At 58.2% G+C, this 55353-nt stretch carries 56 protein-coding genes (2 of these 56 only partly in view); 24 read left to right on the top strand and 32 right to left on the bottom strand.

The genetic code is table 11. The annotated features are described in order from the left end of the window. Positions 1–509, top strand: partial view of a nicotinate-nucleotide--dimethylbenzimidazole phosphoribosyltransferase gene (gene cobT / locus RBB49_RS14650; protein WP_306143589.1) — the 3' portion only. The gene continues 514 nt to the left of window position 1, outside the view; only the last 509 of its 1023 coding nucleotides appear in the window; its start codon lies off the left edge, out of view; its stop codon occupies positions 507–509. A 1-nt stretch (position 510) separates the two neighbouring features. On the opposite strand, the gene RBB49_RS14655 is transcribed toward cobT, so the two are convergent. Further along, positions 511–2061, bottom strand: a complete 1551-nt coding sequence (locus tag RBB49_RS14655; protein ID WP_306143590.1) for a HAMP domain-containing sensor histidine kinase — start codon at positions 2059–2061, stop codon at positions 511–513. 167 nt (positions 2062–2228) lie between these two features. Between RBB49_RS14655 and RBB49_RS14660 the strand changes: the two genes are divergently transcribed. Together RBB49_RS14660 and RBB49_RS14665 are read left to right on the top strand one after the other, a co-directional pair. Further along, on the top strand, positions 2229–2831 hold the full coding sequence (locus RBB49_RS14660) for a uracil-DNA glycosylase family protein (protein ID WP_306143687.1): 603 nt from the start codon (positions 2229–2231) through the stop codon (positions 2829–2831). A 162-nt stretch (positions 2832–2993) separates the two neighbouring features. Next, complete coding sequence (locus tag RBB49_RS14665; RefSeq protein WP_306143688.1) at positions 2994–3479, top strand: Lrp/AsnC family transcriptional regulator; 486 nt, start codon at positions 2994–2996, stop codon at positions 3477–3479. Between the two features lie 54 nt (positions 3480–3533). On the opposite strand, the gene RBB49_RS14670 is transcribed toward RBB49_RS14665, so the two are convergent. Continuing rightward, the gene (locus RBB49_RS14670; RefSeq protein ID WP_306143591.1) at positions 3534–4178 is read right to left on the bottom strand and encodes a TetR/AcrR family transcriptional regulator; all 645 of its coding nucleotides are present in this window, start codon (positions 4176–4178) and stop codon (positions 3534–3536) included. 164 nt (positions 4179–4342) lie between these two features. Between RBB49_RS14670 and RBB49_RS14675 the strand changes: the two genes are divergently transcribed. The 3 genes from RBB49_RS14675 to RBB49_RS14685 all read left to right on the top strand — a co-directional run bounded on the left by RBB49_RS14675 (position 4343) and on the right by RBB49_RS14685 (position 8835). Beyond that, entirely contained in the window at positions 4343–6382 is a 2040-nt protein-coding gene (locus tag RBB49_RS14675; RefSeq protein ID WP_306143592.1) for an NADH:flavin oxidoreductase, read from the top strand. 139 nt (positions 6383–6521) lie between these two features. Continuing rightward, positions 6522–7757 carry an aromatic ring-hydroxylating dioxygenase subunit alpha gene (locus RBB49_RS14680; protein ID WP_306143593.1) on the top strand — a complete coding sequence of 412 codons (1236 nt, stop codon included), beginning with the start codon at positions 6522–6524 and terminating at the stop codon, positions 7755–7757. Between the two features lie 4 nt (positions 7758–7761). Further along, positions 7762–8835 (top strand): hybrid-cluster NAD(P)-dependent oxidoreductase, encoded by a 1074-nt coding sequence (locus tag RBB49_RS14685; protein WP_306143594.1) that lies wholly within the window; start codon positions 7762–7764, stop codon positions 8833–8835. Here the strand turns inward: RBB49_RS14685 and RBB49_RS14690 are convergent. Beyond that, a complete protein-coding gene (locus tag RBB49_RS14690; RefSeq protein ID WP_306143595.1) occupies positions 8832–9530 on the bottom strand; it encodes a DNA alkylation repair protein in 699 nt (232 codons plus the stop codon). The genes RBB49_RS14685 and RBB49_RS14690 overlap by 4 nt on opposite strands. A 205-nt stretch (positions 9531–9735) precedes the next feature. Beyond that, on the bottom strand, positions 9736–9888 hold the full coding sequence (locus RBB49_RS14695) for a hypothetical protein (protein ID WP_306143596.1): 153 nt from the start codon (positions 9886–9888) through the stop codon (positions 9736–9738). Positions 9889–9986: 98 nt separating this feature from the next. On the opposite strand from RBB49_RS14695, the gene RBB49_RS14700 reads away from it, so the two are divergent. From RBB49_RS14700 to RBB49_RS14725, 5 genes are all read left to right on the top strand, one after another. Then, positions 9987–10886, top strand: coding sequence for a LysR family transcriptional regulator (locus tag RBB49_RS14700; protein ID WP_306143597.1), 900 nt, complete (start codon positions 9987–9989; stop codon positions 10884–10886). A 39-nt stretch (positions 10887–10925) separates the two neighbouring features. Then, positions 10926–11777 (top strand): glutaredoxin 3, encoded by an 852-nt coding sequence (gene grxC / locus RBB49_RS28370; RefSeq protein WP_336623425.1) that lies wholly within the window; start codon positions 10926–10928, stop codon positions 11775–11777. A gap of 88 nt (positions 11778–11865) precedes the next feature. Further along, complete coding sequence (locus tag RBB49_RS14715; protein ID WP_306143598.1) at positions 11866–12405, top strand: hypothetical protein; 540 nt, start codon at positions 11866–11868, stop codon at positions 12403–12405. 224 nt (positions 12406–12629) lie between these two features. After that, positions 12630–13364: an SDR family NAD(P)-dependent oxidoreductase gene (locus RBB49_RS14720; protein WP_306143599.1), complete on the top strand. Its 735-nt coding sequence runs from the start codon at positions 12630–12632 to the stop codon at positions 13362–13364. Positions 13365–13464: 100 nt separating this feature from the next. Further along, the gene (locus RBB49_RS14725) at positions 13465–13836 is read left to right on the top strand and encodes a MerR family transcriptional regulator (RefSeq protein ID WP_306143600.1); all 372 of its coding nucleotides are present in this window, start codon (positions 13465–13467) and stop codon (positions 13834–13836) included. Between the two features lie 151 nt (positions 13837–13987). On the opposite strand, the gene RBB49_RS14730 is transcribed toward RBB49_RS14725, so the two are convergent. The 7 genes from RBB49_RS14730 to RBB49_RS14760 all read right to left on the bottom strand — a co-directional run bounded on the left by RBB49_RS14730 (position 13988) and on the right by RBB49_RS14760 (position 21321). After that, the gene (locus RBB49_RS14730) at positions 13988–14932 is read right to left on the bottom strand and encodes a murein L,D-transpeptidase catalytic domain family protein (protein ID WP_306143690.1); all 945 of its coding nucleotides are present in this window, start codon (positions 14930–14932) and stop codon (positions 13988–13990) included. A gap of 200 nt (positions 14933–15132) precedes the next feature. Further along, complete coding sequence (locus RBB49_RS14735; protein WP_306143601.1) at positions 15133–16554, bottom strand: amidase family protein; 1422 nt, start codon at positions 16552–16554, stop codon at positions 15133–15135. Positions 16555–16856: 302 nt separating this feature from the next. After that, entirely contained in the window at positions 16857–18152 is a 1296-nt protein-coding gene (locus RBB49_RS14740; RefSeq protein WP_306143602.1) for a TRAP transporter large permease, read from the bottom strand. Beyond that, positions 18149–18712 carry a TRAP transporter small permease subunit gene (locus RBB49_RS14745; RefSeq protein WP_306143603.1) on the bottom strand — a complete coding sequence of 188 codons (564 nt, stop codon included), beginning with the start codon at positions 18710–18712 and terminating at the stop codon, positions 18149–18151. The genes RBB49_RS14740 and RBB49_RS14745 overlap by 4 nt, the downstream gene beginning before the upstream one ends. Positions 18713–18766: 54 nt before the next feature. Next, a complete protein-coding gene (dctP, locus tag RBB49_RS14750; RefSeq protein WP_306143604.1) occupies positions 18767–19762 on the bottom strand; it encodes a TRAP transporter substrate-binding protein DctP in 996 nt (331 codons plus the stop codon). Between the two features lie 42 nt (positions 19763–19804). Next, a complete protein-coding gene (locus RBB49_RS14755; RefSeq protein WP_306143605.1) occupies positions 19805–20458 on the bottom strand; it encodes a GntR family transcriptional regulator in 654 nt (217 codons plus the stop codon). Further along, positions 20455–21321 (bottom strand): dihydrodipicolinate synthase family protein, encoded by an 867-nt coding sequence (locus tag RBB49_RS14760; protein WP_306143606.1) that lies wholly within the window; start codon positions 21319–21321, stop codon positions 20455–20457. The genes RBB49_RS14755 and RBB49_RS14760 overlap by 4 nt, the downstream gene beginning before the upstream one ends. Positions 21322–21411: 90 nt before the next feature. On the opposite strand from RBB49_RS14760, the gene RBB49_RS14765 reads away from it, so the two are divergent. Continuing rightward, complete coding sequence (locus RBB49_RS14765; RefSeq protein WP_306143607.1) at positions 21412–22278, top strand: PfkB family carbohydrate kinase; 867 nt, start codon at positions 21412–21414, stop codon at positions 22276–22278. Between the two features lie 75 nt (positions 22279–22353). Here the strand turns inward: RBB49_RS14765 and RBB49_RS14770 are convergent, their stop codons facing one another. After that, the gene (locus RBB49_RS14770; protein WP_306143608.1) at positions 22354–23463 is read right to left on the bottom strand and encodes a serine/threonine protein kinase; all 1110 of its coding nucleotides are present in this window, start codon (positions 23461–23463) and stop codon (positions 22354–22356) included. 371 nt (positions 23464–23834) lie between these two features. Here RBB49_RS14770 and RBB49_RS14775 point away from each other — a divergent pair, with 371 nt between their 5' ends. Beyond that, a complete protein-coding gene (locus RBB49_RS14775; RefSeq protein ID WP_306143609.1) occupies positions 23835–24374 on the top strand; it encodes a heme NO-binding domain-containing protein in 540 nt (179 codons plus the stop codon). After that, positions 24374–26104, top strand: a complete 1731-nt coding sequence (locus RBB49_RS14780) for an ATP-binding protein (protein WP_306143610.1) — start codon at positions 24374–24376, stop codon at positions 26102–26104. The genes RBB49_RS14775 and RBB49_RS14780 overlap by 1 nt, the downstream gene beginning before the upstream one ends. 464 nt (positions 26105–26568) lie before the next feature. Here the strand turns inward: RBB49_RS14780 and RBB49_RS14785 are convergent, their stop codons facing one another. From RBB49_RS14785 to RBB49_RS14810, 6 genes are all read right to left on the bottom strand, one after another. Continuing rightward, complete coding sequence (locus RBB49_RS14785; RefSeq protein ID WP_306143611.1) at positions 26569–26964, bottom strand: hypothetical protein; 396 nt, start codon at positions 26962–26964, stop codon at positions 26569–26571. Beyond that, positions 26961–27872 (bottom strand): hypothetical protein, encoded by a 912-nt coding sequence (locus RBB49_RS14790; RefSeq protein ID WP_306143612.1) that lies wholly within the window; start codon positions 27870–27872, stop codon positions 26961–26963. The genes RBB49_RS14785 and RBB49_RS14790 overlap by 4 nt, the downstream gene beginning before the upstream one ends. Positions 27873–28619: 747 nt before the next feature. Continuing rightward, a complete protein-coding gene (locus RBB49_RS14795) occupies positions 28620–29786 on the bottom strand; it encodes a PLP-dependent aspartate aminotransferase family protein (RefSeq protein ID WP_306143613.1) in 1167 nt (388 codons plus the stop codon). Between the two features lie 43 nt (positions 29787–29829). Next, positions 29830–30741 (bottom strand): ABC transporter permease, encoded by a 912-nt coding sequence (locus RBB49_RS14800; protein ID WP_306143614.1) that lies wholly within the window; start codon positions 30739–30741, stop codon positions 29830–29832. Further along, positions 30738–31451 carry an ABC transporter permease gene (locus tag RBB49_RS14805; protein ID WP_306143615.1) on the bottom strand — a complete coding sequence of 238 codons (714 nt, stop codon included), beginning with the start codon at positions 31449–31451 and terminating at the stop codon, positions 30738–30740. The genes RBB49_RS14800 and RBB49_RS14805 overlap by 4 nt, the downstream gene beginning before the upstream one ends. Positions 31452–31584: 133 nt before the next feature. Then, the gene (locus RBB49_RS14810) at positions 31585–32361 is read right to left on the bottom strand and encodes an ABC transporter substrate-binding protein (RefSeq protein WP_306143616.1); all 777 of its coding nucleotides are present in this window, start codon (positions 32359–32361) and stop codon (positions 31585–31587) included. A gap of 403 nt (positions 32362–32764) precedes the next feature. Between RBB49_RS14810 and RBB49_RS14815 the strand changes: the two genes are divergently transcribed. Next, positions 32765–33412: a glutathione S-transferase family protein gene (locus RBB49_RS14815; protein ID WP_306143617.1), complete on the top strand. Its 648-nt coding sequence runs from the start codon at positions 32765–32767 to the stop codon at positions 33410–33412. A 124-nt stretch (positions 33413–33536) separates the two neighbouring features. Here the strand turns inward: RBB49_RS14815 and RBB49_RS14820 are convergent, their stop codons facing one another. Beyond that, complete coding sequence (locus RBB49_RS14820; RefSeq protein WP_306143618.1) at positions 33537–34460, bottom strand: LysR family transcriptional regulator; 924 nt, start codon at positions 34458–34460, stop codon at positions 33537–33539. A 179-nt stretch (positions 34461–34639) separates the two neighbouring features. On the opposite strand from RBB49_RS14820, the gene RBB49_RS14825 reads away from it, so the two are divergent. After that, positions 34640–35635 (top strand): MBL fold metallo-hydrolase, encoded by a 996-nt coding sequence (locus RBB49_RS14825; protein WP_306143619.1) that lies wholly within the window; start codon positions 34640–34642, stop codon positions 35633–35635. 37 nt (positions 35636–35672) lie between these two features. Here RBB49_RS14825 and glp read toward each other — a convergent pair whose 3' ends face one another. The 7 genes from glp to RBB49_RS14860 all read right to left on the bottom strand — a co-directional run bounded on the left by glp (position 35673) and on the right by RBB49_RS14860 (position 41190). Next, positions 35673–36950 carry a gephyrin-like molybdotransferase Glp gene (gene glp, locus RBB49_RS14830; protein WP_306143620.1) on the bottom strand — a complete coding sequence of 426 codons (1278 nt, stop codon included), beginning with the start codon at positions 36948–36950 and terminating at the stop codon, positions 35673–35675. Further along, the gene (gene mobB / locus RBB49_RS14835; RefSeq protein ID WP_306143621.1) at positions 36947–37468 is read right to left on the bottom strand and encodes a molybdopterin-guanine dinucleotide biosynthesis protein B; all 522 of its coding nucleotides are present in this window, start codon (positions 37466–37468) and stop codon (positions 36947–36949) included. Before mobB ends, glp begins: the two co-directional genes overlap by 4 nt. Next, positions 37465–38097, bottom strand: coding sequence for a molybdenum cofactor guanylyltransferase MobA (gene mobA / locus RBB49_RS14840; protein WP_306143691.1), 633 nt, complete (start codon positions 38095–38097; stop codon positions 37465–37467). Before mobA ends, mobB begins: the two co-directional genes overlap by 4 nt. Positions 38098–38114: 17 nt before the next feature. Beyond that, positions 38115–38993: a formate dehydrogenase accessory sulfurtransferase FdhD gene (gene fdhD / locus RBB49_RS14845; protein ID WP_306143622.1), complete on the bottom strand. Its 879-nt coding sequence runs from the start codon at positions 38991–38993 to the stop codon at positions 38115–38117. A 235-nt stretch (positions 38994–39228) separates the two neighbouring features. After that, positions 39229–39687, bottom strand: a complete 459-nt coding sequence (locus RBB49_RS14850) for a BLUF domain-containing protein (RefSeq protein ID WP_306143623.1) — start codon at positions 39685–39687, stop codon at positions 39229–39231. Between the two features lie 201 nt (positions 39688–39888). Beyond that, on the bottom strand, positions 39889–40479 hold the full coding sequence (locus RBB49_RS14855; RefSeq protein ID WP_306143624.1) for a GNAT family N-acetyltransferase: 591 nt from the start codon (positions 40477–40479) through the stop codon (positions 39889–39891). A 30-nt stretch (positions 40480–40509) separates the two neighbouring features. Then, the gene (locus tag RBB49_RS14860) at positions 40510–41190 is read right to left on the bottom strand and encodes an SDR family oxidoreductase (RefSeq protein WP_306143625.1); all 681 of its coding nucleotides are present in this window, start codon (positions 41188–41190) and stop codon (positions 40510–40512) included. Positions 41191–41441: 251 nt separating this feature from the next. On the opposite strand from RBB49_RS14860, the gene RBB49_RS14865 reads away from it, so the two are divergent. Together RBB49_RS14865 and RBB49_RS14870 are read left to right on the top strand one after the other, a co-directional pair. Further along, a complete protein-coding gene (locus RBB49_RS14865) occupies positions 41442–42590 on the top strand; it encodes an Mrp/NBP35 family ATP-binding protein (RefSeq protein ID WP_306143626.1) in 1149 nt (382 codons plus the stop codon). Between the two features lie 319 nt (positions 42591–42909). Continuing rightward, a complete protein-coding gene (locus RBB49_RS14870) occupies positions 42910–44148 on the top strand; it encodes a multidrug effflux MFS transporter (protein WP_306143627.1) in 1239 nt (412 codons plus the stop codon). A gap of 40 nt (positions 44149–44188) precedes the next feature. On the opposite strand, the gene moaA is transcribed toward RBB49_RS14870, so the two are convergent. From moaA to RBB49_RS14885, 3 genes are all read right to left on the bottom strand, one after another. Then, entirely contained in the window at positions 44189–45178 is a 990-nt protein-coding gene (gene moaA, locus RBB49_RS14875; protein WP_306143692.1) for a GTP 3',8-cyclase MoaA, read from the bottom strand. 210 nt (positions 45179–45388) lie between these two features. Next, positions 45389–45835: a MarR family winged helix-turn-helix transcriptional regulator gene (locus tag RBB49_RS14880; protein ID WP_306143628.1), complete on the bottom strand. Its 447-nt coding sequence runs from the start codon at positions 45833–45835 to the stop codon at positions 45389–45391. Beyond that, entirely contained in the window at positions 45828–46934 is a 1107-nt protein-coding gene (locus tag RBB49_RS14885) for a twin-arginine translocation pathway signal protein (RefSeq protein ID WP_306143629.1), read from the bottom strand. Before RBB49_RS14885 ends, RBB49_RS14880 begins: the two co-directional genes overlap by 8 nt. A 157-nt stretch (positions 46935–47091) precedes the next feature. Here RBB49_RS14885 and RBB49_RS14890 point away from each other — a divergent pair, with 157 nt between their 5' ends. The 6 genes from RBB49_RS14890 (at position 47092) to RBB49_RS14915 (ending at position 51162) form a co-directional block, all read left to right on the top strand. Further along, positions 47092–47538 carry a cupin domain-containing protein gene (locus RBB49_RS14890; RefSeq protein ID WP_306143630.1) on the top strand — a complete coding sequence of 149 codons (447 nt, stop codon included), beginning with the start codon at positions 47092–47094 and terminating at the stop codon, positions 47536–47538. Beyond that, positions 47535–47876: a helix-turn-helix transcriptional regulator gene (locus RBB49_RS14895; protein WP_306143631.1), complete on the top strand. Its 342-nt coding sequence runs from the start codon at positions 47535–47537 to the stop codon at positions 47874–47876. Before RBB49_RS14890 ends, RBB49_RS14895 begins: the two co-directional genes overlap by 4 nt. After that, positions 47873–48310 carry an SRPBCC domain-containing protein gene (locus tag RBB49_RS14900; protein WP_306143632.1) on the top strand — a complete coding sequence of 146 codons (438 nt, stop codon included), beginning with the start codon at positions 47873–47875 and terminating at the stop codon, positions 48308–48310. The genes RBB49_RS14895 and RBB49_RS14900 overlap by 4 nt, the downstream gene beginning before the upstream one ends. Before the next feature lie 100 nt (positions 48311–48410). Next, on the top strand, positions 48411–49847 hold the full coding sequence (locus RBB49_RS14905; protein WP_306143633.1) for a deoxyribodipyrimidine photo-lyase: 1437 nt from the start codon (positions 48411–48413) through the stop codon (positions 49845–49847). A 65-nt stretch (positions 49848–49912) separates the two neighbouring features. Next, positions 49913–50281, top strand: coding sequence for a DUF971 domain-containing protein (locus tag RBB49_RS14910; protein ID WP_306143634.1), 369 nt, complete (start codon positions 49913–49915; stop codon positions 50279–50281). A gap of 170 nt (positions 50282–50451) precedes the next feature. Continuing rightward, the gene (locus RBB49_RS14915) at positions 50452–51162 is read left to right on the top strand and encodes a DNA helicase (RefSeq protein ID WP_306143635.1); all 711 of its coding nucleotides are present in this window, start codon (positions 50452–50454) and stop codon (positions 51160–51162) included. 90 nt (positions 51163–51252) lie between these two features. On the opposite strand, the gene RBB49_RS14920 is transcribed toward RBB49_RS14915, so the two are convergent. The 3 genes from RBB49_RS14920 to RBB49_RS14930 form a co-directional block, all read right to left on the bottom strand. Next, positions 51253–51846: a L,D-transpeptidase gene (locus RBB49_RS14920; RefSeq protein ID WP_306143636.1), complete on the bottom strand. Its 594-nt coding sequence runs from the start codon at positions 51844–51846 to the stop codon at positions 51253–51255. A 350-nt stretch (positions 51847–52196) separates the two neighbouring features. Then, on the bottom strand, positions 52197–53888 hold the full coding sequence (locus RBB49_RS14925) for a DUF1963 domain-containing protein (protein ID WP_306143637.1): 1692 nt from the start codon (positions 53886–53888) through the stop codon (positions 52197–52199). A gap of 142 nt (positions 53889–54030) precedes the next feature. Then, positions 54031–55353, bottom strand: partial view of a fumarate hydratase gene (locus tag RBB49_RS14930; RefSeq protein ID WP_306143638.1) — the 3' portion only. The gene runs 315 nt beyond the window's last position; the window shows 1323 of its 1638 coding nt (coding positions 316–1638); its start codon lies off the right edge, out of view; its stop codon occupies positions 54031–54033.

Here is a 55353-nt window from a genome sequence, read left to right on the forward strand (position 1 = left end):
CCGTGGCAGCTGCCGTGTTTCACGGCCTGTTCGGCGGCGAGGCGTCCGACTGGATCGGCCGGGGAACCGGTGTCGATGACGACGGCCTTGCCAGGAAGCGCGAGGCCGTTGAAAAGGCTGTTGCACGGTTGAACGGTGAGAGCGACCCGCTTGAAATCCTCAGAAAGGTCGGAGGGCGCGAAATCGCGGCCATGGCCGGCTTGATCATTGCAGCGCGCCTGCAGCGCGTTCCGGTCATTGTCGACGGGTTTGTCACCACTGCGGCCGCTGCCGTTGTTTACGCAATGAACCCGTCCGGCCTGGATCACTGTCTGTTTGCGCATGTGTCCGCGGAACACGCGCACGGGCGCGTTCTGGAACGTCTCGGCAAGGATGCCCTGTTCGACTTCGGCATGCGGCTTGGAGAAGGGTCTGGAGCAGCGCTTGCGGCCGGTGTGGTCAAGGCCGCGTCCGAGATGCATGCGGGCATGGCGACTTTCGCCGACGCGGGTGTATCCGGAAAGTCCTGACTCACGCCCTGCGGGCGGTTTCTTCCTGCACTGCGTCTGCTGCGCCGGAAGTCTGGTTCACTTCTGCCGCGTAGTTCATGTTGCGTGACGGCGGCAGCGTGACGATGACTTCGGTGCCTTCGCCCAGCCTGGACCTGATCGTGAACTTGCCGTCGTGCATGCTCACAAGCGCCTGAACGATCGACAGCCCGAGCCCGGTTCCCTGTTCGGCGCTCTTGATGGCATGCGACCCCTGGCCGAAAGCCTCCAGAACCGTTGGAATTTCCTCTTCCGGAATGCCCGGTCCGTTGTCCTTGATGGAAACATATTGTCCGCCGTCTGACGTCGGTCCGAGGTTCACCCTGACTTCGCCGCCGACCGGTGTGAATTTGACGGCATTCGACATCAGATTGAGAATGACCTGCCGCACGGCGCGCTCATCGGCCCACACGCGCGGGAGACCCGCCTGATGCGCGTGATGCAGGGCAATCGATTTGGCTTTTGCGCGGACCTTCATCATCGTGCCGCATTCGGCGACCACGTCCTGAAGATAAATGCTTTCCTCATGCAATTCGTGGCGGCCGGCCTCGATGCGCGACAGGTCAAGGATCTCGTTGATGAGATTGAGCAGGTGTTCGCCCGACCCGTGAATGTCCTCCGCATAGGACCGGTAGTTCTTGTTGGTCATCGGACCAAGAACCTCGTCCTTCATGATTTCGGAAAATCCGAGGATCGCATTGAGCGGCGTTCTGAGTTCATGGCTCATCGTTGCCAGGAACCGGGATTTCGCAAGGTTGGCGGCCTCGGCCCGCCGGCGTGCTTCGTCGGAAACGGAATTCGCGGTTTCCAGTTCGGCGATCAGATGATCCTTGTCCGCACGGTATTCCAGCATCGTGTTGGCGTTTTTCAGGAGCTGGTTGCCCAGGATCAGGAAGAAACCCTGTGCGCCGATCGCCATGGCCGCAAGCGTGTAGTGAACCGCACTCGATTGCTGAAGGAAGCTGAAAGTGACCACGAATGTGATCGGCAACGTGCTCGCCAGGAGGCATTTGGGCAGGTTTGCCGATTGCATCGTGTTCATCGCGATGACGATCAGGAGAGTCGCGAAGTGGAAGATGACCAGACCTTCCCCGGACCCGATCCTTTCCGGCATCAGGAAGAACATGGCCCAGCTGCATCCGTAGATCAGGTCGCCCGCCGTGAAGCGGCGGCGCCAGACGACACGGACTTTCTGGTCGGACGGCGCTTTTTCATAGGAGTGGCTGATCACGACCATCAGGAAATGCGTGCAGATCGTGACGAGGAACCAGGCGCCCATGAACTGGGGACTGACCCAGAGCGAGGAAATCGCTGCCACGATCAAGGCGAGCAACGGTGCGGCAAAAGCCGCGTTGATGCGCGTATCGGCAAAAAGGTGCTGGCGTTCGTGTTCGAAAGTCGATTGCCGGTTCTCGGGAGCGCCGAGCCGGCTGCGGATATCACGCACCGAACGTGCAAGCTCGCGGCGCCGCAAGGCGCGCTGCCTGTTGATCGCGATCGTGTCGTGAATACTATCTGACGTTTCGGGCTTCATCGGACGCCGGAGGGTGTTGATATCGTTATTGTGATACTGCGTGTTTATGCACAGTGACTCATCATTCCTTAAGATCGTCCTCAGGATCGTGGTAAGCATTGCGTTAATCGGCTGTATCAGGGTGCAACTCTTTGTCGTTTCATCATAATTCCCAATCCCTCGATGAAATGGTTTCGCGCATTCATGCCTGCCGGGAATGCAGCGAAAATCCGGTCGGGAAAGCCTTGCCGCACGATCCGCGGCCAGTCCTGCAGGTGTCGTCGAAAGCGCGGCTGTGTATCAGCGGACAGGCGCCGGGGACGCGGGTACACAAAAGCGGGCGGCCCTTCACCGATCCGTCCGGCGACAGGCTCAGAAACTGGATGGGGATAGGCGAGGAGGTTTTCTACGATGCTGAGCGGCTTGCCATCGTCCCGATGGGGTTCTGCTTTCCGGGTCTCGATGACAAGGGTGGCGACCTGCCGCCCCGCAAGGAATGCCGCACGCTCTGGCATGACGCGCTTTTTGCCGAAATGCCCAAGATCGAGATGATCCTCGTGATCGGCCAATACGCACAGGCCTACCACCTCGGCGGGATGCGCAAGAAGAGCCTGACGGAAACGGTCGGATCGTGGAAAGAGTATTTCAACGTGGCGGATTCAGGAGGAAAGCCGAGAGTGCTGCCGCTGCCGCATCCGTCCTGGCGCAACAATGCCTGGCTCAGAAAGAACCCGTGGTTCGAAGCGGATCTCCTGCCTGTTCTGAGGTCCGAGGTCGCGCGGCTGGTCTAGCCCGTTCAAGCGAGCAAGAAGAAAAAAATACTCCAACTCGCCTCATTTGACATGTGGCGCGAAAAATTCCATACGTGTTTTGCTCAAGACAGAAATCATTTCCTTCAAGTCGGACTGTTTGATTTGAAGGGCGTGCGCCAATAGCCGGAAATCTCCACCATGATTGATCGCATCGATCGCCGCATCCTGTCCATTTTGCAGGAGGACTGCACCGTCCCGGTCGCCGAGATTGGCCGCCGTGTCGGTCTGTCGACGACGCCATGCTGGCGCCGCATCCAGAAGATGGAGGAAGACGGTGTCATTACCGGCCGTGTGGCCATTCTGGATCCGGCAAAGGTGAATGCGAAGGTGACGGCCTTCGTCGCGATCACGACGAGCCAGCATTCGGAAGACTGGCTGAAGAAATTCGCCGATGTGATCCAGGAGTTTCCCGAGGTTGTCGAGTTCTATCGCATGGCGGGGCAGGTCGACTACCTGCTGCGTGTCGCCGTGCCGGACATCGAAGCATATGACGCCTTCTACAAGAAGCTGATCGCAAAAATCGAGATCTCGGACGTGTCGACGACGTTCGCGATGGAGCAGATCAAGAACACGACCGCGCTTCCCCTGACCTATGTTGTTCCGGAAAAGCCCCGGGGAGACGCATAGTTCCCCGGCCGTGGGCAATGCGCTTGAAGCTGCGTTGTTCGCAACGGAGTGTGTTCAGGTTTCATTGACCGGATGGCGCGCGAAAAAACGCGCGGCTTCGGCGTCCGTTACAGGCTGACCGGCAAAGATCTCCGCATAGGTGCGCATGCGTTCCAGGCGCGGAGCCAGCGGATCTGATGGCCCGTCCTTCTTCATGGAAATATAGCCGATCTGGGTCTGGTAGACCGTGTTGGCCCGGACGCTTGCGTGAACCGTGTCGTAGCCGAAGCGCTCGAACATCGATTGCAGGGCTTCGACCCGGATGATGTCGGCTTCTTCGAGCATCGCGGCAAGCCGCGCGTCCGAGTGGGCCCAGTTGCGGACAGCGAATTCCAGCCTTGAGTCAAACAGGTCCGGCAAGAGCCACAGATCGAAAACGTTGAGAATCGCTTCCGTAATTGTCTCTGCATAGGCTTCGGTGCGCCTGATCAGGTTGCCTGTGTTTTTTGATTGCCATAACTGGATCAGAGCATCGAGCAGATCCTTGCGATCGGAAAAATGACCGTAAAAGCTCGTCCGGGACAATCCCATGCGCTCGGCAAGAGGCATCACTTTGACCGCATCGATCCCGGTCTCCAGCAAGGCGCCATAGGCCGCCTGAATCCAGAGCTCCCGCGTACCGCGCCATCCGCTGGTTTTTTCGATCAGGGGTTCGTTCATGGTTGCTCGTTAGCAGCTGATTTGGCTTCGAACAACCCAAATTGACAGTGATGTCTTTAAAAACGACATAAATGTCGTTTTTGCGGCTTTTCACCCGGTGGCACCACGCAATAAGCTCCCAGCTGACCGGTGCAGGCCGGACGGATGCGAATTGAGGGAAGCGCATGTCTAAGGATCCACTGCTGCAGCCGTATCAGCTGAAGCACCTGACGCTGAAAAACAGGATCATGATCACGTCGCATGAGCCGGCCTATCCGGAAGACGGCATGCCCAAGGAACGATACCGTGCGTATCACGAAACGCGCGCGAGGGCAGGGGTTGCACTGACAATGACCGCTGGTTCAGCCGCGGTTTCCCGCAATTCTCCGCCAGCCTTCAACAACATACTGGCCTACAAGGACGAAGTCGTACCCTGGATCCGCCAACTGACGGATGCCTGTCACACCCATGGCTGCGCCGTCATGATCCAGCTCACTCATCTCGGCCGCCGGACCGGCTGGAACAAGGGCGACTGGCTGCCATCCGTGTCCTCGACCATGGCGCAGGAACCAGCGCACAGGTTCTTTCCGAAACTCGTCGAGGACTGGGACATAGCCCGGATCATCGAGGACTATGCCGACGCCGCCGAACGCATGAAGGAAGGCGGCATGGACGGCGTCGAACTGGAAGCCTACGGCCACCTGATGGACCAGTTCTGGTCGCCGGCGACGAACCAGCTTGATGGCCCCTATGGCGGCGGAACGCTCGAAAACCGGATGCGGTTTTCGCTGGAAGTGATCGATGCCATACGTCAGCGGGTCGGTGAGGATTTCATTCTCGGTATTCGCTTTACCGCCGACGAAGCGATGCAAGGCGGCATAACGGCTGCGGAGGGGCTGGAAATCGGCCGGCGTCTGAAAGAGACGGGGCAAATCGACTTCCTGAACGTGATCCGTGGCCATATCGACACGGATGCGGCACTGACGGACGTCATCCCGGTGCAAGGCATGCGCAATGCGCCGCATCTCGATTTCGCCGGCAGGGTTCGGCGGGAAATCGGCCTGCCGACATTCCACGCGGCCAAGATCCCGGATGTCGCGACCGCGCGCCACGCAATCGCCGAGGGCTTGCTGGACATGGTCGGCATGACGCGCGCGCACATGGCCGACCCGCTGATCGTCCGGAAAATATCGGAAAGGCGGGAAGAGGAAATCAGGCCATGCGTGGGCGCGACCTATTGCCTTGACCGGATTTACCAGGGCGGTGAGGCACTGTGCATTCACAATCCGGCGACGGGCCGCGAATTGACGATGCCGCATGAACTGTCCCCGGCCGCAGAGACGAAAAAAGTCGTTGTCGTGGGGGCGGGGCCGGCCGGCATGGAAGCCGCGCGTGTCGCCTCCGAACGTGGCCACGATGTGGTGGTCTTTGAAGCTGCGCCCGATGCCGGCGGACAGGTCCGATTGACGGCCCAGTCCGAACGGCGCCGGGAGATGATTTCGATTATCGACTGGCGCATGGAGCAGTGCATCGCGAGAAACGTGAAATTTAGCTTTAATACATACGCAGAAACTACTGATGTAACTTCAGAAAATCCTGATGTTGTTATCGTTGCGACGGGCGGGCTGCCGCATACCGACGTGCTGTCCGAGGGTAACGATCTCGTCGTTTCCGCCTGGGACATCATCGCCGGGGACGTGAAGCCGGGCAGGCAGGTTCTGGTGTTTGACGATGCCGGTGATCACGCCGCGCTGCAGGCAGCTGAAATGATTGCCAAGACCGGCGCGCATGTCGAGATCATGACCCCGGACCGTTCGTTCTCGCCGGAAGTTATGGGAATGAACCTGGTGCCGTATATGCGTGCGCTGCAGGACAAGGATGTCCGTTTCACGGTCACCTATCGCCTGAAGAGCGCCAAACGGGCGGGCAACAGGATCACTGCGGTCATCGGAACGGATTATTCCGGCCACACCGAGGAGCGCGATTTCGACCAGATCGTGGTCAACCATGCAACGGTGCCGCTGGACGAGCTTTACTTCGATCTCAAGCCAAGGTCCAAAAACCTTGGGGCGGTGAATCAGGAGGCGCTGATTTTTGGCCGCCCGCAGTCGCTCGAAGCCAATCCCGACGGAGAATTCGCCTTGTTTCGGATTGGCGACGCGGTTTCTGCCAGGAACACGCATGCCGCCATTTACGATGCGCTCAGGCTGGTGAAAGACATCTGACCTCAACCCGTTGCGGAATTTTTGGGCAACGTCTCACTTGAATAAGCGGATGCCGTTTTTGAGCTATGGCACCTGATCGCGGCGGGACTAGTTTCGCAGCATCAACGTTCGGTGACCCCGACACTTCAGGATCAGACACATGTATAGCGACTCGGACATTCTTTCGCTTTTGATGGGCCGTCGGGCCGGTTATTCGCTGCCTCAGCCGTTCTACACCGACGCAGATGTGTTCCAGGCTGATCTCGCGCATATCTGGCAGAAAGACTGGGTTTTTGCAGCCTGTTCGGCTGAGCTCCCAAAATCCGGAAACTATGTCACGCTCCAGATCGGTGCTTGTTCCATCATCGTTGTCCGGGGGGCGGACGGTGTCATCCGCGCATTCCACAATTCGTGCCGCCATCGCGGCAGTCGCATCTGTTCGGCCACAAAGGGGTCCTCGCCGAAGCTGGTGTGTCCCTACCACCAGTGGACCTATGAACTGGACGGCAAGCTCCTTTGGGCGCGTGAGATGGGAGACGACTTCAAGCCGGAGGAACACGGGTTGAAGACGGTTCACTGCGTTGACGTGTCTGGCATGGTTTTCATCTGTCTGGCGGAGGCCGCTCCCGACGCCACCGGCCTGCAACGGCAGGCCGCACGATATCTCGGGCCCCATGATCTTGGCAATCTGAAGGTCGCGCATCAATCGACGATCACCGAGAAGGGCAACTGGAAGCTCGTCCTTGAAAACAACCGCGAATGCTATCACTGCTCCGGTTCGCATCCATCCTTGTGCCGGACGTTTCCCGATGATCCCGACCTCGTCGGCGCGGATGATTCGTCCACGTCCAATGTCGGAAAACAGCATGTCGAACGCTGCGAAAATGCCGGTTTGCCCGCGAAATACGTGATCTCGCCGAACGAGCAGTGGCGTTTCGTGCGCATTCCCTTCCTCGGGGAGGCCGTCAGCTACACGATGGACGGCAAGGCCGCTGTTTCGAAGCGGATCGGTACCGTTCCCTTCGACAACGCGGGCACATGTCTCTTTTTCAACTACCCGAACACGTGGAACCATTTCCTGTCGGACCAGGTGCTGACCTTCCGTGTGTTGCCGATCGGACCGATGGAATCCGAAGTGACCACAACATGGCTGGTGCACAAGGAGGCACAGGAAGGCGTGGACTATGATCTGGAGCGGCTCACCGAAGTGTGGACGCACACCAACGACGAGGACCGGCGGATCGTTGAGGAAAACCAGATCGGTATCTGTTCACCGGCCTATGAGCCCGGGCCGTATTCGCCGGTACAGGAAAGCGGCGTCATCCAGTTTGTCGACTGGTATGCCGCGCATCTGGAAACGTCCCTTCTCGGGCGTTTCCGTGTAGCGGCGGAGTAGTCCGATGATACCGATGCCGGGACGCGACACGCCTGTCTGGTCTGACAGCGAACTGCTGGAATGCGTGATGGTGGTGCCCGAAACGCCTGACGTGAAGACGTTCTCTTTCCGTCCGCCGTCCGGGGCAACCTTTGTTTATCGGGCAGGGCAGTTCATCACTCTGGACCTGCCGTTGCCCGGCGGCAACGTGCAAAGAACCTATACTTTGTCGTCCTCGCCTGTCTCCAGCGCCTATGTTTCCGTAACGGTGAAGGCGCAGCCGGGGAGCCAGGGTTCGCGCTGGCTCCTCGACAACATGAAGCCGGGCATGCGGTTGAAAGCGTTCGGACCGGCCGGTCTCTTTCATCTGCCGCCGAGCCCGGACGGCAAGTTCCTGTTCATCTCGGCAGGCTCAGGTGTCACGCCGATGATGTCGATGGCGCAGACGCTCTTCGAACGGGGCGAGGACCCGGACATCTGTTTCATTCAGTGCGCCAGACGCCCTGCGGATCTCATCTTCCGACAGAAACTGGAATACATGGCGAGCCGGGTCACGGGGCTGCAGCTGCACTTCGTGGTCGGGCAAAGTGACCCTTACGAGGTCTGGACCGGGTATCGCGGGCATTTCAACCAGCTGATGCTTGGGCTGATGTGCAACGACTATCTGGAGCGTGATGTCTATTGCTGCGGTCCGGAAGGGTTCATGGATGCTGTTCGCGAGATCCTGAATGCGCTCGGATACGATATGGATCGCTATCATCAGGAAAGCTTCCAGGCACCGGCCGAAACCAAGGCGGAACTCACCGAATTTGACGACGTCGTTCCGCAGGAAGACACGAAAGCACAGATCGTTTTTGCAAATTCTGGCGTGTCCGCCTGGTGCACGGAGACCGACACCGTACTTGCGGTCGCCAAGGATGCCGGTCTGAACATCCCGTCCGGCTGCACCTTCGGTGTCTGCGGCACATGCAAGGTCAGGAAGCTGGACGGCGATGTCCACATGGTTCATTCCGGCGGAATCAGCGAAGACGATATCGAGGCAGGCTACATCCTGGCGTGCTGTTCCAACCCGATCGGCACTGTTGAAGTCGAGGTCTAATCAAGATCCAGGCGCGCGCGCACTTTCGGTGAGGACAGTTCCTTGACCGTTTCGCGGCCGATCCTGCGCGCCGTCCTATCTTCGGAACGAGCCAGCTCCTCGCCCAGTTCGAATGCGGGACCATGCAGCTCTGCCGAGCGTTTGCCGATCTGCCTCAACGCCCAGTGAACCGCTTTCCAGACGAAATTCCGTTCGTCCGTGGAGGCATCGCGGATGAGGTCGAAACAGCCCAGAAACTCCCGGTCCGGTGCCGCTTTGGCGTGGACAGCACGCCAGGCGATCAGGGCAAAGCCGGCCCGTTTTACGAATTCGCGTTCGCTTGCCGCAAGAACCGGAACAAGTGCGCCCGAGTCCGCGCGGCGGGCATGGACATTGGTCAACTGGTCGCAGAGGTCCCAGGACTGGATGTCATCCAGCCAGCGCTGTGTCAGCTCTGCCGTCATTGCCTTCGGAGGCGTGATCAGAATGGCGAGCAGCCGGGCCTCGTGAAATCCGGACGCCCAGAGATCACCTGCCAGATCCGGGGATTTTCCGAGCTTCTTTGAAAATGGCCGCAAAATGGAGAGCGGCACTCCGAAGGCCCTGGAAGCGTCGATACCGAACCGCGCCATGCCCTGACGGTTTTCATCGGTTCCCAACTCGCCGAGATGTTCAAGCACGGCTGTGGCAGTCCAGTCTGACGTCGAACGGCGCATCTGTGTCCCTGATAATGCGTCTTTGCGCTGTGATCATGCCTCAAGATCATAGAACAGCTGCCAGGGCGGACGGAAGGTGCTTGCGCGGTGCATGTCTTCGACGAACAAAGCAGGGCCCGGCGTAGTGCCGGGCCCTGCTTTGTTCAGATTTCTATGGCACACGCCATTTTCCAGGCTTGGGGCCCGAAGCGCCGCCATGCAGCGATCAGACCCAGTAGGGCCTGCGCCACCATACGCGGGCAGCCTGTTCTTCCCGGTTCCGCTCCTCGGCCAGACGGCGCTTGGTGCGCGGGTCCATCGTTTCAGCGCGCGAAGACCGGGTTGCTTCCAGAAGGCTGCGTGCATAAATATCTAACATTGACTTACACTCCTCGGTTGGCGTCTGATGAGAATATGGCTCTGGACCTTGGAAACTGCGAGTCAGGAAGATTTTAGATATGTAAGGAAAAGTTACATATGGAATGGCGCTCCCTTCCTCCGCTGAACAGCCTCAAGGTGTTTGCAGTCGTGGCCGAAACCACGAGCCTGTCGGCGGCCGGACGAGAACTGAATGTCACCCATGCCGCGGTCAGCCAGCAGATCCGCAGCCTTGAGAGTTTCATGGGGCTGAAGCTGATTGTGCGGGAAGGGCGCGGTGTTGCGCTGACCCCGGAGGGAGAGCAGTTGTTCATCGGCCTCAAGGAAGGATTTGAAGCCATCCGGGACACCGTTGATGCGCTCCTCAAGGACGATCAGGCCAGGCCGCTCAATATCACCATGACACCGACATTCGCCGTCAGCTGGCTGATGCCCCGGATCAACGATTTTCGGCTGAAGCATCCCGATATCGAGTTGATGCTCAACCCGACAGCGGAAGTCATTGAGCTGACACCGGGCGGTACCGACATGGCGATCCGTTTCGGCAGGGGCGATTGGCCCGGCCTGGACTCCGAACTGCTTTTGCCGACCAACTTCGCCGTCGTCGGGGCGCGCTGCCTGATCGGCGACAGGGCGATCAACAGTCCCGAGGACATTCTGGATTTCCCGTGGCTGCAGGAATACGGCACCAACGAACTCGCCATCTGGATGAAAAATCAGGGGGTCGTGCCCTGCGAAAAACTCAATGTCACCCATCTGCCGGGCTATATGCTGCTTGAAGGATTGCGGCGTGGGGAGGGCGTGTCGGCAACGGCCAAGGCGTTTATCAAGCCTGACATCGATGCCGGCAGTCTTCAGGTGCTGTTCGAGGATGAAGAAGACCCGGGCACCGGCTATCACATGCTGACCCGTCAGGGTGTCAAGCGCCCGCCGCTGAAGAAACTGATGGCCTGGCTGCGCACCATGATCGCGGAAGACATGGAGAGGACGGGGGGCTAGGGTGCGAAAGCGCGAGATCAAGCCAGGAGAACAGGACACGTGACGAACTCGCAAAACACCACCAACCCCCTCATTCTTCCCGATGGCCTGCCACGGCCCGTCGATGACGGCGGTGCGGATCATCTGGCGGGCATGAAAGTGCCCTCTGTGCGATTGCGCGCGACCTCCGGAGACCGGGTTGACCTGTCCGAGGTGCCGGGCCGGGTGGTTGTCTACGCTTATCCCATGACCGGCGTTCCCGGTGTCGAGTTGCCGTCTGGCTGGAATGACATTCCAGGCGCGCGAGGCTGCACGCCGCAGACCTTGTCTTTTCAGGCCGAAAAGGACGTTTTCGCGGCTTTCGGAGTGACGGTGTTCGGTCTGAGTACGCAGACGGAAGACTATCAGAAGGAACTCTCCGAGCGTCTGGACCTGTCTTTCCCGATCCTGAGCGATGCTGATTTTGAACTCTCCGACGCGATGCGCCTGCCGACCATGGTGGTGGAGGGCATGCGGCTGATCAAGAGGCTGACGCTTGTCCTCAGGGATGGCGTGGTCGAGCATGTATTTTACCCTGTTTTCCCGCCGAACAGGTCTGCGGCAGACGTGATCGGCTGGCTTCAGGAAAACACCGCGCACGCGCATGGACCGGGCGTCCTGATTTATACGACACCGGACTGCCCGCATTGCCGGGCTGCCAAGACGCTCCTGAAGGAAAAAGGGGTCGCTTACGTCGAGGTTGATGTGGACCGCGACCCGGAGGCAGCGCATGTGATGGTTGCCCGCAGCGAGGGCCACCGGACCGTGCCACAGATTTTCATTGGCCCGACCCATATTGGCGGCGGCGACGACCTCGCCGTGCTTGAGGCCGAGGGCCGGCTGGACACCTTGCTTGCGGGAACGAAGGAATGAAACGGTGGTCGAGGGCGGCGGCGGGCGCAAGTCGGCTAGAGAAAACCGCTTTGATCAGAACCTGACCACCCGCTCGAGGACCCACGACGTGCAAGACAAATCCAAGGACACGGAAACGGTTTGGGTCACTCTCGGCCCCGAGGGCACCAATCATGACGTCGTGCTGCGAAATCACCTTCTGCAGCGCGGCCGTGAGGCGCGCATAATCCATGCACCGGACGCATCCGGCATGCTTGCGCGCTGCATTCGCGGTGAGGCCACGCACATGATGATTTGCGCCGCGCATCGGGAGGCAGCGGAAATCGTTGCGATTGCGCAGTACAGGCACGGTATCCTGCTGACCGACACGTTCATAGCAACGAGCCAGCCGCTCGCGATCTTGAGCCGGTCTGACGTCGGTCGCCCCCGGTCGATCGCGCTCCATCCGGCGACACGACCTTACACCTCTCTTGTGGAGTTTGAAGAGGTAATCGAGGTGAGTTCGACCGTCGCCGCCTTCGAAGGGCTTCAACGGGGCGAATGGGACAGCGCCCTTACACAACGGCGCTTCGCCGATTGTGCGGAGGTGAAAGTAGTCCGTCCCGTCGACGCGGCACGGGACGCCTGGCTGGTGCTGTCACGCGGTTAGTCACGCAATCAAGGACGATTGATGTCGCTGACCCGTGTCAGACCGATGCCTTCAAGCTGTGCCTGATCCAAGTGCCAAATCTTTGAAATTAGTCGCTTGAAACCAATTTCGCCATTGACCCTGACATTAGTGTCAGGGCGCTAAGCGTGTCGCCTATCAACACCCTTAAGAGCCCGGATAGGAGACGGAACGAAATGGCGAAAGACAGTATTTGGACGGGGAAGGTGGCGATAGTCACCGGCGGAAGTTCCGGGATCGGCAGGGCGGTCGCAACCCGGCTTTCCAGGAAAGGCGCGAAGGTTCTCATCACTGGCCGCAATGCACACAGGCTCGAGGAGGCCGCAACTGAGCACGACAACATAGAGGCGCTTCAGATGGACAGCTCTGAAGACGGCAGTGGTGAGCGGATCGCCGAAGCGGCGACCGGTCGATGGGGGCGCATTGATCTGGTCGTCAACAATTCCGGGGCGGGTCAACCACTGCCCGTCGATGTCTATGATGCAAGTGTCATTGCAGACATGTCTGCCCTCAACATCGTCGCACCGTCTCAACTCGTGAAGGCAGCCCACGCGGCGTTGCGTGAAAGCAGGGGCGCAATCGTCAACATTGGAACGGCCGTGTCGCGCAACGCGGCACCCATGCTGGCGCATTACGGGGCGACCAAGGCGGCGCTTGAACATCTCACCAGATCCTGGGCCATCGAGCTTGCAAGCGACGGCATTCGCGTCAACGCCGTTGCCCCCGGGCCGGTCAAGAGCGGTGCGCTGACCGGAATGATGGGCCTTCCGGAAGAAGTGGCGCGGCAGGTCGAGGATCAGGAAACCGCCCAGATTCCCCTTGGACGCCGGGGCGTGACAGCCGATATCGTCCCCTGGATCCTGCGCCTCGGCAGTCCTGAGAATGAATGGCTCACGGGACAGATCCTGACGGTTGACGGGGGCTGGTCGCTGCGGAGCTGAGAGCCTGAAAGTCGGGTGGATGGAGACCATCCACCCGACGCCTTGCTGATTGTCATGCAACACTTACATTGATGTCAGGCTTTTCCGGAGTATTTCTGTCATGCAGGCAAAGGAAGCTGCTGAGCGGCTTGGGATCACACAGCGCATGCTGCGCCACTATGAAAAAGAAGGTCTCATGGACGTGTCACGAACGTTCAACGGGTATCGCAGCTACAGCGAAACAGACCTGCGCAGAGCCGGGCGTATTCGCGATTTTATCGCAACCGGCTTCTCCACCCGCGAAATCCGAGCAATGAGCGCCTGTCTTTCCGACGAAGGCTCCGGCCCGTGCGAAGGCGGGATAGAGAAACTGACGGAAAAGCTGATGCATATCGACCGGCTCAGAGCAGAGCTTGACGACAAACGAAACGCCGTGCTTGAGCGGTTGGCGACACTGAGAAACGGACTTTCAGCCCTGGGTACGGACCCATAAATGAAGTCAATTTGGTTTGGTCGTTTTGGCTATCTGCGAGGAGCGAAAGCGCAGGAATTGTGGTGCATTTTCAAGCCTTTCGCGACGAGGCAGATAGCCAAATCGGCGTCAATTATGGGTCCGTACCCTAGTACGCAAGTGCGCACCAGTTCTACTTGCAGATCGGCAATTCCAGGGGCGGTTGTTTCGGCAGGGAGCGCCGCCATTCGTTGATGATCGGCTGGAGTTTCCTTTTGGGCCAGAACTTGGGCGCGCCGATTGATTTCAGGCAACTGGCGTTCCAGTAGAGCCCGGCACTTGTCAGGGACTTCCGTTTCCGGACCGCATTTGCAACGGCGTCGATGTCGCGTCCCTCCGGATAAATATAAAGCGTGGTCGGATTACCCTCAACGAGCGGGAGAATCTCTCTTGATTCTGCCGGCGACCATGTGGTGCAGCCATTGCTGCGCCCGCCGGTGTAGTTCACCAGCTTGCCATAAGGGACATAGCCATCCTTGTCTGCGTACGGGCTTTTGGGGTTCTTGAAACGGCACTGCCATTTCAAAAATACCGCCGGGTGCCCGCCAATGGCCCGTTCTCTGGCATTTGCGGTTTCGCCTTCACCGTCGAACAGAAGAAACGTTCTGTGAAATGCTTTCCGTTTGCCGGACTGGCGGTAGTATCCCTTGAAGGAAGTCCTGGTTTCAGCCGTTACGTAGGATCCGCCTGCGGTCAGTTTCGACCCTTCCGCATTGCTGAAATTCTTGGCGCATTGGCGTCCGTTCGAGAAATTGGCGCGCCGCAGTTTCCGGCCATTGCCATAGCCCGATGAAACGGCTCTAAAAAACTTTCTCTGTTCGCAGATCACATAAAACCGGCGTCCCGGCTTGCCACTGCGCGTGGTGCTCGGACGGGTCGCATCCTTGGCAAAATAACAGGCGTTTCTGACCTTGCCCTGACGTCGTTTCCGTTCGTAAAGCGCTCGAGCGCGTTGGAGAACAACCGGAGCAATTTGTCCCTCGGCCGTTCCCACATGTTTTTGCAGCCAGGCAGGGATCTTCGAGCTCTGCTGTGCCGCGGCCGCGGGCAGCGGCACCGTCACGGCGGCAGCGAGCAAGGCGGCGAACGTCAGATGAGGCCAGGCAAATGGCAAGGTCGGTTCTCCTGCAAATCGCGTCGGCCCTATACTACACGCAATGCCTCGCTTTCGCCCCTGAAAAGCCGGGGCGCGGGACTGCTGCCAACAAGAGATCGGTGCAAAAGTGCCGCTGGGTCAGAGTTTCTGGCGTTCTTTTACCTTGCACAGATCGCAGGGCGTCATGGCGCGTCCCGTTTGAACAGCTTATCGGCCATGACGCCTGTGCGCGTTTCGACGGCTTCAAGAGCGTCAAGAATCAGGTCCTCCCGGAAGCGCTTGCCGACAACCTGCACCGCGACCGGCATTCCCTCATGCATGCCGGGCGACACGATGCCGGCAGGAAATCCCATGTAGTTCATGGCGAAGGACCAGATACCGCATCCGAGCACTTCCATGATGCCGTCTTTTCCTTCCGCATCCCTGTTCCAGGCATAGGTCGGAGACGGCAGGAACGGGCACAGCACGAGGGGATAGTCCTCAAGCAGGAGATTCCACTGGCGAATGAAATGAGAGCGCCTGGCCATCTGATGCAACAGTTCGTCGTCCTTGAAGGGTGGAAACAGCTCGAAATATTCGTCGAACATCCGGTTGATTTCGGGGCTGCCGTGGCGCCTCACATCGTTCAGCATCAGCACGTTTACCTCGCCCATCAAGGCACGGTAGCCCGTCTCGCCGATCTCGCTGATATCCGGTGTCTCGATCTCGACGACTTCGTAGCCTGCATCCAGAAGACAATCACGTGCAGTATCCAGGGCTCGGACAATCGCCGGGTGGGCCTCGAACTGGTAGGTGTTTCTTGTAAAACCGACTTTTGTCGGTCTTTCCAGATCGGGACCCTCGAAAGGAACGGGAACTTGCCAGGGGTCGTGCGGATCATAGGCAATGGCAGATTTCATGGCGAGCCGCACATCGCGCACCTCCCGGCAAATGACACCTTGGACCGACATCAGTTGCGCAAGCATGCCGCGCTCGGCTTTCTGCGAAGGGTTCCAGGCCGGGGTGCGGCCAAGCCCCGGCTTGACGGTGACCGCGCCTGTCGCGGCGGCTGGAAAGCGCAACGAGCCGCCGATGTCATTTCCGTGCGCGATCGGCCCCATGCCACTCATGACGGCGGCCGATGCACCGCCGGACGATCCGCCGGGCGACGCCCATTCGTTCCAGGGGTTGGATGTGCGCCCGTGCAGTTCGTTGGTAGTCGTTGCGCGAAAGGAGAATTCGGGTGTGTTCGTGCGGCCGATGACGATGGCACCGGCGTTGGTCAGGTTCTTTACAAACGGCGCATCGTCCTGCGCGACAATGTCGCTAAAGGCCTTCACGCCATTCGTTGTCGATCTGCCCTTTTGGTCGACATTGACCTTGATCGTCACGGGTACACCATGGAGGGGACCAACAGGGCCGGCGCTGCTTTGAAGAGCGTCGAGACTGCGTGCGGTCTCAATGGCTTCATCGCCCATGTCATCGACAACGGCATTCAGGTCGGTGTTGACGGCGCGCATACGTTCTACGGTGCCCGTCACAACGGCTTCCGCCGTCGTTTCGCCTTGTACGATCTTTTGTGCAAGTTCACTGGCACTCAACTGCCAGACTGGTTTTTCCGCCATGTATCAGGGTTCCCGCATGCCGCCGAATTGCGCAATCAGTTTCTCCAAAAAGCAGAGACACAACAACTAGGTACTAGAGCAGATGGCTCCGGACAACACTTCAAAACCGCCGTTTGAAAAACACAAGAAGGACATCATTCGCCGGCGCGGTTCGATCTGACCGCCGGATGCAAGGCCGGATCACTTTCACAGTCCGCTCCGTTGATCCCGTCTGGCAACATCCGCCGGCAGTCGTGCGGCGGCTTCAGGTTTCCCGGTTGCACGCACACATGACGTAACCAGCTTCGCTACCAAATGCGACGTCAGCCCGCATAACCGAATGCCCGCGGCAACCAGAGCACAAGCCCCGGAAACAGGATGAGGGCGGCCAGTGCTGCCAGCAAGACACCCAGAAACGGCCAGATCTCACGGATGATTTCATTCAGCGGAATGCGGGTAACGGCGTTTATGACAAACAGAAGGATGCCATAGGGCGGGGTAATCAATCCGATCATGCAGTTCACCACGGCCACCACGCCGAAGTGGACCAGGTCGATGCCAAGCTCGCGGCAGGTCGGTATGAAAAGCGGAATGATGACAAGGATGATTGTCGTGGCATCCAGAACGCATCCCAGAAGCAGGAGCAGGATGTTGACCGTGACGAGGAAGGCCAGCGGATGGATGTCCAGCCCGACGAGCTGCGCTGCCATGAGCGAGGGAATATTTTCCGAAGCAACGACATAGTTCAGGATCAGTGCGCCACCGATCACGATGCCGACCGCTGCGGAGGACCGGGCGCTTTCAACAAGGATCTCGTAAAGCTTGCGCAAAGACAGGGCGCGATAGAACAGGCCCGCGAGGATGAGCGCATAAAAGGCGGCGACAGCGGCAGCTTCGGTCGGGGTCGTGACACCGCCATAGATTCCGTAAAGGAGGATCGCAGGCATCAGCAGGGCCGGGAAGGCATTGACTGTCAATCGCGGCAACTCGACCAGCGGCACCGCCGGTTCGAGCGCGAAATTCCTCCGGTGCGACAGCCAGATATTGAGCCCCATGAGCACAGCCCCCATCAACAGGCCCGGAACAATTCCTCCGAGAAACAGGTAGCCGATCGACGTATTGGACACGAGCGCATAAAGCACCATCGGGATCGAGGGGGGAATGATGGGGCCGATGGTGGCCGAGGCGGCGGTGATCGCGGCGGCATATCCGCGTGTGTAGTGACCGCTCTTGGTCATCATCTCGATGATGATCTTGCCAATTCCGGCAGCGTCGGCCACGGCAGATCCGGACATGCCGGAAAAAATAAGGGACGCAACGATGTTTACGTGGCCGAGCCCGCCCCGGAAGCGCCCAACAAGCGCAATGCAAAACTGCAGAAGACGATCACTGATCGTCCCCGCATTCATGATGTTCGCAGCGACAATGAACAGGGGAACGGCCAGCAGCACGAAGCTGGAATAGAGGCCGTCCATGAGCACTTTGCCCGCAAGCCCGATGTCCTGACCCGCCGCAAACAGATAGACCAGCGAGGAAACCAGGATGGCATAGGCAATCGGCGCGCCCATGCCGGCCAGCAGAAACAGCGTTCCAAGGCACAGCAGAAACTGGAAACTCATTCGCCCCGCCTCCGCTCGTCGGGGCCGGGGGTATCCGGCACGCCATAGCGGAAGGCTTTCCAGACGATCCAGAAGTAGCGCGCGGAGACCGCAACGAGAAACAGCATGTAGACCACGTAAAGGTCGCGCATCCTGATCCAGTCGCCAACCAGATTGGAAAGCGTTGCGGTTTTCTTGAGCCTCAGGATGTAGAACTTGGCCCAGGTGGGCTCGATGGAGATGGCCAGGCCGATGGCAATGCACAAGCCGAAGACAATCACGAAGATGCGCCGCGTTCGCCGGTGGACCCGGCTGTAAAGGATGTCAAAACGCACGTGGTCGCTGTCGCGCACCACAAAGGCGTTGCCCCAGAAAACGAGCCAGAGCCACAGAACCAGACACAGTTCCAGTGTCCAGCCAAATCGCGTCGGTTCCAGGAAAGGGAGATATTCGGGCAGCCATTCCAGGCGCGCGGAATACCGGATGAAAATCTGAAGCACGAATGTCAGGAACATGATGGCCATCATGGCAGCCGCGATGGCTTCGGCCGTGTGTTTCAGACCTGCTGCAATCTGTTTCATGTCTGCTGTTCGCCAAATTGGGCAAGGGCGACTTCCACCCTTGCCCTGCCTGGGTTACTTGCCCAAAGCGTTGATCTTGTCCAGCACACCGTCAGGCCAGGAGGCTGCAAACTCAGACCCGACATATTGAGACTGCACGTGGTCACGGAAGGCCTTGAGGTCCGGCTCGTAAATCGCCAGACCCTGTTCTTCCAGAAACGAAACCAGATCGGCTTCTTTCTGGAGCTGGGCATTGCGGCCGCTTTCGGCAGCAGCTTCCGCCGCTGCTTGCACTTTCGCCTGCTGATCGGGCGAAAGCTTGTCCCACACGGCTTTCGAGAAAGCGACGTAGTTCAGGTCCACCAGGTGCGACGTCAGCGCGATCTGGTTGGTGACTTCAAAGAACTTCGCATCCACCACGGTCGGCAGCGGGTTGTCCTGTCCATCGACGGAACCTGTCTGCAGCGCGGTGTAGACTTCCGTGAAAGCCATCGGGGTCGGGTTTGCGCCCAGGGCCTTGCCGAGGAACTGCCAGGCATCGGTGCCCGGCATGCGCAGGTTGACACCCGCAAGGTCAGCCGGCGTCGTGACCGTAAGTTCGTCCTTGGATTGGCGCAGGTTCACGTGGCGGCGGCCGAGATACATGACGGCAAGCAGCTTGATGCCAAGCTCGTCTTCCACCTTCTGCTTGAACGGATCCATCAGCGGATCGTTGAAGACACGCACCTGGTGATCGGCATCCTGATGCACATAGCCGGTCGCGAAGATCGAGAACTCGGGGAAGTACTGCGCCAATTCCTGCGCGGAGGCGATCGACATCTCAAGATCGCCGGAGGCGATGGCTTCAAGTTCCGAATTCTGCTTGATCAGCGACGCGTTGTAATGCGGCTCGTAAGTCGCAAACTCCGCCACCTGCGGGGCAAACACCTCGGCCAGGGCCACCGATCGCTGGTCGGTTTCCGAGGCTGGTGTCGACATGCGCAGCGTCACCTTGTCGTCGGCCACTGCGGATGCGGTCATTGCCAGAGCTGCCAATGCAGCCAAGCCGTTAAGAACAAAAGACGACTTCATATTTCTTCCTCCTCTGTCATTGCGGTTGACCCGCATTCGTCGTCAGACCCCAAGGGCCCGGCGTTTTGCGCTGTCCACATGTGCATGCACAGCTTCAACCGTTTTCTTCACGTCGCGCACCTCAAGCGCGTTGATGATCACCAGGTGTTCGCTCATCACGGAAACCACCAGTTCCGGTAACATGCGTGTGTCGGAGTTTCTGATCAGGCGTATCTTGATCGCGTTCACGCGGTGAATATCGGAGATGATCCGGTTGCCGAGAGAATCGATGACCAGATCATGGAAAGCCCAGTCCATGTGCTGCGCGCGTGACAAAAGGTCCGGCGTCACGCCGTGCTCGGCTTCGCGCAGCGTGTCGCGGTGTTCGCGGGCTATGCGTTCTATATCGGCGTCGGATGCACTCTTGCAGAAAGACGCGAACGCCTCGCTTTCAATGATCCTGCGCAACTGGAATGCGTTGCGGATCAGTTCCAGGTCGATGCTGAGCACCTGGAGACCACGCTTTGGGACCGTGCGGATCAGACCATCCGCCTCCAGCCGCGGGATCATCTCGCGGATTGCGCCCAAGGGCATACCGGTAAGTTCGACAAGTTCCCGCTGAGACACGATCTGCCCGGGCTGGATATCGCGCGCAAGCAGTTTTTCCGTGAAACTGGAATAGGCGTCGTCGCGAAGGCGGCGTTCGGACCTGTTCATGCGGCCATGCCCCTTCCTTCCAGCGCAAGGATATCGGATTTCTGCTGTGCCGTTAGCCGGGTCAGGGGGGCACGCAGGTTTTCCCAGACCGGGTCGCCCAATGCGTCGGCCAGCAACACTTTCAGTGTCGGGATAACAGGCAGCGCCACAATCCGGTCGACGGTGCGCGTCAGCATCGTGTCCTCCGTCGAAGTGGCCATGATGCTGCAAAGCCTTTCCGGATACAGATTGGCAACGCCTGTGATGGACCCGGCGCAGCCCATCGGCACGGACTTGTGCAACAGGCGTTCGTCACCAATCAGAACCGGGAGTGCCTTGCCTTCCATCAGCTGCACGGCATTTGCCCAGTCTCCGGAACTGTCTTTGATTGCGATGATCCGCTCTGGAAAGCCTTCCTTGAGACGCCGTGTGAGCGCAGGAGAGATACCGACACCTGTAACTTGTGGGATATTGTAAAGGATGAACCCGGCTTGTGAGCCGGTTGAGGCCAAAAGTTCGGAAAACCATTGGAAGACGCCATCTTCGCCTGCATCGCTGAAGTAAAAGGGAGGCGGCACCAGAAAACGGCTGATCCCGGCACGGAGTCCTTCGTCAATCTGGGCTGCAACGTCTGTTGTCGCCGACCCATAAACGCCCAAAACGATGCAGTTTCCCGATAAACCGGCGTCGAGCAAGGCGCTGATCCCGGCACTTCGCTCGCCGGCGGAAATCGAAGCACCTTCACCTGTGGTGCCAAACAGGGTCACGCCCGCAACGCCACGGTTCACGATTTGGGCCGCATGACCGGCAAGCCGCGCGCCGTCAATGGAACCATCCGCCGCGAATGGGGTCAGCAGTGCCGTGAGAATGCCAAAGTGTGCCATCGGTTTCCCTGGATTGAACCATTCCATGATACATGACATTTTAATTATGTACAGACTAACATGTTACAGATTGAATCTGGAGGAGTCTCGATGCCAACCGTCATCTGCGCCGGCTTGATAACGCTGGACGCGGTCTACGAGCTGACCGCCTATCCGAAGGAAGGCAGCAAGGTGAGAGCGAATGCCGCGCGGCTCGTCCCCGGCGGTGGCGCTTTGTTGGCGGCGACCGCAATCGCCCGGCTGGGTGGAAAGGCACGGCTTGCCGGGGCCGTCGGTGACGATCTGCTCGGAGAACACGTACGCGATCATTTGAAGCGTCGCGGAATTGACGACAGCCTTGTTCAGACCCTCGAAGGAGAGACAACGTCGCATTCTGCGGTGTTGGTCACCGGAAATGGAGAGCGGACCATCGTCAACCGGCGATCGGACCATTTGCCCGATCTCGAACTGACGGCCGGTATTCCGGACCATGATGCCGTCCTTGCGGACACGCGTTGCCGCGCGCTTGCCAGCGGATTGTTCCACGCAGCGCGCCAGGACGGCAAGCCGACGGTTCTCGACGGCGAGGTCCCCTTGCCGGTGGAACTGTTGCCGGCGGTCAGCCATCTTGCCCTTTCCGAACAGGGTTTGGCCGGATTTCATGGCCAATCACTGGCCGGGATCGCGGCACAGCACGGCTGCTGGGCGTGCGTGACGCGCGGCGCCGCCCCGGTTCAGGTTCATGATGGAACCGAGTTTGCCCCGCCGCCGGTCACGCCCCTCGACACATTGGGAGCTGGGGACGTCTGGCACGGCGCCTTTGCCTTTGCCTTGGCCGGCGGGTCAGACGAGCCGGACGCAGTCAGGTTCGCCAACGCGGCCGCGGCGCTGTTCGTGTCGCGGACCGGGGAGGGGCGGTATCCGACCTTGAAGGAGGTCGAGGAAAAGCGTGATGCGAAAGCTGAAACCGACCGGTAAGGATGGTGCCAAAGTCCCGGCAAGGCCCGCCCCGGATCGTTATGCGGCCGGCTGTTGGACCCCGCGCGCGCATCGCTACTGGTTCGGAAAGTAGTCCTCGCAGCTGCCTTCTCGGTAAACGTCGGCGGTGCAACAGTGCAGCCCCCCGCCGAAGGCATAGGCATCGCGCAACTCGACTTCAACGACTTCCATGCCCAGCTTGTCCATCTGTTCCGCCTGATAGACTTCGGACTTTTCGACACAGACCGTTTTCGGATCGAGGACCAGCACGTTCATCGACAGCCAGACGCTTGAGTAACAAAGGGGCGGTGGTGAATTATGCGCGGGTTGCGCGGCATCTACGATCTCCCATCCGTTCGCTTCAAACAGACCGCGCTGTTCCGTCGGCAGCCGCCGGTGCGGGTTGTTCAGGATAAGTCCCGGACGAAGCGGAGTGAATGTGGCGTCGATGTGAATGGGGTAGGGGTCGCCGGGGAAGTTGACCGTATGGACGCGGTGCTCGGGAAAGTGCCGGCGCAACCACTCGATGCCCTTCAGGTTCGTCGTGAAGCCGTGCTGCACCACGAGATCTCTGCCAAACCGGAGGACATCGGCCGCATCGAACAGCGGCTCTTCTTCGGTCGTCACAAAGAACTTTTCGGCGGCCCATTGCAGGCGTTTTTCAACACCGATTTTTTCCGAAAGATAGTCCGGATGGTAGTCGGCATCGGTAAGACGCGGCTTGGGTGCCGCTTCATGCCGGAAATTCGGATCTTCCTCCCAATACTGTTTCAGCAATGGGCGGTAGTTCAGGTATTCGAACCAGCGGCAGCGATAGGACATCGTCGCCTCGAGGATTTCCGAGCCGACAGTCAAAAGCACATCGCGTGGCGGCATGCATCCGAACTGGCTGTCGGTGTGAAAATCGGGTGTGGTGGCGGGTAGAGAATGATCTATCGGCGTCGGCCGGTCGACCCTGATGCCGCGCGCCTCCAGCTGCGCTGCAAAGCGGTCCAGCAATTCATTGGCGCGATCGATCGTCTCTTGCGGGCGCCGTCCCCATTGTCCGCGCATGTCGCTGTCTTCCGGGACCTTCGCATCCAGTGCCGGCTCTTCCGGCGGAATATGGCAATCGTCGGCGCGTCCGACGATGACATGTTTCAAAGGATCCCATTCGTTCCAGCTACTTACGACCGTTTTGTTCATTCTTTCCTCCGCCCTGCAAGGGTCGCAGAAGATAGGAGTTTTCTGTCGTCCCGACAAGGCAGATTCAGACAGGAAGCGGCCTGGCCATCGTGAAACCGGCAGGGAAGAAATTTGTCTGATTTTGCGCCGGGATTGCAGGGTTGCGCTGGGCGTTTCTTAAGCTTTCTTGCTCAAACTGCAAGGTATTGAATTGAGGCGCGGGCGAGCCGGTAACCGAGGTGTTGTGTTCCGTTCAACCACGGGCTGGAAATGGCGGTGTTTGAGGTTTTTGACACTATTCCAAAACCTCTGTTGAAAGTAGCGTGTGGAGTGGACTTGCGCGACCGGCTCAAAGAGGACGTCGCGACATTCGGAACGAGGGGTGAGCATTCATGCTGGGCGTCGTTTTCACCGAGTTTATGGAGATGGTCGAGGACAAGTTTTCCTTCGACGTCGCCGACGAAATCATGGAACTGTCCGGTGTTGGCAGTGAAACCGGCTTCACGGCAGTGCAGGACTACGATCACAATGACATGGTCAAACTGGTTGCGGCCCTGCACAAGGTGACCGGCATCGACATCGATACGTTGATTGTCGTCTTTGGAGAGCACCTGTTCGGGCGCTTCACCGTCACGCATTCGCATTTCTTCGAAAACACCGGAAGCAGTTTGGATTTCCTGGAGAAGATCGAGGAATACATTCATGTCGAGGTCAAGAAGCTCTACCCGAACGCGGAACTGCCGACGTTTCTTTGCGACCGCGTCGATGAAAACAAACTGGTCATGAATTACAGTTCCACACGTCCGTTCGGGGACCTGGCACACGGGCTCATCCAGGGCTGTGCGGCACATTTCAAAGAAAACCTGACGATCCGGAGGACGGATGAAAACGGTCCCATGAAGGTACAATTCGTCATTAGCCGGGAAAGCTGATGACCGAGAACCCGGAAGCATCCAAATGGATCAGGCGCTTTGAAAGGGAAAGGGCCGCGCGCAAGGAGGCCGAGCGTCTTCTGGAGCGCAAGAGCAGTGAACTCTACGAGATCAACCAGACGCTGAAGGCAACCCTTGCTCAGCTGGAACGTCAGGTTCAGGAACGAACGGCGGAGCTGCAGTCCGCAATGCAGGACGCCGTGTCCGCTAACGAGGCGAAGTCACAGTTTCTGGCCAACATCAGCCACGAGATCCGCACGCCGATGAACGGTGTGATCGGCATGATCTCGCTGTTGCAGGAAACCGGATTGTCGAACGAACAGCAGCGCTATGCCGATGCCGTGCTTTCTTCGGGCGAGGCGCTGCTGACAATCATCAATGACATCCTGGACCTGTCGAAGCTGGAAGCCGGTCGCATTGACCTTGCCGAAGAGGTTTTCGACCCGCGAAAGGCCGTCGACGGCGTCATCGAGATCCTGACACCTGTCGCCTTCGCCAACAGCACGGAATTGGCCTGTCATATCGCACCGGCGGTGTCGTCCAGGGTCGTCGGTGACCCGGGGCGGCTGCGGCAGATCCTGATGAACCTGATCGGAAACGCGATCAAATTCACCACAAAGGGAGCCGTTGTGCTGCGGGTCCGGCCGGCCTCTGCATGTGACGGCATTCGCTTCGAGGTCGAAGACACGGGCATCGGAATAGAAGCCGGCCGGCTTTCCAGACTGTTCGACAAATTCTTTCAGATCGACCAGAGCAATACCCGCCGTCACGGCGGAACGGGTCTTGGCCTTGCGATTTCCAAGCAGTTGACCGAACTGATGGGAGGTCAGATTGGCGTGGAAAGCCGGCTCGGTGCCGGCAGCACATTCTGGTTGCAGATCCCGTTCGGTTCGGGTCAAATGGATACTGAAAAGCGGGAGGCGGGGACACCGCAAGCCCGCGGCGATGTCATTTGCTTCAGTGGTCTTGAACTGGTTGGCCAGGTTTATGGCGCGGCACTTCAGGATCTTGGATTTACGGTTGCGCATGCCCGCTCAGACGAAGAGGTTCGCCGTCTCCTCGCCGAAAAGAGATACGAGGCGGTTCTTGCCAGCGCCGTGAACACCGGGCAACTGGATGATCTTCTCTCCTCCGAACAGCACCGTTCCGTGCCGATCCTGCTGGCAACGACAAGGGATGTCACACCCTTGCCGGCGGCATCCAACCTGTCGGTTCTGCCCAAACCCCTTACGCATGAAAGCGTAAGGAGCGCGTTGTTCCCGGAACAGTCCAACACGCGGGCAAAGACGGGGACCGGACACATTTCGCGACCTGACAATCCCGTCGATGAGCAGACAGATGAACCGCGGCTCAGGGTTCTGATTGTCGAAGACATCGTCACCAACCAGCTTGTCCTGACGGGTTATCTCAACACGTTGGGACACCAGGCAGATATCGCAGCGGATGGCCGCCACGCGCTCGCAGCGGTCCAGGAAACCGGCTACGACCTCGTGTTCATGGATATGCAGATGCCCGACATGGACGGGTTGGAGGCCACGAGGGCAATACGCAAACTGCCCGGAGCGGCGTCGAGGGTGCCGATCGTCGCGATGACGGCAAATGCGATGGCGCAGGATGAGGAAAGCTGTCTTCAGGCGGGAATGGACGGGTTTCTGTCAAAGCCGGTCCGCATCGATCAGATCCGTGCAGCCCTTGCACAGTTTGCCTCGGCAGCAGCGGACGGCACGTGACCGAGGCACCGAACCGGTGATTGTTTTGACAGCACAGGATCCTTGTCAGGATCTTCGTGCAACAAAGGTCCGTGCTGAGGCCAAACTGATAGGCACCACGCTCGCTCAGTTCGCAAGTGCAATATGATGTTCTCAGACTAAAATTTTCATCGAAATTGGCAATCCGGTGGTACAACCGAGTTTTGATGGATGTCTTCTGAAACCTGCCGTTGACGGTTGAGCTTTACTTGAAGAACCAGAATTTCTGGGGCGCTGCCGAAGCTGCAATTGTGGTGTTTTCATTCACAGAACAATAATTCGGCAAAAATCTGAATGTTCCTGCCAAAATTCACCCCACCGCGGGTGGACGTGGCTTCCTGTTCGAGCTGGTTGAAAATGCGTTTGAACTGCTGCGAGGTCAGATGTGAAATTAATGGGAGAGAGTAATTAATCCGGAGGATAGGTTCATATGAATGTAGTAAAAATCAACCTCGAACAACATTTATAAGTGTGTTGCTATCAAAATAGAGACGACACTCTGCCGGGCGGGCATCGTCAGCTGTTTGCGCTTCCACGATCATGGCTGAATCTGGTTCTGTCGCGAAAGTCATTAAATCGGCCTCCGCAGGCCCCCACTCAAAAATGCTTCTAAGCGCAGACGTGCTAAATTCTTGAGGAATAACGAAGACATGACCATCCCGTTTCGGAACAGTTTTTGCGTTTAGCTTTTGAGCAAAGCGGTTTGTGAACCAGTTGTCCAGAAGTGGATTTGGAACAAAAACTAACCACGGATGATTGCCTAGCAGCTTCTGAACCTGCGCGATGATATAATCACTATTAGTTCCGTCTTCATGCCAAGAAATGTTGGGAACCGATGTCAAAATCCAGCCCTCGCACCATGTACACAAAGTTTTATAAGACCCTTAAGTATTTCTTTTGGAGATGTCGCATGAACTAGTAAGCGATCTACGCCAACAATACGCCCATTGACCATAAGTTGACCATCATGGGTGACAAAGCGCAGAATTGACTGTCTAGAATTATTGTTGATGCTAAAGATCGTCATACCGTCTTTAGCTCGTTCACTGCCATACATCATTTCAACCCGACCGACCGTTAGCCCACCTGGCCTTCCTTTGACACCAGCTTGAAGGAATTGCCTATTTGGAACCTTAAGAATACGAATTGACCCGACTGTACCAATTGCAAGGGTGGATACAACGAACGTATTTCGTGCAATTGCCTCGCCAATAGCTTTATCATTTCCAGTTGCCACTGCAATCTTACCACCTATAGCGGTCGCGCCTGCAGCAAGCGGATTGAAACCGTGCCCGTTATTAACTCCTGCAAGCTGGGTTAAACCGTCGGTGATCGAATTGACGCCAAGTGTGAAGACAGCAGCACCCGCAACTGTTGTGCCTGGTTCAGGCACAATGATACCAATGAAACCAACAGAAGTCTCTATTACGCCTACAACGACATTTACGGAACCCCACCCAAGACGGGAGCCAAGTGAAGCATGTGTCTTGTGTATCTTAACTTGAATTGCCTCTTTCAAATTTTCAGCCATCTTGGCGACGCTCATATCGGCCATAAAATAAGATGAGTCCAATGTAATGGTTTTGGACATTGCGCTATATTCATAGCCATCCATGTCGATCATGCGCTTTAACTGGATTTTATGACCTAGCCCACCGTTTTCTTCAGGGGCAACAGTCTGAAGTAATGAGACAGACATTCCTTCATCGTAAACATCAACGAAATAGTTGACTATGTTGTCAATTTCCATTTTTCAACACCGATCATAATATTCATTAAAACTGAACAAAGCAAAAAAACTTGGAAAGCCTAAGTTGCTCATTAATCAGATTTTACTTTTAGTTGATCACAGTATTCACAAAACCGATCCTTTTTGCAACGTCTTTCCGGGATAAGTAGGTTCAAAGGCTTGGCCGTCGCAAACTAGTTTTCGATTTAGTTTGAAATAGAAATTTGGGCTCGCTGCGGTAGTTAAGCTTTTCAACAAATAGCACTTATCGATGTCTGCTTTTTCACTTTCGATAAGTTGGCGGATTGCTTTCGTTGACCCAAAAATTTCGTAAGTGCTCTTGTCGTGATCGCATAGGTTGTTGGATTTTTCGTGTTGCAGCGAGTGTCTCAAAAGACCGCATTGCTGACCTTCGTTCAATCCGCAGCGAAAGCCCGCTTCCCGTCCCAATTAGGCTTTCGCCTTGCACCGGCTTCGATCAGCTTGTTGGGAATGTCTCTTGCCTGAACCGAACCGTCCAATTGACGAAAGTGTCGCCATGCCTCAGTCGATCATTGCAGTGGTACCGGTATCGAGGCGAGCGCTTGGGCGGCGACAAGCGGATGACGACCGCTCCCCGGACGCCATGTCGTGCAATGCGCCAAACGACTGAAGACTTGGCAGCGGTCCATTTCGGACATCATCTTCAAACTTCATGGATATCGACCCAGACCGATACGCGTCACAACACGCCTGCCAGTCAGCGGCCCTGGCCCGGTCCAACGGCAACTAGATCGACGTCAGCGCCTGTTCAAGGTCCGAAACAAGGTCGGCTTCGTGTTCGATCCCGACCGAGAGCCGCAGCAGGTTTTCCGGAACGTTTGTAACGTCGCCCTCGATCGTGAAGCGGTGTTCCACGAGGCTCTCCGTACCGCCGAGCGATGTGGCGCGCTGGAAGACGTCGAGACTGCCGGCAACCCGGAGCGCCTCTTCCTTGCCGCCCTTGACCCGAATGGACATCAGCGAGCCGAAACCGCCGGTCATCTGGGACTTGGCGAGATCATGATGCGGGTGACCGGGGAGGCCGGGATAGAGAACGGCGTCAATTTTCGGATGGTTTTCAAGAGATTTTGCGAGCGCCATCGTGTTGGCATTCATGCGCTCGACCCGGAGCGCCAGTGTTCTGAGGCCGCGCAGGAGCAGCCAGGCCTCGAACGAGCCGAGGATGGCACCGGCGATCTGGCGTTCTTCGCAAATGAATCTCCAGGCTTCGCTGTCCGGATCACTTGTGGAGACGACACCCCCCAGAATGTCCGAATGACCGTTGAGTGCCTTGGTCGCCGAATGCATGACAAGATCCGCACCCAGGGCAAGCGGTTTCAGGATCAGAGGCGTCGCCGCCGTCGCGTCGACGGCAAGCAGCGCGCCGTGCGCCTTGCACAGTTCTGAAATCCGGCGGATATCGGCAACCTTCAGATAGGGGTTGCTCGGAACTTCCAGCCAGACCATGTCGGGCTTCGTGATCGAAACCTCGTCGTGAACGCTTTCGAAATTGCTGGCGTCAGCCTCTACGAGGGCAATATTGTTGCGCGCGCAGTGCTTGCGCAGGAACAGGGTCGTGCCCCAGTAAATGCCGGATTGCACCAGCAACGTGCCACCGGGTTTGACGCTGCGGACGACGGCCGCGATCGCCGCCATTCCCGATGCAAACAGGCGGCTATCGGCCCCGTCCTCCAGCGTCGCGATCAGCTTCTCCGCCTTGAGATAAAGATCGTTGCTGTCGCGGCTGTAGATGTGTCCGGACCGGATCGGCGCGTAGTCTTCGTCGCGCACGAAGGTCGTCGCGGTCTGGATCGGAGGAACCACCGCGCCTGTTGCAGGATCGAACCCGCCGCCTGCATGGGCAAGAAGACTGTCTGGATGAAGGCCGGAATTCGGACGCGGTGATTTGGACATGAGACCTTGACGTGTTGCGATGCAGCTTGAAAAACGGCTGGTGTCAGCGTTTCAGGTGACGGGTGAGACGCGCTTCGATCTTGTCCCAGACCCGGCGAAGTGTTTCCACGATCATGAGATAGATGACCGCCGCCCAGATATAGGCCTGGAAGTCGTAGGTGCGGGAATAGGCGCGCCGGGTTTCCCCCATGATATCGTAGATCGTGATGATGGCAGCAATGGCCGATCCCTTGATCATGAGAATGATCTCGTTGCCATAGGGTCGCAGCGCTACCATGAGCGCCTGGGGCAGAATGACCTTGAAGAAGGTCACGGGCCTGTTGAGACCCAGCGCGGCCGCGCCCTCCCACTGGCCTTTTGCGATATTCTGGATCGCACCGCGCAGGATTTCCGCCTGATAGGCAGCCGTGTTCAGCGAGAACGCAAAGACGACACAGTAGAACGCATCCCGGAAGAACCACCACAGGCCAACCGATTGCAGTTCGGGCCGGAAGGACCCGAAACCGTAATAGATCAAAAAGGTCTGGGCGAGCAAAGGCGTTCCGCGGAAGAAATAGACATAGGCATAGGCGGGTGCGGAAAAGACTTTCCACTTCGACGACCGCGCCAGTGCGATCGGAATGGACAGCAGGGCACCGAAGAGAAGCGACAGGCCGACAATCTGAAGCGTAACCAGAAAGCCTTCGACATATTTGGCGCCGTATCTTTCCAGAAAGCTGTCGAATTCATGCGTTTCCAGTTGTGCATCCGCCCAGGTCGCCCAGTCTGCGGGAAGGTAAGGGCGCAGGGCTTCCAGGATCGGTTTTTCAAGATTGCCGATCAGGTAGGCGACGAGCGAGATGCCGGCGACGATCCAAAGAGCCATGAGCACATGACCGGCAATCCTGGCATTGGTCCACGGGCGGGGCGGGGCCGGAGGCGGTTTCAGCCCGGTTGTCGGGTTCGGGGCAATCATCTTTGCACCTCGCCGCGTTTGGACCAGCGCTCAATGCGCGTGAAGGCCGCGGAGGAAATCATCGCCAGTGCAAGGTAAATCAGGCACGCCAGGCCAAAGAACAGGAACGGTTCTTTCGTGACCCTGGCGGCAATACTGGTTTCACGCAGGAGGTCAGAGAGGCCGATGGTGGATACCAGGGCCGTATCCTTCAGGAGGATCAGCCAGAGATTGCCGAGCGCGGGCAGGGCCAGCCGGATGAGCTGCGGCAGGATAATCAGTGTCATGGTCTTGAAGCGCGACAGCCCGAGCGCATAGCCGCCTTCATATTGTCCCTGAGGGATACCGCGAAAGGCGGACAGAAACGCCTCCGAGGCGAAGGAAGAAAACACCAGCGAAAGTGCGATCATGCCGGCGACGAAGGAATTCACTTCGATGTAGATGTCGAAGCCCATGAGCTTCAAAAGCTGCTGCAGTCCGATCTGGACCCCGAAAAACACCAGGAACAGCGTCAGCAATTCCGGCAGGCCTCGGAAGATTGTCGTGTAGATATTGGCAGCCAGCTTGAGGCTTGGCTCGCTGGAGTTTTTTGCGAGCGCGATCAGAAAACCGATGATCAACCCAAAGGGCAGTGTGGCAAGCGAAAGCGAAATGGTGATCAGAACACCCTTGGCAATCGTGTCACCCCAGCCATTTTCCCCGAAGGACAGCAGCGTCAAAGCTTCTTCCATAAGCCGGCGCTTCTTTCTTTTCTTGTCGTTGCTGGCCCGGCCACCCCTCTGGCCGGTATTGCGACTTTTGTCGCAAATGAAAGCGCGGCGCTGATTTGCGCCGCGCTCCTGTTTTCTTCAATGGGCTGTCAAATCAGCCGCCATAAACGTCGAACGTGAAGTACTTGTCGTTGATTTCCTTGTACTTGCCGTTCGCAAGGATGGCTTCCAGGGCCTTGTTGAACTTGTCCTTGAGCTCGCCGTCATCCTTGCGGATGGCAATGCCGGCACCTTCACCGTTGATGACCGGGTCCGGGGTCAGCGTGCCGAGGATCTTGCAGCAGGCACCGTCGTCGGTTGCCAGCCAGTCGGAAAGCACCACGACATCGTCGATCACGGCATCGATGCGGCCACTGGCAATATCGAGCTTGTACTCATCCGGGGTCGGGTAAAGCTTGAGGTCGGCCGACCCCAGTTTTTCCTCGGCGTAGTTGGAATGGGTTGTTGACGACTGTGCGCCGAGCGCAATGCCGCTCAAATCCGCATCGGTGGTTCCGGCGATGCTGGAATCCTTCGGTACGGCAATTGCCGGCGGAGTGTTGTAGTACTTGTTGGTGAAGTCGACCTTCTGCTTACGCTCATCGGTGATCGACATGGACGCAATGATAGCGTCGTACTTGCCAGCCTGAAGGCCGGGAATGATCCCGTCCCAGTCCGAGGTGATGAATTCACACTCGACCTTCATCTCTTCACACAGGGCTTTGGCGATATCGACGTCAAAACCGACGAGCTGACCGTCGGAGGTCAGTGAGTTGAATGGAGGGTAGGCGCCTTCAGTACCGATACGGACTTTCGACCAGTCCTTTGCTTGAGCACCACCAACGGCAGCCAGAACAGCAACTGCGGCTGCAGCCATACGCAAAACACGCATTTTTATTTCCCCTAATATTTTGTCGCGGCGCAAGCGGGTTCTTCCCGCCTTTTTGCCCGAAGACCCTATTCCATACACTTCGGTCTAAATTTCAAGCATGCCTAACAAAAAAACACATTGTAAAACGCGCTTTTTGCGCTTTCTGATTGTGTGCCGATACGGAAAGCACCATTTGGCTGTGCCGCAAGCGCCACGAACCGTGCCGTCCACTGAACGATACGGCCCGGCCTGTCGGCGCGGATCTGGAATGCCCGGCGCCTGGACAGATCAATCTTGTTCATCGAATCCATGAAATAGTTGAATTTGTTCGGGCCGTTCCGACCCTCTAAGCAAGTGTCACCACACAACAGTCACTGTCGCGAACTGGCCTTGTGATGTCCGTTCCCGATATCAGGAGGCCCGAATGACATCCTTCGAACTCTTCATCGGAAACAAGAACTATTCGTCCTGGTCGTTCCGGCCATGGATTGCGCTGCGCCACAAGGACATTGCCTTTGAGGAGAAGCTCGTTCCCTTCGATTTTGAAAACGGCAATCCGGAGTTTCGCGCCTTTTCACCGAGCATGAAGGTTCCGGTGCTCAAGGACGGATCCCTGACGGTCTGGGACAGTCTGGCGATCCTCGAATATGCCGCGGAGTGTTTTCCGGAAAAGGGTCTCCTGCCGCAGGACAGGCAAATGCGTGCGCGAGCCCGTGCCGTTTCCGCGGAGATGCATTCCGGATTTTCGGCGTTGAGGAATGCGTGTCCCATGAACATGCGCCGTCAGGTGGAAGTCATGGACGTGGATGAGGCCGTCAGGGCGGATGTGTCGCGCATTCTGGACATCTGGAATGAATGCCTGAACGCGTCCGGCGGACCGTTCCTGTTCGGCGACTTTTCGATCGCAGATGCCATGTACGCACCGGTTGTGAGCCGGTTTGCGACCTATACGTTGTCAGAAGACCCGGTTTTTCAGCAATATCACGCTGCCCTGACAGGGACGCGGGCCTGGCAGGCCTGGGAAGCCGATGCCCTGAAGGAAACCTGGTACGTCGCCGTCGACGAGGTCTGAGAGGCGCGGACACCGGTTTGGCGGACGGTTCGTTCGTCTGCAGCGGCGATTGACCGGATTGCGGGTGAGGGGCTCCGTTTCGGGTGCGCCTTGCCTTGAGCCGTGCTTTTGCCGGACGGGCCTGTCAGGCGCGCGACTCGAAGGATTGGTCCAGCGCGCCCATCTCCTTGAAATAGTCCTGCAGCCTGTCAACGAACCGGCGCACCTTGATCGGAATGAAGCGATTGGACGGATAGACCGCGTGGATCGGGTGCGGCGGGTACTGCCACTCGGGCAGAACAAGTTCCAGCTCACCGGAGGCCAGGTAAGGCTCGATCAGCCAGCGATTGGCAATTGAAATGCCTAGCCCGGCAAGCGCCGCCTGCCGAAGGGTCGAGGAGTTGTTGACGATCATCGCCGGATTGATCTTGATCGACAGCTTCTCGCCCAGTGTGCTGATGAACGGCACCCGGTCCCCCGTCGAGATGTTCTTGTAGAGCAGGTAGTCATGCTCCGGCAAATCGGCCGGATGCCGCGGACGGCCCTTCCTGTCCAGATATTCCGGCGAGGCGACCAGGCAGCGCTGCGCGACGCCGAGCCTTCGCACGATCAACCGTTCGTCCCTGATTTCGCCCATCCGGATGGCGACATCCAGCCGTTCCTGGATGACATCTACGAACTGGTCGGACAGGGAAATATCCAGCAGAAGGCAGGGATGCTCCTTCTTGAAACGGATGAGAAAATCGGACAGTACGCTCTCCGCAAATCCGAGCGGCAGACCGATCGAGAGCGGACCCGACATCTGTGTCTCATCGCTCTGGATCGATCTGTCGGCTTCAACCAGTCTATCCAGAATATCGCGCGCATAGGCGTAGTAGCGTTCACCGGCCTCGGTCAGCTGAAGTTGCCGCGTCGTTCGATTGAGCAGACGCGTGCCGAGCTGGTCCTCAAGACCGCGGATCTGTTGGCTGATCGCCGGCTGGGACACCCCGAGATGTTTGGCGGCAGCTGAAAAGCTGCCGAGATTGACCGATTGAACGAAACCGGAAAGCGCGCTGAGTTTGTCCATGGGGTCTTGTTTCCAACGGTTGACGGTTCGTCGATATATATAAATGACGCTTATGAGTTTTATAAGGTTGGCCGCTCTTTAAAAACAAATTGAATGAAACAATTTTCAGGAGGCCCCGCCGGTGTCACGGTTGGCGGCCCTCAAATGCATCATCTTCAGGTCAAGCCGGGAGGCAGTTCATGACCCAATCCAATTTCTCTCTTTCCAGACGTTCCCTTTTGGGTGCCGCTACTGGCGCTGGCGCAATCGCAGCTGCGGGCGGTGTGACGCTTGTGGGTGGCGCCGCGAATGCCGCGGCCCCGAAAGCCGGCGCGCCGATGGCCGGAGCCCTGCGCTACAAGGTGGGCGACATGGAAGTGACCGCGCTGCTGGACGGTTACCTCGATGTTACGCCGGAAGTGGTCGTCGGTTACGACGCTGCAGAAGGCAAACGGCTGAGAGATGCCGCGCTGATCGATGGCGAAGCTCTTCGCATTCCCGTCAACGCCTACCTGGTCAACACGGGTGATCGGCTTGTCCTCGTAGACGCGGGCACCTCCGATGCGCTCGGTCCGACCATGGGACGTCTGCCGTCGGCGCTTGAGGCAGCGGGTGTGTCTCCGGATCAGATCGATGCCATCCTGATCACGCACATGCATCCCGATCATCTGTTCGGAGCCGTCGATGGCGATGGCAACCGTGTTTTCGCCAACGCTGAACTCATGCTTCCGGAAACCGACAATGCGTTCTGGTTTGACGACGCGGCCATGAACGGCGCACCCGAACAGTTCAAGCCTTTCTTCCTGGGTGCACGCAAGGCAGCGGACGCCTACAAGGGCAGCCAGACGCTGTTTTCGGGCGACAAGGAACTGATGCCGGGTGTCAGCGCGATGGCGCTTCCGGGCCACACGCCTGGTCACACAGGCTACGTTTTCGACAGCAATGGCGAAACTCTGGTGATCGCGGGCGATATCATCCACATGACGGTTTATCAGTTTGACCAGCCGGGTTGGGGTATCGGTTTCGATATCGATAGCGGCAAGGCAGCCGAGACCAGAAAGTCATTCTTCGATCAGGCCGCAAGCGACAAACTGCTCTTTGCAGGGGCGCACATCCCGTTCCCGGGTATGGGCCGGGTCGCAAAGGACGGCGATGCCTATCGTTTCGTGGCTGCCGGTTGGCCCTACGCCTATTGATGAATTCGACCTTGAGCCCGGCAGCGTGCTGCCGGGCTTACCTTATGCCGAAGCCGGAAAAGGGCAGGTAGGCGACCATGTCACCTGCCTTGATTTGCGTGGCGTCTTCAGGGATCTCGATCAGGCCGTCCGCCTCACGCAGTCCCGTGATCAGCCCGGAGCCGTCGCGCATGAATTTCCTGGCCACCTGCCTGCCTTCGTCATCGGTTTCCAGATAGCCCCGGTAGAACTCCCGGCGATCGGGTTTCTTTTTCGCAATGTCGAACCCGGCCGGAACCTGAAAACTCTGCGGCTGGAGGAAATGCCCGCCCGCGAGCACGCTCAGGACCGGCCGTGCATAGAGCAGAAAGCAGACCATAGCGGCAACCGGATTTCCCGGAAGACCGAGAAAAACAGAGGATCCGATGGTCCCGAACATCATCGGTCTGCCGGGCTTGATCGCCAGTTGCCACATGTGCTGCTGCCCGAGCCGGTCGAGCGCTTCAAGCATGTGATCTTCTTCTCCGCGGCTCGCCCCGCCCGTCGTCAAGATGACATCGAACCGGTGTGACGCGTCACGCAGGGTGCGTTCGACGAGTGCCTTGTCATCCTTCAGGATACCGAGATCTTCCGTCTCGACCGGGGCGATCGCCGACAGACCGCGCAGCAGGAAATGATTGCTGTCATAGACATCGCCGACCGTTATCAGGTCACCGGGGCGGCGCAATTCGTCTCCGGTCGAAACAAGTGCGACCCTGAGCTTCCTGTAGACGCTGATGTCCGGCTTGCCCGTCGACGCGACAGCCGCAATGTCCTGGGGGCGCAGTCTTTGACCGGCCTTCAGGATCGATGTGCCGGCGGAGACGTCTTCACCGGCTTTGCGGCAGTTTGCTCCCGCTTTCAGGCCTTGTGGAATGATGACGAAGTTCTCGCCGTCCTGCGCGTGGGTTTCGCAGTCCTCCTGCATTGCAACGGTGTCTGAGCCGGGCGGCATCACGGCACCGGTGAAAATCCTTGCCGCAGCCCAGGGTCCCAGCACGATATCACTCGCGTGACCGGCGGCGACGCGCTGATTAAGCCGGAAAAATCCGCCGGCCTCGTCGAAATCCGAATGCCGGAACGCGTAGCCGTCCACGGCGGAATTGTCGGCGAGGGGAACGTCGCGCGGTGCCGTCACGTCTTCTGCGAGGATCCGCTCAAGCGCGTCTTCGAGACGGACGGTTTCAACCTCCGCGATCGCCGACAACCTGTCCTTCAGGATGCCGAGCGCCTCGTGATGCTTCAGCCGGTCCTTGTCGTGCAGAAAGCAGTCGTCCAGAAGCCGTTTCGCGGTCATCGTTCCACCCTCTTCAGATCGAGGTGACGCTCAATGAAATCCGCCATGGACGGAACGTCGTCCAGATCGAAGACGGGCAGCGTTTCGCCTGGCAGGGCGTGATCCGAGGCGATGGCCATGATATTCGGATCCTGCGGGGCGAGGGCTCCGCGATCAACGGTTTCCAGGCGGCGTGCCTCAATCTTCGGATGATCCTCGCGCTTGTAGCCTTCGATCATGACAAGATCGCAGGGGGCGAGCCGCGCAAGAATGTCCGCGAGCGATGGTTCGTCCTCCTGCCTCAATTCATGCATCAATGCCCATCGGCGCCCGGAGACCAGCGCGACTTCGCTCGCACCGGCTTCCCGGTGGCGGTAGCTGTCCGCGCCCGGCTTGTCGATATCGAAATTGTGGTGCGCGTGCTTGACGGTGGACACCTTGAAACCACGTGCCGTGAATTCCGCAACCAGCCTGGTCACCAGTTGGGTCTTGCCGGAATTCTTCCAGCCGGTGATACCGAAGACGGGTGTGGTTGTCATGAGAAGCGCGCACTCAGCGTATTGCGGACGGTCGCCAGATCGTCTGGCTTGTTGGCATTGAAAAAGGGATCGAGGCCCGTTTTCCGGTCTAGTTCGAAGGACACTTCGACACTGTCGTGCCGGTCAACGAAGGCAAGCACCTTTCCGCTTTGCCCGGTCTCAAGCCATGTGTGAAGATCGTCTTTCAGCCTGACGGGCCAGAGCCCGAATACGGGGTGAAGTTTGCTCGACGAAGAGGCCAGCGCGATGACCGGAGCATCGGCCGGAACCGCAGAGCATAAGCGCTCGACGAGATTCGTCGGAAAAAACGGTGTATCCCCGGCGACCGAGATCACGTGGCTGACGCCGGGCATATTCTTGTCTGCATAGGTCAGTCCGGCCAGGACGCCTGCAAGAGGCCCCGCAAATTCACCGACCGGATCGGGAACGACGGGTAGCCCGAACTGTGCAAAACGATCCGGGTCTCCATTGGCGTTGAGAACGATGTCGGGAACCTGTGTTGACAGCCGGGTGAGGATGACGTCGAGCATCGACTTTCCGCCGATATCAAGAAGGCTCTTGTCGCCGCCGCCCATGCGCCGCGACTGTCCGCCTGCGAGGACGCAACCGAGCACCCTGTCTGTGGTCAAGGCTTCGCGCTTTGCCATCATTGCGCTGCCAGGCTCCCTTTTCGTTTTGATTTTTCCGGTTCGTCTTCTGCGGTTTCGGGATCCATGTCGAACTCTATGCGTTCAGATCCCGCCAGGGCCACGAACCTTTTCCCCCTTGCGCGGCCGATAAGGGTCAAGCCTGCCTGCTGCGCCAGTTCGACCCCCCAGGCTGTAAATCCGGATCGCGACACGAGGATGGGGATTCCCATCATGACGGTCTTTATCACCATCTCCGAAGTCAGCCGGCCTGTCGTATAGAAGATCTTGTCGCCCGCCGGGATGCCGTTCAGCACCATCCACCCGGCAATCTTGTCGACTGCATTGTGCCGTCCGACGTCTTCCATATAGACGAGCGGCCTGTCTTCCTGGCACAGAACGCAGCCGTGGATTGCGCCGGCTTCCAGATAGAGGGACGGCGTCGTGTTGATTGCCTTGGTGAGACTGTAAAGCCAGGACGTTCGCAACCTTGCGTTCGCCGGAAGCGAGGCTGTTTCAAAACCATCCATGACATCGCCGAAAACGGTCCCTTGCGCACATCCTGACGTGCGCACTTTCTTTTTCAGCTTTTCCTCGTAGTCGGTTTCCCGTTCGGTTCGAACGACGACAACGTCAAGATCCTCGTCAAAATCGATATCGGTCACGACATCATCGTCTGCCAGCATGTTCTGATTCTTCAGGTATCCCACCGCAAGCAGATCGGGATGATCGCCGATGGTCATCATCGTGACGACTTCTTGCGAGTTGAGATAAAGGGTCAGGGGCTTTTCGGTCACGACCCTTGTTTCAACCGATTTGCCGTTTTGATCGATACCGGTGACCGTCGTTGAAAGCCTGGCATCCAGCGGGTCGGGTTTCAGCACATAAGGGCCTGACAAAGGCGCATAACTCCACAACAGATTGTTCTGGAGAGACTATGGGACGCAGCGGGGAAAGGGCAAGGTCTTAACTGCGCAAATTGCCGTCTGCCCGGCGCGACCGCCGGGAACGGCAACAGGTGCTTGAAAGCAGAAGGTTTGCGTTCCGGAAACACCGACTGGACTGGGTGTGTTTTCCGGAAGGTACGTCTTGCGCATTGCGATCGGTCTGGCGGCGGCAATGCAGCGATTCGGTTCAGATCATCAGCATGTCGTTGGTAAGCCTTCCTGCCTGCAGTTCGGCTGCGAAATGGCTGAAGGCCAGATAGGCTTCGTGCCGGGTGACCTGGCCCGGATGATCCAGCAGCGGCCGCAGCACCGGGTAAGCAGATGCAGCAACGCCGTCCGTCAGATCGCGGAAGAACATGAGCGAATTCGGAAACAGGCGAAAATCGACAGGCTCGTGAATGATGCCTTCAATGCTCTCCAGGCGCGGATCGTTCATCACACAGTAAACGGTGTCCAGCACCTGGCCGGTCTGTCCTTCAAGGACCTGGACGATATGCTGATCAACCAGCAGCAGGGCGCCGGTCACGCCTGCCTTGCGGTTTATCCGGCGGATACGCAGAAGCGTTCTGTCGATTTCGTCGGGCAACGGCAGGCGCATGTTGTCCCATTTGATTTTGCTGCGATAGCAGGCGCGGTAGAGCTCCATTGCGTGTCCAATCGTTTCTGTGCCGATAGACCAAGCCTGCGCCTCAATTCCTCACAATTGCTTAAAATCTTAGTCAAATTGGAAGAAGAAGTGGGGAAACACCGAAGAGATCGCAAAGTTCTGAGGAAAACAGTGCTTCACGATTGAGATCTTGGTTAAAGAAACCTGTGAAAAACCGGCGTCCAAATCTTGTGTGGAAAACTATGGTTGCTGGGACAGTTTGTAATCCAGCCCCGTTCTGACGGCCGGCCATTCATGAGCAAGAATCGAATAGACGGCCGTGTCCCTCAATGACCCGTCGGAGGCGCGCTGATGTGATCTGAGCACGCCATCCAGTTTTGCGCCGAGGCGTTCGATTGCCGCGCGGCTCTGCCTGTTCATGAAGTGGGTCCTGAACTCTACGGCAATGCAGTCCAGGTCTTCGAATGCATGCGCCAGCAGCATGCGTTTGCATTCGGAGTTCAGTCCCGTTCTCTGGACGGACTTCCGGTACCAGGTCGAGCCGATCTCAACGCGTTTGTGGACAGCGTCGATATTCATGTAAGTGGTCATGCCGACGGCGGTTCCGTCCGGCTTCAGCACAGCGAAGGGCAGCATCGATCCGGCCTCCTGCAACGCAAGGCGGCGTTTGATCTCGTCGTCCATCTTGCCGGGCTCGGGAATGGATGTGTACCAGGCTTTCCAGAGGTCTCCTTCAGCGGCAGCTTCTGCCAGGTCTGCGGCATGGGTGTGGGCGAGAGGACATAGGGTCGCGTGGCTGCCGCTCAGGGTAACGGGAAGGGGCCAGCTCATGTCGTCGCTCCTGTATTTCAATGCCGTGCTTCAGAATGAACGCTCTTCACCGTTCCACTTGAAAAACCGGCCCGTTCGTTCAAGGTCGAGCTCGGCTGCGACCTTCAGGATACCCGCGGCAACATCGACAGGGCAATTGTCGGCGGCAGGCCCACCCATTGACGTGCGCACCCAGCCCGGATCGATCAGGGCTACCGGAATACCATCGGGCTCAAGTTCGGTTGCAAGGCCCTGCATGACCTTGTTGACCGCCGCTTTCGAGGCCCGGTAGGCGAGGGTGTCGGCCTTGCGATACCCCATCCACGACATCTGGCTGGAAATCGTGAGGATCCTTGCAGAACGCGATCTTCTCAGGTGAGGCAGGAAGAGCTGGGAGACCGCCAGCGGAGCAAGCGTGTTGACCTCCAGCGTTTTCAGGAAACCCTGAAAGTCCATGTCGAGCGGCGACTGGCGTGCCGGCGTGATGATGCCGGCATTGTTGATCAAGAGGTCGAGCTCTTCATCGAGACCCGCCGCTGCACGGCCCACGGCGTCATGGTCGGTCACGTCGAACACAAGAGGGGCATAGGCATCACCGAGTGCTGCCGCGCTCTCTTTCGCTGCAGATTGCGACCTGACCGATCCATAGACCTTCCAGCCGTCGGCCAGTGCCTTGCGCGCAAGTTCAAGGCCGATCCCGCGATTGGTGGCGGTGATAAGACAGGTGGGCATGTGACGTCCTGAGGTTCCGGCGGCGGGGAAATTAGCCAATTCACTGTGGACCGGTAGATTAGCGCGCGTCATCCGCAACGCAACCGGCATTTGGCGATGTTGCGGGAAATTGGCACGCCTGTGTTCATTCCGGACCCAAAAGCGACGGATGCAGCAATTTGGCGGCTTGTTTTTATTGGGCCGCAAATTAGATTCCGTTGCGAAATACCGCTGGTTCTTTCAGACAGCGTGCAACGGAACAGGACAGTGCAATGAGCGATGGAATCAAGCAGGCCGTGATCGAGAGCCTGAAGCAGATCAAGGGTCCGGACCTTGAAGGTAATATTGTCTCGCTCGGGCTGGTATCCGATGTGTTCGTTTCCGATGGCCGCGTTGCCTTTTCAATCACTGTCCCGGCAGAACGGGCGCAGGAACTCGAACCCTTGCGCCAGGCGGCAGAGAAAGTCGTGAGGGAAGTCGATGGTGTTGAAAATGCCATGGTTGCACTCACGGCCGAGCGCGCCCCGGGCGCTGCGCGCAACACCCCGTCCGCACCCAAACCGGCACCCCGGCCCGCGCAGCGCGCACCCGAAGAACAGGCTGCGGACAAGCCCGGCGTGCCGGGCATCAAGCACATCATCGCCGTAGCCTCGGGCAAGGGAGGGGTAGGTAAATCGACAACTACGGCCAACCTGGCGCTGGGTATGGCGGCAAACGGACTGAAAGTCGGTGTTCTGGATGCCGACATCTACGGTCCCTCCGTCCCCCGGCTCTTCAATGTCTCCGGCCGCCCCGAAACCGTTTCCGGACGGGTTCTGAAACCGCTTGAGGGCTACGGAATCAAGGTCATGTCCATGGGCTTCATGGTCGAGGAGGAAACACCGATGATCTGGCGCGGGCCGATGGTCATCTCGGCGCTGACCCAGATGCTCCGGGAAGTCGCCTGGGGTGATCTCGATGTGCTTGTTGTCGATATGCCCCCGGGCACCGGTGACGCCCAGCTCACGATGGCGCAGCAGGTGCCTCTGGCCGGTGCCGTGATTGTGTCGACGCCTCAGGACCTGGCACTGATCGATGCCCGCAAGGGGCTCAACATGTTCAAGCGGGTCGATGTGCCCGTACTCGGGATCATCGAGAACATGAGCTATTTTCTGTGCCCGGATTGCGGCAGCCGGCACGACATATTCGGCCATGGCGGTGCGCGCGCGGAAGCGGACCGGCTCGGCGTTCCGTTCCTCGGGGAAATTCCCCTGACCATGAAAATACGGGAGACCTCGGACGCGGGGACGCCCATTGTGGTCTCCGATCCCGAGGGGCCCGTGGCCGCGATTTACAAGACGATCGCAAGGCAGGTTGTCTCTTCAATCGAGAGCGCTGCGGCTTCGCCCGAGAGGGCTGCGCCCAAAATCGTGTTCGAGTGAGCGGAAAGGTTCGGTTATCCGCTCATTGAGACGAATCCGAGTGCGCGGGATCCAGAATTACGTGCGAATGCGACTGAACGCGATCGGTTCGAACGGGAACTGATCGCGGCAAGATTGTTTTTTTTCTCCTTTGCCACAACTTTTAAAAAGTTTATGAAAGTCAAGGTTTTAGGGAAAGATTCCCCTGCGTGAAGCAATTCGGGTCGCAATTGTCTCAAAGATACCCGATTTGTTTCACGGACGGATCACGCCTCGACTATAGAGTACCCTGCGTTGAGTGAAGAAAGATTTCAATCTTACGTAGGGATCGCGCTGAGGAATGGACTATGGCCATCCAGAGCAGAACAGAATTGCAAAGGCACCGTCTCTTGGCGTTCTGATTGCGATTTCGACCGTCAGTCCGCTGGCTATGCAGATCTATCTGCCTTCTTTGGCCGGCATGATGATCGTGTTTTCGGCATCGGCCGGCGAAATTCAGCTGTCCATGTCCGCCTACTTCATCGCTCTGGCAATTTCGCAACTCTTCTGGGGACCTCTGTCCGACCAGTTCGGTCGCCGTCCGGTTATCATCGCCGGAATGGCTCTGTTCGTGTCGGCAACGGTCTGGTGCCTGTTTGCTCCCTCGATCGAATGGCTGATCGCAGCGCGTGTCGTGCAGGCTGCGGGAGGGAGCGCCGGCATCGTGCTGGCAAGGGCGATCGTCAGGGATCTTTACGGTCCCGCTCAGGCGGCAAGCCGGATCGGCTATGTCACGATGGGCATGGCGGTCATGCCGACGATCGCACCCGCGCTCGGTGGCGTTCTCGACCAGTATTATGGATGGCAGGGCGGTTTCGTTCTGCTTCTGCTGATCGGGGTCGGGGTTTTCGTTACAAGCTATCTGTCACTTCCCGAAACCAATCTGATGCGCAGTTCGGCCGGCTTCGGACGCGCGTTCCGCGCCTATCGCATCTTGATGGGTGAGCCTCTTTTCTGGAGCTATGCTCTTACGGCCTCCTTTTCCGCGCTGACCTATTTCGCCTACCTGGGCGGAGCGCCCTTTATTGCCGCTCAGCTTCTCTCCTTGAGCGCCGCGGAGATGGGTTTGTACTTCATGCTCGTTGCCGTCGGTTACATCGTGGGCAACTTCCTGTCGGGCAAGTTTTCCGAGCGCGTCGGGCTTTATCCGATGATCATCTCGGGAACGCTGTTGAGTCTTCTTTGTGTCGCGCTGATGGGAGGGCTTGCCTATGCCGGGGTCGTGACGGCAACAAGTATCTTCCTGCCCATGTTCGTGCTGGGTCTCGGCAACGGTATATGTCTGCCAAGCACCATTTCCGGTGCCGTAAGTGTCCGTCCCGAGCACGCCGGATCCGCATCCGGTCTGGTTGCTTCGATGCAGGTGGGGTGGGGGGCCGCTGCCGGGACGCTCGTTGCGTGGCTCTTTGCCGGCAGTTTTCTCGCAGGATCTGTCTGGAGCATGATCCTGATCATGATGTTCGGAGCTGCCGCCAATCTTGTTGCAGCACTGACGATCAAACGGGCTTCGGCGGCACAACGCCTTGTGCCAGCCGAGTGATCATGCCTGGGAGAGGAACAAAGTAACCGGATGGCGGCAATCAGCCGCCAGTCACGCTCATGTGGCGTGAAACAGCCGGTTGCCTGGATTTCCGGTCGATGACGAAATCATGCCCCTTGGGTTTGCGCCCGATTGCCTCGTCTATGGCATCGTTCAGGATCTCGTTGCCTTCCGATGCGCGCAGCGGAGCCCGAAGATCAGCCATGTCGTCCTGCCCGAGGCACATGTAAAGCTGGCCGGTGCAGGTGACGCGCACGCGGTTGCAGCTTTCGCAGAAATTGTGGGTCAGCGGCGTGATGAGGCCGAGACGTCCACCGGTTTCCTCGATCGTCACATATCGGGCCGGCCCGCCGGTTTTGTAGGGAATGTCCGTCAGCGTGAATTGCTCCGACAGCCGCTGGCGCACCGTTGAGAGGGGCAGATACTGGTCGGTGCGGTCGCCATCGATCTCGCCGAGCGGCATGGTCTCGATCAGTGTCAGGTCGTGACCTTCACCATGACACCACTCCAGCATGTCGACGATTTCGTGTTCGTTGACGTCCTTGAGGGCCACCATGTTGATCTTGATTTTCAAGCCCGCGGCGGTCGCGGCACGGATGCCGCCAAGGACCTTTTCAAGATCGCCCCAGCGGGTAACCGCCTTGAACTTCTGCGCATCCAGCGTGTCGATGGAGACGTTGATGCGGCGGACACCGCAGTCATATAGCTCGTTGGCGTAACGGGCGAGTTGCGATCCATTGGTGGTGATCGTCAATTCTTCGAGAGCGCCGCTGTCCAGGTGCCGTCCGAGGCTCCGGATCAGGCTCATGATGTTCTTGCGTACCAGCGGCTCGCCGCCGGTGAGGCGCAGTTTGCGAACGCCTTTTTCTATGAACGCGGAGCAAAGCCGGTCGAGTTCCTCAAGGCTCAGGACCTCCCGCTTTGGAAGGAAGGTCATGTCTTCCGCCATGCAGTAAACACATCTGAAATCGCAGCGGTCTGTCACCGAAACGCGCAGGTACGTGACCGCGCGTCCGAAGGGATCAATCATAGGAGATGTCGGGCCCAGGGCATCGGCCGAATTGGTAGGAACGACAATTTTCCCGTCAGTCACGCGTCTCTCTCCCATGCGTTCATTTTTCTTGACCACATCATATGGCGCGCCTTGAGACAATAGCAATGGAAACCGCTCTGTCTGTCAGCACCTCGACTACAGGTAAACTTGCCAGTGTAGTTTTGTCAATCGGACGCACATTGCCACTTAGTCGCGGTTTGCATCGAGGAGCGCGCGTATTTCCGAAAGGGAAGGAACCAGATCCCGGATCCTGTCTTCCGGATATTGCGCGCGGAAGGCGTCGATATCGGGATCGATTGATTTGATTGCAGCATCGCGAAACCGGCGGCCTGTTTCCGTCAACCAGACGGTTTTGCTGCGCCCGTCTTCAGGGTTCGGGCGGATCTCGACAAATCCGTGTTCCACCAGGCCGTTCAGAGTATGGGTCATTGTGGTTTTCGGGACCTGGAACGCTTTCGCAAGCGCGAGGGGTGTCTGACCGTTTTTCACGCGGATCAGGTGATTGACCACGCTGAAATGCGGTAGGGTCAGGCCCTTGGGCAGCCGGGCTTCAAGCGCAGTTCGGCTGAGCTGCGCGATGATTCCGATTTCATTGAAGAATGCAAAAAAGAGCGTCCTTGTCTCGTTATCCATTCATGATCCGTGTTTCAAGCGGCCAGCGCGGGGAAGGCGGGGTTGCGGGACCGTAACCCAACCTGCCCAGCATCTGAACCGTTTCTCCCGGTTTGGCAAGAAGTTCATGGGCCTCGCGGTAATGCGGCCGCATTTCCTCGAATTCCTGGAGCGCCTGGCTGACCGGATGCAATGCGAGCCCGAGTCTCGTCGTTTCAAGGTTCAGGCGCAGCCAGCGCCGGCCGGCGTCTATCTGATCGCCTCGCCTGTTTTCGCGGGTTGTCAGCACGACATAGGCCGGGGTCGCAGCGAGCATCTCTCGGAAGATTTTCACTCCTTCCTGAAATCCGGTGGATGCGGGGTCGAGCTGGTCTGCGCGGTTCAAAACACCGGCAAGCATCAGCGTTTCCAGAAACGGACCGCCCAGATCGATGCCGTCGGGATTGGCATTGATCTCGGACTTGCCGAACCGCATCAGGTCGACGCTTTCCTTCAAGGTTCTGGGGGTCTGCATTTCCGTAAGCCAGGCGTTCCAGGTCAGGTCCCGGATCCGTGCGACCTGACCGGCGTCGGTTATGACGCTTCCAAACGCTTCGAGCGCGGCAGCTTCACTTTCGGGAACAGGCGTATCCTGAAACGGTTCCTTGCAAGAGCGCCGTGAGAGTATGTAGCCGGCCAGCGGATCGACGGTGCTTCCCTGTCGCAGACTGACATGAGCAACCGGCCCGTCTTCACCTTCCGGAAAAAGCGCGATATCTGCCGTCCTGTCTTTCAGCGTTGCAGCGATGGCCATCTGCTCCAGAAAGCAGCCCAGCCCGACAAAAATCTGCCGCAGGAACGGATCGGTATGCGGCAGGTCCCGGGTCTTGTCCCGGTGAAGGACAAACTGATCGCTGCCTTTGAGTTCGAGCAGCCAGGGCTGCCGGTTGTGCGGGTTGGGGGCCAGCAACGCGTGGGACAGGGCGAACAGCCTCGGGTCTTCATAAGCGCCGGCAGTGTTCCAGGGTGCGAGTGCCTTTTCCGGCGTTCGCGTCGCCAGGAAGGCACCGGCCGATGCGGTCGCCGCGACCACGGTTCCGCCTCCGAGAATGGCAAGCGTTTGTCTGCGTGTCAGGGTCATCAGGATCTCCATTGGTACGATATCGCACTAAATAGTGCGAAATCGAACTAAAATCAACCTGACTGCAGAAAATTTGAAAATTTGGCGTGAGGACTTGTAATGACACTAAAAGGTGTTATTTAAAATGACACCAAAAGGTGTTGCAAAGGAGTGGCCAATGAAATTGATGAAATCCCTGGGAGCAGCGGCTCTCTCCCTGATCGCGGGCGTGGTGGCCCATGAGGCCGATGCGGATGAGATCAAACTGTCTGCCCGGTCGGATCTGGAATGGCAAACAACCGGTGAAGGCGTTGCGTTTGCACCGCTGAGAGGGAACCGCTTCGAGGAAAGCTACATGGCAATGGTGCGGCTGCCCGCCGGCCTGGTCAGTCCGGTTCATGTCAAAAGCGCCGGAATGTTTGGCCTTGTCGTTACCGGTGAAATGGTTCACGTGGCCGGTGACCGGATTGGTGGCAGGGAAAAAGTGCTGAAAAGCGGGGACTACTACGAAATTCCCGCCGGGCTACCGCACCTGAGCAAATGCGTCTCGCAAATCGATTGCGTCACGTTTCTTTACCAGGACGGTCCCTTCGACTTCTTGCCGGTCGGGGAGGGGCGCCAATGAACACGGGACCGCAATCCGTCTTTCGTGCGCTTTCGGATCCGACCCGGCGCGAGATTCTTCTGCACCTGAGCAGGGAAAGCCTCGCGATCTCCGAGATTTCGGAACGTTTCGGCATCACCCGCACCGCGATCAACAAACATCTGGCGATTCTCGAGGAAGGCGGTCTTGTCAGGAGCGAGACAATCGGACGGGAGCGGAGAAAGAGCCTGTCGCCCGCACCGTTGAAATCGGCTTTCGAGTGGCTCGGGTTCTTCGAGCATTTCTGGGACGCCAAACTGGCGGATCTGCAGCGTGAAATAGCCAAGGATATGAAGGAACAGGAAGGAAAATCAAAATGACAGCGACGACGATTACCAAGACAATTTTCCTCAATGCGCCCCGCACGCACGTCTGGGCGTTTCTCACCGAGAAGGACAAGCTGGCGCGCTGGTTCCATCCTGCGGTTGAGGATCTCAAGGAGGGCGCCGACTACACGCTCCTCGACCAGCATGGCGACATGGAAAGGATCTGCTGGGGCAAGGTCCTGGAAATGAAACCGCATGAGCGTCTCGTCTACACCTTCACTGTGAAACCGCTGAACGGAGCCATGACCACAGTGCGCTGGTTGCTGGAGGATGCGGTCGGCGGAACACGCCTGACCCTCGTTCATGAAGGGATTGAGCAGGCGGCAGGCGAAGCGGCCTTCATGATGCTGAGCGCACTCGATGCGGGTTGGGACGAACACTTCGGGCGGTTCCGTGTGCAGGTCCGCGAGGCTGTGCCTGCGGAGTAACCCGCTTCAAATTCAGCGGCCGGCGGGAAATTGCCGGTCGCTCGGTTGATCCAGACGCGCGTCCGGACGTACTTGGAACAGTCGAAAAAGCAGAGGCACCATGACCACACTCGTTTGGTTCCGGCAGGACCTGAGAACAGCCGACAATCCAGCTCTGTTTGAGGCTGCGAAGAACGGTCCGATTGTTCCCGTGTTTGTGCTCGAGGACCCGGCACAAACCGGCGAAACCCATCCGCTTGGGGGTGCCAGCAGGTGGTGGCTTCATCACAGTCTTGAAAACCTGGCAGAAAAACTGCCGGGTCTCGTCATATGCCGGGGCGATGCGCGGCACGTGCTTCCGCAGATTGCACGGGAAACCGGCGTTCGTTCCGTCTATTGGAACCGGTGCTATGAGCCGCACGCGATCGAGCGGGACACCGAAATCAAGGCCCTTTTGAAAGACGAGGGCTTCGAGGTCCAGAGTTTCAAGGCGGCGCTTTTGTTCGAGCCTTGGGAACTCACAAACAAGACCGGCGGTTCCTTCAAGGTTTATTCGCCGTTCTGGAAAACCGCACAACAGCAGAACGTCGATCCGCCGCTGCCTGCACCGCGGAACATTGAAGTCCTGGAGAGCACGCATGGCGAAGTTCTGGAGAGCCTGGGGTTGCTGCCGTCAAAGCCGAATTGGGCAGGTGGTTGGGACGGTCTTTGGAAGCCTGGTGAAGAGGGTGCGTCGGCGCGGCTGAAGGCGTTTCTGGCGTCCGGGCTGGAGGGTTACGGGGAGCTGCGGAACCGGCCGGACCTGCCGAATGTCTCCCGGCTTTCGCCTCACCTGCATTTTGGAGATATCTCGCCGCGGCAGATCTGGCACGAAACCTGGCAGTTGATCGATAACGACGATGGGTATCGAAAAGACGGTCTCAAGTTCCTGTCGGAGATCGCCTGGCGCGAGTTTTCCTATCATCTGCTTTATCATTTCCCGGAGCTGCCGCAAGCGAACTGGCGTCCCGCATTCGATGCCTACCCGTGGCGCGACGCACCCGCGGATCTGACACGCTGGCAAAAGGGCGAAACCGGGTATCCGATCGTCGATGCCGGCATGCGCGAGCTTTGGCAGACAGGTTACATGCACAATCGCGTCCGCATGATTGTCGCGAGTTTCCTGGTCAAGCATCTCCGATTGCACTGGCAGCACGGCGAAGCGTGGTTCCGCGACACGCTGCTCGACGCGGACCTGGCCAACAATTCCGCCAGCTGGCAGTGGGTGACCGGATCAGGCGCGGACGCAGCACCATACTTTCGGATCTTCAATCCGATTACACAGGGCAAGAAATTTGATCCGGACGGTGCCTATGTGAAGACCTGGGTGCCGGAATTGAAAGGATTGGGCACGGACTGGCTGTTCGAGCCGTTCAATGCACCGGCTTCAGACCTTGAAAGGGCAGGGATCGTGCTTGGCCGGGATTACCCGGCACCGATTGTCGATCATGCAACGGCGCGACAGGCGGCGCTGGACGGTTACGAAGCTGTCAAACGGGTCGGACAAAACGCCGCTTGACGCCTTGACTGTGCGCAGTATCGTCCCGACACAGCAGAAACCACCAACGTTCCGGAAGATAACCAATGGCGGACGCCTCCACTCCCTGGCCGACAGAACTGCGGGTCGCAAGCGACAGGAAATCACTGTCGGTTGCCTTCGACAACGGTGCGAAACATGACCTTTCGGCCGAATATCTGAGGGTGTGTTCCCCGTCGGCAGAGGTCAAGGGACATGCGCCGTCTCAAAAGCAAACGGTTCCGGGTAAGCGCAATGTCGAGATCATCAAGGTTGAGCCTGTCGGCAATTACGCCGTTCGCATTCATTTCGACGACATGCACAGCTCCGGTATCTATTCCTGGCGCTATCTTCTGGACCTTGGAGAACGGCCGGCGAACCATTGGGATGTCTATCTTCAGGAACTGGCTCAAAAGGGGCTCAGCAGGGATATGTGATTTCAATTCCCCGAGACCGGCTGCAAGAATCGGCTAAGATAATGATAGGCTGAACCCACGCCTTCCCCCTCCGACCGGAGAAGCAGCCGACCTGCAGGGCAACACCATTGGCTTGATATGCGCGCGCATGAGGAGGGATTGCAATCTTGCGCAAGACCGGGATTTTGCCAATGAAGTTATCTGCACCAGTCTATCGTCTCAGGCGCATGGCCAGGAACCTGGCAAGGCGCGAAGACATCTCCCTTTCCAGGGCGCTCGACCGCGTTGCGAATGCGGAAGGGTTCGGCAGCTGGAACCTGCTCGCTTCCTTTCACCGGGAGACAGCGCCATCTGCACGTCTGCTCGATCTGCTTCAACCGGGCGAACTTTTGCTGCTGGCAGCGCGGCCCGGGCACGGAAAAACGCGCCTCGGCCTTGAGCTTTTGGACCGTGCATCGCACCAGGGTCTGAGGAGCGTGTTTTTCTCCTCCGAATTCTCTGAAGGCGACCTCGCCGACGTTTTTCCGGCGGTCCGCAAAACTGGGCCGGACCGGCACAGCATCGAAACTGTTCTAACGGATGAATTGAGTGCGAGCACGGTCACGGCGTCTCTTGCCGGAGATCGTGACGGTCCGATTGCCGTCGTCGATTATCTTCAGGTGCTCGACCAGCGTCGCGCAACGCCTGAACTGTCGGATCAGATCCACGCCCTGAAAGCCCTTGCGGTCAATACCCGCGCACGCCTTGTGATCCTTTCGCAGGTTCACCGGTCCTACGATCCGCGCCAGAAGACCCTTCCGGATTGGACCGATATCAGGCTGCCCAATCCTGTTGACCTGTCGCAGTTCGACAAGGGCTGTTTCCTGAACAACGGCAAACTGGCGGTGCATCCGGGCCCTTGACGGTCTGGTCATGAAGGACAGGCAATAACGCAAAAAGAAAAGGCCGGATCAAGCGATCCGGCCTTTTCTCGATTTATCTGGGTGCGCTGCTTAGCGCTTGACCACGATCTTGGAGCCAACGCTGACGCTCTTGTAGAGGTGAATCACGTCTTCGTTCGCCATGCGGATGCAGCCTGAAGAAACTGCGGAACCGATTGTCCACGGCTCTGTCGTCCCATGAATGCGGTACAGGGTTGAACCGATGTAAAGCGCACGTGCGCCCATCGGGTTGTTCGGGCCGCCCGGCATATAGGTCGGAAGGATACGGCCTTTCTTGCGCTCACGGGCACGCATTTGTGCCGGCGGTGTCCAGCTCGGCCATTCCGCCTTGCGGGTCACGCGGTGCGTGCCTGCCCACTGGAAGCCCTGTTTGCCGACGCCAACGCCATATTTCATCGCCTTGCCGTTGGGCAGGACGTGATAAAGACGGCGCTCGGACGTATCGATAACGATCGTGCCGGGTGAATAAGGCCCGTCAAAGTTGACCTTCTTGCGCCGGACCGGCGACTTTCCACCTGGGTGGTATTTGGGAGTGACCCAGGTGTTTGTGCTGTGGTCGAAGTAGCCGGCGCGGGCCGACACTTCAGCTGGCAGCAGGAACGAGCCTGCCAGTATTGCAATCACTGCGTAAAAATATGTCTTCATCTTTATCCCCCTTCAGCGCTTTCCCACATCAGAGCGCGCATCGCATCGAAGGTTACGTTAGGAAAATCTCCTTGCCGCACTATTAACAATCATGGCCTAATTTTGATTGGAAGGGAATCTCACGATGATGTGAGGAGGCCGCAGGTCGATCAAATGTGCCGAATTTGCAACGAGAAATTCTCCATAAGGTAGAGAATTGGAAATAAAACTAGTTAAAATTGCATGATCTTTTTCAAATCGGCAGAGATCCGTCCCGATTATTGACTTGAGGGAAATGGAGTGGCGTGCTTTTGGAAGCTGCGCCGTTCTGTGCGGACGAGATCCCTCAAATGCGATTCCGTTCGCTCGGATCAGTGAGCGCAATGCGCCGCCGATACCTTGTCGAATTCCTGCTCGCCGAGATCGCCCTCATTGATCATGAAGTCGAATTCACCGCCATCGCCGATAGTCATCTCTGCACCCCAGTCGCTGAACAACTGCAGCAGAAGCTGCTCCGGACTGTCATGGGCTACCTTGAACTGAACCGAGGAAAGGTGCCCGAACATCTGATGGTAGCAGTTTCCGGAACGGGCGCCGGGAAACTCCGGGCACTGAACGCCGTCCGCATCCTTCAGGAACACGGGATGTCTGTCCGCAGCCGCAACATAGACGAGCTCCGGAATGTGTTTTGCAAGGTCCGGATCGGAACCGGATTCCGTGACTAGCCGGTGCATCGCCCGTTCGATATCCGATTTCAGGTAGTTGCTGTAGCGCTTGTCCGCCGCCTGGGCCAGAAAGTCGTTCAGGTCTTCGATGAAGGCGTCGATTGCGCGCTGTTCGATGGGTGTTTCCTGTGACCGGTCGGCCTGGAGCTGCCAATCTTCGAAACAGGCTTCGAAGCCGGTCTCTTCCAGCTTGGCCGCATGCCGGTTGCGCAGGATTCGGCAGATCAGGCCGATGCCTCTCGGCGCGAACGGAAACCCGGTTTCATCCTGTGGCCTGACGACGAGCGGCTTGCCTTCGGCCTTGTCGTCTTCGGTCCAGGGCGCGAACAGGTGGAACTCCCGGTTGCGGGCATTCTCCGCGCTCATCGTTCCAAACGCCGTCAGCAGCTGATCGGTGAGGTGACGCGTATGTGCGTCCGCATAACCCTCGGGCGCTTCGAAGGGGAGACCTTCAGCAACCGGCATTGTCTCGACCTTCGCGAATTTCAGCGGCCATTCGGGGAAGATACGGGATTTCTCGTCGCCCGGCAGACCGAAAAGGAGGTCAAAGTGGTAGTTGCCGTCCCTGAGTGACGGCAGGTTTTTTGGAAAAGCGGTCGGTGCCCCGGCATAATCCGCATCATAGAGAACCCGTATGTCGTTCGCGCTGGCAACATCGGGTTCGGACCAGGCAAGGCTCCCGTCGAACCGGCCGAAGAAAAACAGCATACCGGTCTTCGGAATATCGTCCGGACGCCATGGCAGGTCAGCCAGGTCGATCTGCGCCAGGAAATGCAACGGGAGGTCAGCCTTTATCTGATCGCCATGTCCCGGGGCCTTGGGCCAGGGAATGCTGTTTGGCAGATCGGGCAGGCCGCCGATCTTGCTGCGCCCGTGTTTTTCGCGATGTGGCGGGTAGGGCCGGAACGCATAAACAGCCGGCCGCGCAAACTGGCTGCGCAGGCTTTCGAACGTATCGTCAGTGCCGGGATCGAGCTTCGGTTCTTTCACGTGCTCGCGTTTGAGTTCCAGAACGTCCTTGCGTTCAGGCACCGGTTCAGCATCGTCGTCCGCCTGCTCTGCCTCTTCAGAGAGCTTTCTGGTTTCTTTTACGAGGACCTGCTGAAACCGGCCTTCGTTGATGTCCTGTGGCTCTGCGTTCTGCTTCCGGTTGGATTTCAGCGGCAGGAGCGACCAGAGCGTACCGAACACCGGTTTGAAAAGCGGCAGCAGCACCATGCCCGCGACGCTTCCAAGGATCGCAACCAGAAACAGAAAATAGACCTTGGGGAAGCCGAGCTTCTTGCTGCCATACGCAAAAATGACAAGAACCAGAAGGTAAAGTGCGAATTTGACCATGCAGACATCTATGATGTTGAGTTTTCACTCACATTTGTACCGTCATGGGATAAAGATCAGGTAAAATTTTTTGAACAAATACCAACAGAACCTGTCGGAAAAAGGCAGCCGTGGCTGCCTTTTTCTTCAGTCGCGGTTTCTTTTAGCTCAGATTCAGTTCCTTGAAGAAGTCATTGCCCTTGTCATCTATGACGATAAAGGCCGGAAAGTCCTCGACTTCAATTTTCCAGATGGCTTCCATGCCGAGTTCTTCGAATTCAACAACCTCGACCTTCTTGATGCAATCCTGGGCAAGGCGTGCGGCCGGTCCGCCGATCGAACCGAGATAAAAACCGCCATGGGCCTGACAGGCTCTGCGAACCTGCGCCGAGCGGTTGCCTTTTGCCAGCATGACCATGGAACCGCCGGCCGCTTCGAACTGGTCGACATAAGCATCCATTCGGCCCGCGGTGGTCGGCCCGAACGATCCGGAAGGCATGCCGTCGGGCGTTTTGGCAGGACCTGCATAGTAGATCGGGTGGTTCTTGAAATAGTCCGGCAGGGGTTCACCGCTCTCCAGACGGTCGCGCAATTTCGAATGGGCGAGGTCGCGCGCGACGATCAGCGGACCGGTAAGGGAAAGCCGCGTCTTGATCGGATGCCTGCTGAGTTCAGCCAGAATTTCCGGCATCGGCCTGGTCAGGTCGATCTTCACGACGTTGTCGGACAGTGCATCATCGGTCACTTCCGGCAGGTACTTCTCCGGCTGCATTTCCAGTTGCTCCAGGAAAATGCCGTCCTTCGTGATCTTGCCGACGGCCTGGCGGTCGGCCGAGCAGGAGACCGCGAGCCCGATGGGCAGTGAGGCTCCGTGACGGGGCAGGCGGATGACCCGGACGTCGTGGCAGAAATACTTGCCGCCGAACTGGGCGCCGACGCCGGTTGCCTGCGTGAGTTTGTGGATTTCCTCCTCCATGGCAAGGTCGCGAAACGCGTGACCGCTTTCAGAACCGCCCTTCGGCAACCCGTCCAGATACCTGGCTGAGGCAAGTTTGGCCGTCTTCAGGTTCATCTCAGCAGATGTTCCGCCAATCACGATTGCCAGGTGATAGGGCGGACACGCGGCGGTGCCGAGCGTCAGGATCTTTTCCTTCAGAAAGTCGATCATGCGGTCATGAGTCAGCAGCGAGGGCGTGCCCTGAAAGAGGAACGTCTTGTTTGCCGAACCGCCGCCCTTGGCCATGAACAGGAATTTGTACGCGTCTTCACCCTCGGCATAGATTTCGATCTGTGCCGGCATGTTGCTCTTGGTGTTTTTCTCCTCGAACATGGAGATGGGAGCGAGCTGGGAATACCGCAGGTTCTTTTTGAAATAGGCGTCCCTGGCGCCTTCTCCGAGCGCGGCCTCATCGCCGCCTTTGGTCCAGACCTTGCGCCCCTTCTTGCCCATGACGATGGCTGTTCCGGTATCCTGGCACATGGGCAG

Origin of the sequence: Roseibium sp. MMSF_3412, assembly GCF_030733265.1 — a bacterium.
GTDB lineage: Bacteria > Pseudomonadota > Alphaproteobacteria > Rhizobiales > Stappiaceae > Roseibium.

Excerpts from the sequence above, each read along its gene's own strand:
- RBB49_RS14885 (WP_306143629.1), bottom strand. The coding sequence starts at position 46,934 with ATGACCCTGACACGCAGACAAACGCTTGCCATTCTCGGAGGCGGAACC.
- dctP (WP_306143604.1), bottom strand. The coding sequence starts at position 19,762 with ATGAAGTCGTCTTTTGTTCTTAACGGCTTGGCTGCATTGGCAGCTCTG.
- RBB49_RS14820 (WP_306143618.1), bottom strand. The coding sequence starts at position 34,460 with ATGGACAAACTCAGCGCGCTTTCCGGTTTCGTTCAATCGGTCAATCTC.
- RBB49_RS14890 (WP_306143630.1), top strand. The coding sequence starts at position 47,092 with ATGAAATTGATGAAATCCCTGGGAGCAGCGGCTCTCTCCCTGATCGCG.
- mobB (WP_306143621.1), bottom strand. The coding sequence starts at position 37,468 with ATGACAACCACACCCGTCTTCGGTATCACCGGCTGGAAGAATTCCGGC.
- RBB49_RS14880 (WP_306143628.1), bottom strand. The coding sequence starts at position 45,835 with ATGGATAACGAGACAAGGACGCTCTTTTTTGCATTCTTCAATGAAATC.
- RBB49_RS14825 (WP_306143619.1), top strand. The coding sequence starts at position 34,640 with ATGACCCAATCCAATTTCTCTCTTTCCAGACGTTCCCTTTTGGGTGCC.
- RBB49_RS14815 (WP_306143617.1), top strand. The coding sequence starts at position 32,765 with ATGACATCCTTCGAACTCTTCATCGGAAACAAGAACTATTCGTCCTGG.
- RBB49_RS14670 (WP_306143591.1), bottom strand. The coding sequence starts at position 4,178 with ATGAACGAACCCCTGATCGAAAAAACCAGCGGATGGCGCGGTACGCGG.
- RBB49_RS14925 (WP_306143637.1), bottom strand. The coding sequence starts at position 53,888 with ATGGTCAAATTCGCACTTTACCTTCTGGTTCTTGTCATTTTTGCGTAT.
- RBB49_RS14810 (WP_306143616.1), bottom strand. The coding sequence starts at position 32,361 with ATGCGTGTTTTGCGTATGGCTGCAGCCGCAGTTGCTGTTCTGGCTGCC.
- RBB49_RS14855 (WP_306143624.1), bottom strand. The coding sequence starts at position 40,479 with ATGAGCTGGCCCCTTCCCGTTACCCTGAGCGGCAGCCACGCGACCCTA.
- RBB49_RS14900 (WP_306143632.1), top strand. The coding sequence starts at position 47,873 with ATGACAGCGACGACGATTACCAAGACAATTTTCCTCAATGCGCCCCGC.
- RBB49_RS14865 (WP_306143626.1), top strand. The coding sequence starts at position 41,442 with ATGAGCGATGGAATCAAGCAGGCCGTGATCGAGAGCCTGAAGCAGATC.
- RBB49_RS14740 (WP_306143602.1), bottom strand. The coding sequence starts at position 18,152 with ATGAGTTTCCAGTTTCTGCTGTGCCTTGGAACGCTGTTTCTGCTGGCC.
- RBB49_RS14775 (WP_306143609.1), top strand. The coding sequence starts at position 23,835 with ATGCTGGGCGTCGTTTTCACCGAGTTTATGGAGATGGTCGAGGACAAG.
- RBB49_RS14725 (WP_306143600.1), top strand. The coding sequence starts at position 13,465 with ATGCAGGCAAAGGAAGCTGCTGAGCGGCTTGGGATCACACAGCGCATG.
- RBB49_RS14655 (WP_306143590.1), bottom strand. The coding sequence starts at position 2,061 with ATGAAGCCCGAAACGTCAGATAGTATTCACGACACGATCGCGATCAAC.
- RBB49_RS14795 (WP_306143613.1), bottom strand. The coding sequence starts at position 29,786 with ATGTCCAAATCACCGCGTCCGAATTCCGGCCTTCATCCAGACAGTCTT.
- RBB49_RS14685 (WP_306143594.1), top strand. The coding sequence starts at position 7,762 with ATGATACCGATGCCGGGACGCGACACGCCTGTCTGGTCTGACAGCGAA.
- RBB49_RS14690 (WP_306143595.1), bottom strand. The coding sequence starts at position 9,530 with ATGCGCCGTTCGACGTCAGACTGGACTGCCACAGCCGTGCTTGAACAT.
- RBB49_RS14920 (WP_306143636.1), bottom strand. The coding sequence starts at position 51,846 with ATGAAGACATATTTTTACGCAGTGATTGCAATACTGGCAGGCTCGTTC.
- RBB49_RS14780 (WP_306143610.1), top strand. The coding sequence starts at position 24,374 with ATGACCGAGAACCCGGAAGCATCCAAATGGATCAGGCGCTTTGAAAGG.
- RBB49_RS14915 (WP_306143635.1), top strand. The coding sequence starts at position 50,452 with ATGAAGTTATCTGCACCAGTCTATCGTCTCAGGCGCATGGCCAGGAAC.
- RBB49_RS14700 (WP_306143597.1), top strand. The coding sequence starts at position 9,987 with ATGGAATGGCGCTCCCTTCCTCCGCTGAACAGCCTCAAGGTGTTTGCA.
- RBB49_RS14850 (WP_306143623.1), bottom strand. The coding sequence starts at position 39,687 with ATGGAGCTCTACCGCGCCTGCTATCGCAGCAAAATCAAATGGGACAAC.
- RBB49_RS14905 (WP_306143633.1), top strand. The coding sequence starts at position 48,411 with ATGACCACACTCGTTTGGTTCCGGCAGGACCTGAGAACAGCCGACAAT.
- RBB49_RS14895 (WP_306143631.1), top strand. The coding sequence starts at position 47,535 with ATGAACACGGGACCGCAATCCGTCTTTCGTGCGCTTTCGGATCCGACC.
- RBB49_RS14680 (WP_306143593.1), top strand. The coding sequence starts at position 6,522 with ATGTATAGCGACTCGGACATTCTTTCGCTTTTGATGGGCCGTCGGGCC.
- RBB49_RS14770 (WP_306143608.1), bottom strand. The coding sequence starts at position 23,463 with ATGAACAAAACGGTCGTAAGTAGCTGGAACGAATGGGATCCTTTGAAA.
- RBB49_RS14870 (WP_306143627.1), top strand. The coding sequence starts at position 42,910 with ATGGACTATGGCCATCCAGAGCAGAACAGAATTGCAAAGGCACCGTCT.
- moaA (WP_306143692.1), bottom strand. The coding sequence starts at position 45,178 with ATGATTGATCCCTTCGGACGCGCGGTCACGTACCTGCGCGTTTCGGTG.
- RBB49_RS14765 (WP_306143607.1), top strand. The coding sequence starts at position 21,412 with ATGCCAACCGTCATCTGCGCCGGCTTGATAACGCTGGACGCGGTCTAC.
- RBB49_RS14910 (WP_306143634.1), top strand. The coding sequence starts at position 49,913 with ATGGCGGACGCCTCCACTCCCTGGCCGACAGAACTGCGGGTCGCAAGC.
- RBB49_RS14755 (WP_306143605.1), bottom strand. The coding sequence starts at position 20,458 with ATGAACAGGTCCGAACGCCGCCTTCGCGACGACGCCTATTCCAGTTTC.
- glp (WP_306143620.1), bottom strand. The coding sequence starts at position 36,950 with ATGACCGCGAAACGGCTTCTGGACGACTGCTTTCTGCACGACAAGGAC.
- RBB49_RS14675 (WP_306143592.1), top strand. The coding sequence starts at position 4,343 with ATGTCTAAGGATCCACTGCTGCAGCCGTATCAGCTGAAGCACCTGACG.
- RBB49_RS14805 (WP_306143615.1), bottom strand. The coding sequence starts at position 31,451 with ATGGAAGAAGCTTTGACGCTGCTGTCCTTCGGGGAAAATGGCTGGGGT.
- RBB49_RS14695 (WP_306143596.1), bottom strand. The coding sequence starts at position 9,888 with ATGTTAGATATTTATGCACGCAGCCTTCTGGAAGCAACCCGGTCTTCG.
- RBB49_RS14760 (WP_306143606.1), bottom strand. The coding sequence starts at position 21,321 with ATGGCACACTTTGGCATTCTCACGGCACTGCTGACCCCATTCGCGGCG.
- RBB49_RS14745 (WP_306143603.1), bottom strand. The coding sequence starts at position 18,712 with ATGAAACAGATTGCAGCAGGTCTGAAACACACGGCCGAAGCCATCGCG.
- RBB49_RS14660 (WP_306143687.1), top strand. The coding sequence starts at position 2,229 with ATGGTTTCGCGCATTCATGCCTGCCGGGAATGCAGCGAAAATCCGGTC.
- RBB49_RS14800 (WP_306143614.1), bottom strand. The coding sequence starts at position 30,741 with ATGATTGCCCCGAACCCGACAACCGGGCTGAAACCGCCTCCGGCCCCG.
- RBB49_RS14790 (WP_306143612.1), bottom strand. The coding sequence starts at position 27,872 with ATGGAAATTGACAACATAGTCAACTATTTCGTTGATGTTTACGATGAA.
- RBB49_RS14860 (WP_306143625.1), bottom strand. The coding sequence starts at position 41,190 with ATGCCCACCTGTCTTATCACCGCCACCAATCGCGGGATCGGCCTTGAA.
- RBB49_RS14735 (WP_306143601.1), bottom strand. The coding sequence starts at position 16,554 with ATGGCGGAAAAACCAGTCTGGCAGTTGAGTGCCAGTGAACTTGCACAA.